Source organism: Ewingella sp. C233, from assembly GCF_055407225.1.
The window spans coordinates 1-45,381 of record NZ_JBUZRI010000009.1 but is presented as its reverse complement, the minus strand read 5'-3'; the positions used below and the strand labels follow the sequence as shown (position 1 = coordinate 45,381).

Genomic DNA, 45,381 nt, shown 5'->3' with positions numbered 1-45,381 from the left:
ATCCCCTGGGCGAAATGCGCCTGGTAAGCAGAGTTTTTGAAATGTAAGGCCTTTGAATAAGACAAAAGGCTGCCTCATCGCTAACTTTGCAACAGTGCCATAGAAAGGTTACATTTCTAAAAATTATAACGCTGACCTGGGGACCGGGAATATGTATTCATTTATCGCACGCCAGCCTATTTTTGACACAAAAATGCAGACCGTCGCTTATGAGCTGCTTTTCAGGGACGGAATGAACAATGCCTTTCCCGATGTTTCACCAGAATACGCCACGTCCAGAATGATTTCTGACCAGTTTTTATGCATCCCTGTTCCCCGTATAGCCAACAATCACAGTTCTTTTATTAATGTGCCGCACCAGATGATCATTAACGGACTGGGCGATACGCTGCCGAATGAAAAAGTGGTCATCGAAATTCTGGAAAATGCAGTCCCGGATGATGCGCTTTTCTGTGCCGTAAAGGATATGCACGACAGGGGTTACCAGCTTGCGCTCGATGATTTCACGATGGATGATGAATGGGACCGCTTTATGCAGTATATTTCTGTCATCAAATTTGATGTCAGAGACAATGACTATGAAGATATCCGGCAATATATCCACAGAAAAAGTCAGCTTCTGCAGGGCATAAAATTCCTTGCTGAAAAAGTGGAAACAAGGGACGAGTTTGAGCTTTACAGCCGGGCGGGTTTCGCGCTTTTCCAGGGATTTTTCTTCAGTCGCCCGGAAATCCTCAGAAATAAATGCCTTTCCCAGAACCCCCTGCCACTCTCCAGGCTGATGATGGAGGTGAACAGGGAAAACCCGGACTTTGCCGCGGTCGAACGTCTGCTTAAAACCGATCTGACGCTGTCATATAAAATCATGCGCTACGTCAGAAACATGCTGTTTAACTCACATGGCATAATTCAGGCGGACAATCTTACCCTGAAAGAAATGCTGATGTATCTGGGGGGCAAAGAACTCCGGCGGTTTGTTGCGGTGGCCGCCCTTTCAAATATGGGGCGTTCCGGCATCAGTGAACTTTATCATCTGAGCATGGTTCGCGGAAAATTCTGCGAATTAATTGCCGGAAAAATAAATAATGTTTCATTATCCTATAACGCATTTATATGCGGTCTGTTTTCATTGCTGGATGTCATTCTTGAACTCCCCATGGACGATTTAATTAAACAGATTTCAATCCCGCAAAACGTAACTGCCGCGCTTTGTGAACATAAAGGTGAACTTTTTGACATACTGACCCTGTCGTTATGTTATGAGAAACTTAACTGGGAGGAAACCGCGAAAATATGTAATACCCTCAATATCAGCGAGTTCACTGTTATAGAAACCATGCAGGCCGCAACAAAATGGGCGGACGAGCTCGCCGTCTGTTAAGGATATTTATCACAAGACAAATCAGTCATACACATCATTTTTTTAATTAAAGAAATACCGGTGAACGCCGTTATATCCGCTTATCCAGACACAACGAGACACTATTATCGGTAATGACTCCAACTTATTGATAGTGTTTTATGTTCAGATAATGCCCGATGACTTTGTCATGCAGCTCCACCGATTTTGAGAACGACAGCGACTTCCGTCCCAGCCGTGCCAGGTGCTGCCTCAGATTCAGGTTATGCCGCTCAATTCGCTGCGTATATCGCTTGCTGATTACGTGCAGCTTTCCCTTCAGGCGGGATTCATACAGCGGCCAGCCATCCGTCATCCATATCACCACGTCAAAGGGTGACAGCAGGCTCATAAGACGCCCCAGCGTCGCCATAGTGCGTTCACCGAATACGTGCGCAACAACCGTCTTCCGGAGCCTGTCATACGCGTAAAACAGCCAGCGCTGGCGCGATTTAGCCCCGACGTATCCCCACTGTTCGTCCATTTCCGCGCAGACGATGACGTCACTGCCCGGCTGTATGCGCGAGGTTACCGACTGCGGCCTGAGTTTTTTAAGTGACGTAAAATCGTGTTGAGGCCAACGCCCATAATGCGGGCAGTTGCCCGGCATCCAACGCCATTCATGGCCATATCAATGATTTTCTGGTGCGTACCGGGTTGAGAAGCGGTGTAAGTGAACTGCAGTTGCCATGTTTTACGGCAGTGAGAGCAGAGATAGCGCTGATGTCCGGCAGTGCTTTTGCCGTTACGCACCACCCCGTCAGTAGCTGAACAGGAGGGACAGCTGATAGAAACAGAAGCCACTGGAGCACCTCAAAAACACCATCATACACTAGCATCACCGACAAAAGGCTGCCTCATCGCTAACTTTGCAACAGTGCCCTTATTCGCACCTTCCCTAGCTAAAGCAAAAAAAAGTGCTCAAAAAATTCTGGAGAAAAAATCCGTTTCTGCCGATACTGCCTCTGCGGGCTGTGCCTATTTGGGGTCGGTTCCGGCTGAGGGCGAAATGACACCCTAAGCTTTCGGTTCCTTGGGCCAAAGATATTCGCCAGTCAGTAGAATGTGCGCCCAGCCCAATGGGGATATGTGGGGAAGACATTCAGGGGGAACATCCAACCCTTCGTTCCGCCGCTCCGTGACGGCATGACCAAGATGGACGGTATTCCAGTAAATGATCACCGCAGTCAATAAATTGAGCCCAGCGATTCGGTAGTGCTGCCCCTCTGTCGTGCGATCGCGAATTTCCCCCTGCCTCCCGATACGGAGCGCATTTTTGAGCGCATGGTGGGCCTCTCCCTTGTTAAGACCGATCTGAGCACGCCGCTGCATGTCCGTATCCAGGATCCACTCAATAATGAAAAGGGTCCGTTCAATACGACCAACTTCACGAAGCGCAACTGCAAGGTTGTTTTGTCGTGGGTAAGAAGCGAGCTTGCGCAGGAGTTGGCTGGGCCTGATTTTGCCAGCGGTCATCGTCGCGGCACAACGGAAAATATCAGGCCAGTTCGCAACGATAAGATCCTCCCGGGCTTTTCCACCTACCAACTTGCGTAACTCCCTGGGGGTCGTATCGGGATTAAATACGTACAACCGCTTCGATGGCAGATCCCTGATTCGCAGAACGAGATTGTAGCCGAGCAGGCTACTGGCTCCGAACAAATGGTCGGTGAATCCTGCTGTATCGGCATACTGTTCGCGAACATGGCGACCGACCTCGTTCATCAGTAGTCCATCGAGAATATACGGTGCCTCGCTCACGGTCGCCGGGATCGACTGACAAGCGAATGGCGCGAACTGGTCGCTTACGTGAGTATACGCTTTGAGGCCGGGAACAGAACCATATTTGGCATTGACCATGTTCATGGCTTCGCCATGCCGCGCTGTCGGGAAAAACTGACCATCGCTCGATGCTGACGTGCCCATCCCCCAGACGCGTGACATCGGCAGTTTACCCTGCGCGGCCACCACAATTGCCAATGCCTGGTTCATGGCTTCGCTTTCAACATGCCAGCGGGCAAGGCGTGAGAGCTGCCAGTAATCATGCGTGTTTGTAGCTTCCGCCATCTTACGCAGGCCCAGATTGAGCCCTTCAGCGAGCAGGACGTTGAGCAGACCGATCCGGTCGCGACATGGAGCCCCGGTTCTCAGATGGGTAAACGCATCTGTGAAACCAAGGGCTGCATCAACTTCAAGCAGCATGTCGGTAATCCGAACGGACGGCATTCGGCGATACAGATCCAGTATGAGTGCCTCGGCACCATCCGGCACGTCTGCTGTCAACCTGTCGATCCGCAACGTTCCATCTTCTATGCTACCGTGCGGAATAGTGCCGTTACGGGCAGCCCGGGCCAGCCGCTTAAGAGCGATCGTGAGTCGCGCCTTTCTGTCTGCCAGCCAATCCTGTGGGTTGGAAGGCACGGCCAGTTTTGCATTTTCCTGCGCCGCGATCATCGGCACCAGTACCTGCTTGAGGTCACCATAGCGGCGCGAATGAGCGAGCCAGACATCTCCGGAACGAAAAGCATCCCGGAGGTGAAAGAGTACCGCCACTTCCCAAAGACGGGTATCTCCTTTTTCCTGAGCTCGTAAATGACGGTTCCATTTGGAGCTGGGCCGCAGGAAACGCCTTTCTGGCGATGCAACACCTTTCATCTCTCCGATCGACAAAGCTGCTGCTACCAATGGTCCGGCGACCGGCGCGGCTTCGAGCTTCAGACAGCGCAACATGCGGGGCGCATAACGACGAAAGCGATGGTATCCCTGCCCGACATATGCAAGAGGCTCATCGGCTAGCGTGTTGCTGAGTTGAGTCCCTGTCGCTACCAGTTGAGCGAGCCGGTCCCATGCAACCGAACTGGCGACAGCCATCTCCAGCGGGGTTCCGTCACTGCGGGCCTCAAGCAACGAAGCTCCCAGCGCGGTGAAGGTACGGATCGTATCCGTGAGTGTGGCTTTAGAGCCGGAAATTGTTTCGTCATGCTGGCGCTTCGCTTCCCGCCAGGTTTTTCCTACGATCCTGTCATGGGTTTCGACTATGGCATCAGCAATCGCCGCTTCCCACTCCACAACACAGACGGCAAGGATCGCCCAGCGGCGGTCCGAAGTGATGTCACGCAAACCGTCGGTGAAGTAGCGTTCACCCTGCCGACGCAGCCGGGCAATGCGATGGGCAGGTATGCTGGCCAAAGCACTATGATTGATATTCAGGGTACGCAGAAATTCGAGCCTGTCGAGCAAACGGTTAGCAGCAGCCGAGTTGTTACCAACCTCGAAGTTGCGAAGCCAGATGAAACGACTGATATTGCCGGCGAGCATTTCACTCAGAAGTTTGTCCAGGTGATCGCGAACATCCGCTGTTAAATTTTCCGCAATCCGCGTTTCAATCCGCCGCTCAGCGGCGACCAGAGCATCCGCGCACAAGCGCTCGATTGTCGATACTGCGGGCAGAATGGTGGAAGTTTCCCGACACCGCACAATAAAACGATGAGCAAGATCCTCGTTTGATCTGGCATCTTCGGCCTGGCCGAAAGTCCACTCACGCAGATCACGGGCACCACGGCCCGTGAAGGTCTTGTAGCCGTAAATTTCGCGCAGCGTGTCCATGTGCTGCTGACGGGTTTGGCGCCGTGTGGCATAAGTGAGAAGCGCATCAGCCGGAACTCCAAGCTGAGCACCGACGAAGGAAAGGACTTCACGCGGGATCATCTCACCAGGAGCCAGTGCACGGCCCGGATATCGTAAGGCACAAAGTTGCAGGGCAAAGCCAATCCTGTTTTCCGGTCTGCGGCGCTGCCTAATGTTTTCCAGGTCATCATCGCCCAGCGTGTAGAACTTCAGTAGCGACAGTTCGTCCGTGGGCAGATCGAACAGCGCTGCTCGCTGCCGTTCGGTGAAAATATGGCGTCGTGACATACAAATTCGTCCCTTTTGAAGTATAGTCTGTTTTGGACAACAGCCAGCCCATATAAATCAGGGCGTTCCGATACAAAAATCCAGGAGGGTTCAATTGGGACATCGTGCCGCCATTTACTGCCGGGTTTCAACAGCGGATCAGTCTTGTGAACGCCAGGAATTTGATCTGCGAGCCTTCGCCGGCCGTGCCGGCTACGACGTGGTGGGAATATTTAAGGAAACAGGTTCAGGAACTAAACTCGACCGGGCCGAGCGAAAGAAAGTCCTGGCGCTTGCCCAGTCCAGACAAATTGATGCAATCCTGGTCACTGAGCTTTCCCGGTGGGGGCGCTCGACGCTCGATCTGCTCAATACGCTACGTGAACTGGAGAACTGGAAGGTTTCCGTGATAGCCATGAATGGAATGGCGTTCGATCTTTCGTCGCCGTATGGACGAATGCTGGCGACGTTTCTTTCCGGCATTGCGGAGTTTGAGCGGGATCTCATCAGCGAGCGGGTCAAGTCAGGCCTTGCTGTTGCGAAGGCACGTGGTAAGAGGCTTGGTCGTCAGGCCGGAGTGCGACCAAAATCAGACCGACTTTTGCCTAAGGTGGTTGCGATGAGGGCCGAGGGACGCAGCTATCGCTGGATCGCACGCGAGCTCGGTATCAGCAAGAATACCGTCGCTGACATCGTGCAACGACACAGAGCTAACGCTTAGGGTGTCATTTCGCCCTCAGCCGGAACCGACCCCGGCCATAACCGGGTGAACCCGTCGGTCCGCGGAATGGCCGCCGCGTAAAAGATCTCACAGCATCCGGCAAGCAATAAATATATCCAGCCCAAAACTTCTGGCCTCAGTGTTAACGAAATGCGCCATTTTGACCTGTGGTATGTCTTTTCTGACAGCCATTCGTCACCGGCATGGACGGATAATTATCCATCAGCTGCTGTTCAGGCTTTTCAGGATAATGCGGCTCAGAGCAGCATCTGTCTGCAAACGGTGTCCTGTGTAATCATTTTCCATCACTACCCGTGTCAGTTTACGTTGCCAGCTCTTACTGACAGATACTATTTACTGACACGCGGCGGATAGTAAATTTCAGCCATGTTCTGGAAACAGACTGAGCAAATTTCTCAGAATGGAAACGCACCCTAGCCCCGCCAAGGCTTCGCTTTACGATAATTTACCTGAAGGCGGCCATTTACCTGACGGTGCATGATAAAATGTAACCACAGACCGACCGAATTTAACTTATTAATTTAATTATCTAAATTTCTTACATCAGTCAATCAGGCTGTGCATTGCATTTTTGGAGTGCACAGTCTCTGGGTTGCCTGATTCACAATTCGTAAGTCAACATCTCAGGGGGAGATTAAGTGACAGAAAACCCAATCGGATTAACCAGAAAAGTTATCAAGCCCGTTTCTAATTTTTTCAGTTCACCTGTAGCGGGCGGTATTGTGCTTATTATTGCTTCGGCAGCCGCTATCATCGTGGCCAATTCGCCCCTCAGGGAAGGTTATGAAACACTCCTGAAATACAAAACAGCAGGCCTGTCCGTTGAGCACTGGATAAACGATGCCCTGATGGCCGTATTCTTTATGATGGTCGGGCTGGAAATCAAGCGTGAGCTTGTCACCGGCCAGTTAGCCACCTGGAGCCAGCGTGCGTTGCCGGGCTTTGCCGCACTGGGTGGTCTGGCCGTACCTGCCCTGATTTACGTGGGGTTTAATGCCGGTCATGACGAAACCCTTTCCGGCTGGGCCATCCCGGCGGCCACGGATATTGCTTTTGCGCTCGGTGTACTCGCCTTACTGGGCAGTCGTGTGCCAGTCTCGCTAAAAATTTTCCTGTCGGCGCTGGCTATTCTGGATGACATGGGGGCGGTGGCTATCATCGCGCTCTTCTATACCAGCAACATTTCGCTTCTGATGCTGGGTGGTGCAGCGGCAATGGTTGCTCTGCTGTTTAGCCTGAACCGTGCCGGCGTGACGCGCCTGCTGCCCTATCTGCTGACGGGGGGAGTACTGTGGTTTTTCATGCTTCAGTCAGGCGTGCATGCCACCGTCGCGGGTATCCTGCTGGCGTTCTTTATCCCGCTGCGAACCAGGAATGCGGCTGATGAAGTGCCTCTGGACAGGCTTGAGCATGCCATCAACCCCTGGGTCACGTTTATGATACTGCCGCTGTTTGGCTTCGCCAATGCGGGCGTCGCGTTGTCGGGCATGACGATGAATGACCTGTTGTCGCCGGTTCCGGTAGGCGTGGCGCTGGGCCTGTTTTTGGGTAAACAGGCAGGTATCTTTGGCCTGTCGCTACTGGCCGTCAGCCTGGGCCTGGCGAAACGACCAGAGAAAAGTACCTGGTTACAGGTTTATGGTGTCTCGGTACTGTGTGGGATTGGTTTTACCATGAGCCTGTTTATCGGCAATCTGGCCTTTACAGGCAGCCCTCTGCTCGTTGATGAGGTCAAGGTGGGGGTTCTGGCAGGGTCCATACTGGCCGCTCTGGCCGGTATTTTGATACTGCGCTTTGCGCCTTCTAAGCAAGTCAGGTAACGTATTATCTACAGGAAAATCCCCGTGATAACGGGGGTTTTTTCACACTGTCAGTGTATATTCTGAAGAGAAAATTGAAATTATTTAATTTTATTATAAATAATTACCTTTCTATCTTTCACATTTTACAGGCGGAGCCCTGTTCAGATAAGTCAGGATGAACGCTGGCATATCAGTTAAAATATTATGTTATTCAAATAAATAGTCGGCTAACGTGGTTTTTTACACGACTGGCCCTCTAACCCCGCTACTGAATACTGACCGCCAAAAGGCGGTTTTTTTGTTCAAAGAAACTGATCTCAGTATCGCGCCCGGGGCAGCTGGCCAACGTCGCCGGCATCGCGCCGGCAAAAATCGAAAAACAGAAATATCAGCAAGATAGCTTAAACAGGTGTCGGGAAATTTCGTTGAGATATTTTGAAGGAATCACAGTGTAAGCAGGCGCTTTTTCAGGGAGGCGCGTTCTTGCGGGTTGCGTCCCTTGTGATTGGCGATGCGATCCGCCGTGGCGGCCTGGCGCTTGACGGGCCAGTAGGAGCGGCCATCCTTGCCCATCGACCAGACGCTGCTGGCCTGGTTTTCCAGCAGGGGCAGATGGGCGCTCAGGGCTTCGGGCGACGCGCTGGTCAGCGCCGTGCGCTCACGGGTGCGCCAGCGCTGATGCCAGAGCTTCTTGTCCTCGCGCTCGCTGCCGCAGGTCGTGTGCCCGACGATGGGTGTTTTGCGGCGGCTGCGGCTCATAACGTAGTGGTCTCCAAGAACATTCAGGACTGATCCCAGGCGTCGATGGTCAAGACCTGATCGGCAGGACAGGCGGCTACGCGGTCGGGAACTGGATGGTGTTCAGTCTCATGCCGACCCCATTCGATTGATCGCGTCGCTTGCGGCACGCTGCGACGCAAGGAGGTTTGCGACCTGGTTTAGCAGCCGTGTCCGCTGCATGTCTGTTACCTATCTCCCCGACCGCTCATTGGACCAACTCCAGAGATTGGGCTCTATCGCTCAGCCAATACGAAACCGGCATTGGCTGATGCCACAACCGAGACTAACACAAATGGCTCGGTACCTGTATTTCGCGCCCCGTGCACTTGGCCCGGTCTTGCCACGGCTATCTCACCTTCCCTGAGGGCACGAACAATCCCATTGCCCTGAAAGTAATCAGCCATTCCCGACAAAACAGTCCACGTGTCTTGGCCGTGAGGATGAATGTGAGCCGCAATTTCCTGCCCGGGATGGACATGCCAAACCACGATAATTGAGTCTCGGGTTTCAAGCACAACGGAACGAATAGGCTCGCCTTCGGACGGCTGAACATACTCGGCTACAGAAAATATTCTCGATTCAACAGTCATCGGAGATCCCTCTTTCACAGTTGTCGTTACGGTCTTCATCGTCGGCATCCTGACGCACGGCGGGCAATTGCTGGAGCAACGCCGGCAGCCATTCCTGTACCGTCTCCCACACCACATCGAGGTTGATGTCGAAATAGCCGTGAGCCATGCGATTACGCATATTGCGCATGCTGCGCCACGGCACGTCGGCATGCGCCTGGGTGAACTCGACGTAGCCATCCATCACCTTTGTGGCCGCCTCGCCGATGACGATCAGGCTCATGATGACGGCCTGCTGGGTGCGCTTGTCGGCCAAGAAGTCGTCCTTGGCCATCCCTTCCACGAAGCTGCGCGCATCGGTTGCGGCCTGCTGAATGTGGTCGAGGTAATCGGGCAGGCGGTTCTCGCTCATATCGGTTGCGCCTCCGCGAGCACCTTGGCCCGGAACTTCGGCGGCAGGTCGCCGGGAGTCAGCAGATCGACGTCAACGCCGAGCAGCGATTTCAGTTCTTCTTCCAAATCGCCCAAGTCCAACAACGTGGCACCGGGCAGCGCATCGACCAACAGGTCGAGGTCGCTGCCATCCCGGTCGGTGCCATGCAGCACCGAGCCGAAGACGCGCGGGTTCGCGGCGCGAAAGCGGCCTACCGCTTCACGCACTGCGCTTCGCTTCATGTCAAGCACAACAGACGGTCGCATGCGCATCCTTTCTTATCGAAACTCGTTGAGATGATATGCAATCAAGAATAGAATTTCAAGAAGAAGGAAACCGCATGCCCCGCCGTTCGATCCTCTCCGCCGCCGAGCGCGAAAGCCTGCTGGCGTTGCCGGACACCAAGGATGAGTTGATCCGTCACTACACGTTCAGCGAAAGCGACCTCTCCATCATCCGGCAGCGGCGCGGCCCGGCCAATCGGCTGGGCTTCGCGGTGCAGCTCTGCTACCTGCGCTTTCCCGGCGTCATCCTTGGCGCTGATGAGCCACCGTTCCCGCCATTGCTGAGACTGGTCGCCAACCAGCTCAAGGTCGGCATCGAAAGCTGGGACGAGTACGGGCAGCGTGAGCAGACCCGACGCGAGCACCTGGTCGAGCTGCAAACGGTGTTCGGCTTCCAGCCGTTCACGATTGGCCACTACCGGCAGGCTGTCCAGTTGCTGACCGAGCTGGCCATGCAAACCGACAAGGGCATCGTGCTGGCCAGAGCCTTGATCGAGCACCTGCGGCGGCAGTCGGTCATTGTGCCCGCCCTCAACGCCGTCGAGCGGGCGAGCGCCGAAGCGATTACCCGCGCCAACCGGCGTCTCTACGACGCCTTGGCTGAGCCGCTGACGGACGTGCATCGCCGTCGCCTCGACGATCTGCTCAAGCGCCGCGACAACGGCAAGACGACGTGGCTGGCCTGGCTGCGGCAATCCCCGGTCAAACCGAACTCGCGGCACATGCTGGAACACATCGAACGCCTCAAGGCGTGGCAGGCGCTCGACCTGCCCTCCGGCATCGAGCGGCTGGTTCACCAGAACCGGCTGCTCAAGATCGCCCGCGAGGGCGGCCAGATGACGCCCGCCGACCTGGCGAAGTTCGAGCCGCAGCGGCGTTACGCGACCCTGGTGGCGCTCGCCATCGAGGGCATGGCCACCGTCACCGACGAAATCATCGACCTGCATGACCGCATCCTGGGCAAGCTGTTCAATGCCGCCAAGAACAAGCATCAGCAGCAGTTCCAGGCATCCGGCAAGGCGATCAATGCCAAGGTGCGGCTGTTCGGGCGCATCGGCCAGGCGCTGATCGAGGCCAAGCAAGCGGGCCGCGATCCGTTCGCCGCCATCGAGGCCGTCATGTCCTGGGATGCTTTCGCCGAGAGCGTCACCGAAGCGCAGCGGCTCGCGCAACCCGAGGACTTCGATTTCCTGCACCGCATCGGCGAGAGCTACGCCACGCTGCGCCGCTACGCGCCGGAATTTCTCGACGTGCTCAAGTTGCGGGCCGCGCCCGCCGCCAAGGACGTACTCGACGCCATCGAGGTGCTGCGCAGCATGAACAGCGACAACGCCCGCAAGGTGCCCACCGACGCGCCGACCGAGTTCATCAAGCCGCGCTGGCAGAAGCTGGTGATGACCGACACCGGCATCGACCGGCGCTACTACGAACTGTGCGCGCTGTCGGAGCTGAAGAACGCGCTGCGCTCCGGCGACATCTGGGTGCAAGGCTCGCGCCAGTTCAAGGACTTCGAGGACTACCTGGTGCCGCCCGCGAAATTCGCCAGCCTCAAGCAGGCCAGCGAATTGCCGCTGGCCGTGGCCACCGATTGCGACCAGTACCTGCATGACCGGCTGACGCTGCTGGAAACGCAGCTCGCCACCGTCAACCGCATGGCGCTGGCCAACGAGCTGCCGGACGCCATCATCACGGAGTCGGGCCTGAAGATCACGCCGCTCGATGCGGCGGTGCCCGATACCGCACAGGCCCTGATCGACCAGACGGCGATGATCCTACCGCACGTCAAGATCACCGAATTGCTGCTGGAGGTAGACGAATGGACGGGCTTCACCCGGCACTTCGCCCACCTGAAGTCAGGCGACCTGGCCAAGGACAAAAACCTGTTGCTGACCACGATCCTCGCCGACGCGATCAACCTGGGCCTGACCAAGATGGCGGAATCGTGCCCCGGCACGACCTACGCCAAGCTGGCCTGGCTGCAAGCCTGGCACATCCGCGACGAAACCTACGGGGCGGCACTGGCCGAGCTGGTCAACGCGCAGTTCCGACATCCCTTCGCCGAGCATTGGGGCGACGGCACCACGTCATCGTCGGACGGCCAGAACTTCCGCACCGGCAGCAAGGCCGAGAGCACCGGCCACATCAATCCGAAATACGGCAGCAGCCCAGGGCGGACGTTCTACACCCATATCTCCGACCAGTACGCGCCGTTCCACACCAAGGTCGTGAACGTCGGCGTGCGCGACTCGACCTACGTGCTCGACGGCCTGCTGTATCACGAATCCGACCTGCGGATCGAGGAGCACTACACCGACACGGCAGGGTTCACGGACCACGTCTTCGCGTTGATGCACCTGCTGGGCTTCCGCTTCGCCCCGCGCATTCGTGACCTGGGCGACACCAAGCTCTACATCCCGAAGGGCGATGCCACCTACGAGGCGTTGAAACCGATGATCGGCGGCACGCTCAACATCAAGCACGTCCGCGCCCATTGGGATGAAATCCTGCGGATGGCCACCTCGATCAAGCAGGGCACGGCGACGGCCTCGCTGATGCTCAGGAAGCTTGGCAGCTACCCGCGCCAGAACGGCCTGGCCGTCGCCCTGCGTGAGCTGGGACGCATCGAGCGCACACTGTTCATCCTGGACTGGCTGCAAAGCGTCGAGCTGCGCCGCCGCGTGCATGCCGGGCTGAACAAAGGCGAGGCGCGCAACGCGCTGGCCCGCGCCGTGTTCTTCAACCGCCTGGGGGAAATCCGCGACCGCAGCTTCGAGCAGCAGCGCTACCGGGCCAGCGGCCTCAACCTGGTGACGGCGGCCATCGTGCTATGGAACACGGTCTATCTGGAGCGGGCCGCGAACGCCTTGCGTGGCCACGGTCAAGCCGTCGATGACGGCCTGTTGCAGTACCTGTCGCCGCTCGGCTGGGAGCACATCAACCTGACCGGCGATTACCTCTGGCGCAGCAGCGCCAAGATCGGCGCGGGCAAGTTCAGGCCGCTACGGCCGCTGCAACCGGCTTAGCGTGCTTTATTTAATGAGATGGTCACTCCCTCCTTCCCAGTACTATGCTGAGGACAGGCTTTCATTCGGAGAACCATCATGGAAAACATTGCGCTTATTGGTATCGATCTGGGTAAGAACTCTTTCCATATTCATTGTCAGGATCATCGTGGGAAGGCCGTTTACCGTAAAAAATTCACCCGACCAAAGCTAATCGAATTTCTGGCGACATGCCCGGCAACAACCATCGCGATGGAAGCCTGTGGCGGTTCTCACTTTATGGCACGCAAGCTGGCAGAGTTAGGGCATTTTCCAAAGCTGATATCACCGCAATTTGTCCGCCCATTCGTTAAAAGCAACAAAAATGACTTCGTTGATGCTGAAGCTATCTGTGAAGCAGCATCACGTCCATCTATGCGTTTCGTGCAGCCCAGAACCGAATCTCAGCAGGCAATGCGAGCTCTGCATCGTGTCCGTGAATCCCTGGTTCAGGATAAGGTGAAAACAACTAATCAGATGCATGCTTTTCTGCTGGAATTTGGTATCAGCGTTCCGCGAGGTGCTGCCGTTATTAGTCGACTGAGTACCCTTCTTGAGGACAGTAGTTTGCCTCTTTATCTCAGCCAGTTACTGCTGAAATTACAACAGCATTATCACTATCTTGTTGAGCAGATTAAAGATCTGGAATCTCAGTTGAAACGAAAGTTGGACGAAGATGAGGTTGGACAGCGCTTGCTGAGTATTCCCTGCGTTGGAACGCTGACTGCCAGTACTATTTCAACTGAGATTGGCGACGGGAAGCAGTACGCCAGCAGCCGTGACTTTGCGGCGGCAACAGGGCTGGTACCCCGACAGTACAGCACGGGAGGTCGGACGACATTGTTAGGGATTAGCAAGCGGGGCAACAAAAAGATCCGAACTTTGTTGGTTCAGTGTGCCAGGGTATTCATACAAAAACTGGAACACCAGTCTGGCAAGTTGGCCGACTGGGTCAGGGAGTTGTTGTGTCGGAAAAGCAACTTTGTCGTCACCTGTGCTCTGGCAAACAAGCTGGCCAGAATAGCCTGGGCACTGACGGCGCGACAGCAAACTTACGAAGCATAAAGGCAGAAATACACCAGTTTAAACAATCATTCATCTGGTTTTGCGAATACTGATATTGATGATACTAACGGCCCACCGGCCTGTTGAGGAACCTGTAAAACGGAAAGGCTCATTGAAGCCGTATATTTTCTGGAGGTTCATCAGGCGCGGAACTCATCGAGGCGCGGGAATAAAATCCCATTCAGACGCCGGATAGATTCAAGCAAGCCAACTTGTCGTCAAAATCGGTGTTGCAAAAACGGGAGTGACCATAGATTCCGTTTTCTGAGACGACCCCATAAATACCGGCTTTGACATGCCGGGGAAGTCCTTATAGTACAATAATTTTCGATATCCAAACTGACCCCTATGATACTCGAAAGGCGGCCTAGGATACATATCCGCTTCAAAGCTGCGAGTACAAAACAAGGCACATCTATTACTGATGTGATAAAGGACTTGGTCGATAATTGGCTGAAAGAAAATGACAGCCAAAAGACTCAAATGAGTAAAAACACATTAACTCAAAAACACACCTATCCTTACCGAGAACACTGATCTGGTGCATAAACTTTTTATGTGCCAGATCGGTGTTGGCCAAGCAAAGCGCGGCAGCGTGTTTAGACTTACAGTAAATGGCGTTTATGGTTCATCTGTTGGTGCAAAATACGCGCAATCAGAATATCCGTATCACGAACCGTATAAAAAATGGCATGTCGCTGAAATTCAATGCGCATTACACCAGGAACGGCATGGTAGTCACGTCCCATATCTGGCATTCCGGCCAGTGTCTCGAAAAATGCCTCAAGTGCGTCGGTATAATGGTCTGCCTGAGCTTCACCAAATTTCAAGAGCGTATAATCATAAATCCCGGCGAAGTCGTCTGCTGCCCGTTCAGTGAGTTTATACACGATGTCTCAGTTTTCTTTGTGCTGCAATATCCCGCAGTGATAGCGAGCTTTCACCGCTTTCCAGCCCAGCAATAACAGCCTGACGAATAACTTCATCGTTTGTTTCCTGTTGCTCCAGCAATCGCAGCGCAGAACGCATAACTTCACTCGCAGAGCCGTAACGGCCACTGTCTATTAATCGACTAATAAACGAATCGAGTTGTTCGCCAATCGTAACGCTTGTTGTTCTGGCCATAACGCCCCCTGTGTTAACTATCAACACAATGATAGGAATACTTGCTCCTGGTGTCAACGAATACACCCAAACGGATTTCGCCCCCTTCCTGCCAGACTGGTTTTTTAGCTTACTTTTAGCGATGAAGTAGGTAAGGGCGAAAAGCGCCTTTTCGCTGCATTGCGTCTCGTTGACTCCATGCCTCCGGCTAAGGCCGGAGGTGCTACTTAAAGTCTTTTGGGGAGCATAGCGACCATGCCGAACCGGCGCGGCCATCTGGCCGCTGCAAGGGCGGTCATTATCGGTTTTCCCCGTTATCCACAGAACTTATCCAGCGAATAAGTAGATCTTTAATGAAGTTAAGTAGGTCGAAGACCTGATTGTTTTGCAGCTAACTATTGGTTGATTGCAGATAGTCCCATTTACCTATTTGCAGGTAAGTGTGCATAAAAGATATAACGCCGGTGTTGATTGGGGTTTTGACCAAATATCGGTGAGGTTATCGTGATAATGGTGACTAAAAAACGAGCTGTTTTAGCAGATGGACAACGAACATCCTCCGCAGGGAATCGGATTAGTAAAAAGAGGGCGGGTTAGTGAGGCGGGGCTGTGCCTGGCTGCTCCATATTTACCAGTTCAAGCTGGTAAAGCTGAGTCCAGACCATTTTTTCAAACTGCTGAGGGGTTAGATGGTGTATATCACCCTTCATATCACGGAAAATACGCTCGGCCACCTGACGCTTTCGCTCATCGAACGGTAATTCGGCCAGCTTACGCCGTTGTTTGCCCTCAATAGCGCGTGTACGGCGGCTGAGTATCGTCTGATGGCGGCAACGTTCATACCAGCGCTTACGGGCTTCTTTTACTGTCATAGCCTCACCGGGTTGTAGAATGCCGTCCTCAATAGCGCGTAGGCGTTCTTCTTGCTCGGCTCGTAGCTTGTCCATATCCACACCGGTAAGACGCCAGCCTTCTTCTGTAATGATTATATGCTTAGGAAAACGGCACCCGTTCACATAATCCCACTCAGTTTCAGGCGCAAGGACTATGCCAAACCTCGCCAATTCGTCTATCAGACGCGACACCCTGGATACCGTCACGGCAGTTTCAGGGATGATCTGGCCATCTTCATTCCGTGGACTGAGTTCTTCAGCCAGCTTAGTGATGTTGATAGTGACAATACCGGTAGCAAGATCGGCTTTGTTGACGAAAAGCACAAACAATGCATCGAGCAAACGCCGGCGTACTTCACGGAAAGCTCTTTTTCTGTCCGCGACAGGTCGCAAAAAAGTGAAGATTGGATCGGCAGAAACACGACGACGAATAACCCAGGCACCAGAGGTTTTGTCCTGGCTCATAAGGTTACGTAAGGCTCGACCATGCTGTTTACTGAGAGGTTTATAATGCGCCGGACGCACGTAGAGCGGTAACGGACATTTACAGGCTGTAGAATGTTCGCCACGATGACGCTTGTCTGGGTTTTGTTGGGTAGAATTTATCTGGTTATTCACACCCGCCAGCACTTATGGCGGTGTGGGGGGGTTGTGTTAGGTTACGCATTTGCTATAATCCTTTTCAGGCGCCGCGCCTGCTTTCGACCCCCTGAATATCCTTCGTTCCGCCAAGTTCGAGTTGGGATTTCAGGGGGTTTTTGCATTCAGGGTGTGGCTTTTGCCCCTATCACCCTTTCCCTAGACGCTATTACCGGGAACGTCCCACCCGTATGAATACTTGTAAACGCAGGTAAATTACCACGTAGTGAAGCAACGATCAATTCCCCCACCAAAAGATCCCGCAAAGAACATATCTAATTTACCTAATCAATTCATAGAGATATTGAGTCTAAACATTATTAATATTGTGAATATCAACAGGTGTTTTCTCTTGTCTATGTAGATTCAGAGTGAACGCATTTCTTTGTTAATTCAGTGAAAATTCCGCTTCCTCGCTTTGAGTGTTCAGTGCTCGCCTATGGCTGCGCTCCGCCTCAATCAAAGGCTGCGGCGAGCTGTGCTGGCTAGTCTTTCAAGCACTCGTTTAGTTGTTTTAATAATTTTCTGGCTTCTTCATTCTGTTTACGTAATTTTTTATTTTCCTCCAAAGTATAGTATTGAAGGTTTTCTTCTGGGTTAACCCTATTACGATGCACCTCAAGCATATTCTTAGCCATATCGTCATCCACTGTATAAAAATAATACTCAGGATAATCCAGCAGTCTTGCGATTTTAACTACCAAGCTAAAAGGGGGTTCCGTCCTTCCGACTTCGTAACTCGACAACCTCGATCTTGAGTTTTTACCATCTATATCAATAAGTTGAGATAATTTTTCTTGCGATATCCCCGCAGCCTCTCGCGCTTCTCGCAATCTTTTCGGCACCATGTTCACCCCCTTTTTGGGAGTCTAATCTTACAAGGCGCATTCGATATCAATGTCCACAATACGAATCATGGTTGATTTTGTATCATAAAGTAATGTAATCTCTAAGACTCTTTAGATTGACACACCAAAACAACTGAATATAATAACATTACTGTATTTATATACAGTTGTTTTATCATGTTTATGAGTACGCTCGTTCTAGTTTCCGCCAAGCTAGCACGGCGGAAAATGGGGGCTTGTGCCCACAAGGATGGGAACATGAACTTATGGTATGTGCTGTACTGCAAGGCTCAGGATGTTGGTAAAATCACTAAAAGAGTCAATGGATTAGGGGTTAGTGTTTTTTGCCCTCGCTATGTAAGAGTCTCTCACCGAACCGACTGCAATTCGGTTCGGATCGAGGAAAAAGTGTTGTTCCCTAATTATTTGTTCCTCTCTTTTGATATCAATAAAATCCACACCTCAACAATTTCGTCTATCCCTGGGGCTGTCGGCTTCATTCGCTTCGGTTCCGATGCCTGCACCGTTCCCCAGAAAGTGATATCAGCGATTGAATGCGCTCGGCTGATTGCGTTGAACAATGACGATCAAGCTATTGAGTGCCGTAATATCTCGTCCACTTTGCTGCTAAAAATTCAGGAAATCTCGCTTATCAAGTCGATAGAACAACGGCAGGTTGCTTTTTCACACCTGCTGCAATCGTCTAACCCTTAAACCCGACCTCATTTTTTATACATACCAGCACTGCGGGCGATACCCTGCGGTGTCTTTTTAATAGGAGTAACCATCCCCATGCCGAAAAAGAAGTTGGGCGAGCCAACGAGTACGTCGGTGATTTATATCGGACAACAGCGTTACCAACTGTTAGCAAAACATGCTCGTGAAATCAGTTATTTATCCAACACCAATATCAAGACAACAACATTCCTTCACTACCTGATTGATGAATTCACCAAAAAAGGCCATGCCTCACTGCTTAACCAGTTGCAGAAGGCTCCCCCCGCTGAAGAGGAATAAACCATCTAATAGGAGGAGAAATGATTTCATCCGCCGTGCTTCTGACTCTGGCCATGCAATGCGCCCCAACCATTCACCCGGATACATCGCATGATGTAGCTAGGGTCGAATCTGGCTTGAATCCCTTTGCTATCGGGGTTGTCGGCCAGAAAAAAGGGCTTTTCCCCAGCAACATAAATGACGCTCTTGATCATATCGACCAGCTCAAGGCGAAAGGTAAAAATTACTCAGTTGGTCTGATGCAAATCAACCAGGCTAATTTTTCCCGTTACGGTGTCACTGCAAAACAACTGTTTAATCCCTGCACCAACCTGACCGTCTTCGAAAAAATCATCACTGACTGCTACCTCCGGGGCGGCACCCTGAAAAGGGCGCTGAGTTGCTATTACTCCGGCAACTTTGATACCGGCCAGAAGCCCGAAGCCGCATTTTCCAAAACCAGCTATGTACAGCGGATGGGTTACAAACCCGCGCAAAAATATGTCGTGCCTTCCAGCAAGGCCGATCAAGAAAAGCAAAACGCCACACCAGGCAATGCAGCACCCACGCCGCAGATACGTTACCCCAAAGGTATTGTACGCGGCGATCTCATCACCTCCGACGCGCAGGCGTCACCTAACCCGGCTACATCCGTTTCTTTCCCGTCACAGGTTGTGCGGGGGGAATTTGTAGTCATTACATCTAAATAAGGAAATATCATGAAATTTTTACGCTCTATCAAAAACGCTCCTGCTCACCTTGTTGCTATCGCGGCGTCTGCTGCCCTGTCCTCACCAGCATTCGCGGACGGGTTCGCTAAAGCTGAAACATTGCTGGAAAAAATCTCGTCTGGCCTCACCGGTCTGGCCATCGTCACCATTACCATCGCCGTTATCTGGGTGGGCTACAAAGTGTTATGGGACGGCAAAAGCCTTCACGACTGTAAAGGGATCATCATTGGCGGCATTCTTATTGCCAGCGGTGCAGAAATCGGCGCTCTGTTGATGAGCTAAGGAGCGGACATGGTCACGCTTAATAAAGCTCTGACGCGCCCCGCTATGCTGTTTGGCATTCCGATGGTGCCGTTAGTTATCGTCAGCGGGGCAATTATCCTGCTGGCGATATACCTCACTAAACTTTTGTTGCTGTTCCTGCCGGTAAGCTGGTTTGTCATGAACCAGATGGCTCGGAAGGATGCCCATATTTTCGGATTAGCCTTTTTAAGACTGAAAACGCGGGGCAATAAGACGTGCAACACCCACTACGGTGCAACGGCGTTCCTGGCGAACGACTACGACGCCGTAGACATCACGGAGTTCATCAACACTATGCGACTTAACGAACGGGTCACGCTCACCAAGCACATTCCGTATTCGTCGCACATTCATGAAAACGTCATTAAAACCCGAGGTAGCGATCTGATCGCAACGTGGGAAATTGGCGGAACGGCGTTTGAATGTGATACGGAAGAAAATCTCGACATTCTGTCTGGTCAGTTTAATAACCTGATCAAGTCCTTTGAGGGGCGACCGGTGACGTTTTACGTTCACAATATCCGTGAAACGTACCACGATCACTTTGACGGGAAGTCGGGTAACGATTTTGCCGATACGGTCAGTGAACGGTACTACTCGACGATTGAAAACCATCCTTTCCGCCATAATCGCCTGTTCTTCACCGCCTGCTATATGCCCTTTGTCGGGCTGGATAAGGTAGAGCGCAAACGCATGTCCGACGGACAGAAGCAACACGCGTTAGACAGTGCATTAAAAGAGATGTTGGAGATCGGCCAGACGGTCGGCACGTCCCTGTCACGTTTCACCGCGAACCAACTCGGGGCGTATGAAGAAAATGGCCGCGTATTTTCGTCGCAACTGTCTTTCTATCGGCGGCTGTTAAGCGGCGTCTGGCAGAAAACAGCCGTTACGCGCACGCCATTTTATGAAACGCTCGGCACAACCGACCTGTTTTTCACCGGCGATGCTGGGCAAAGCAATAACGTGAACGGAAAGACCTTCTTCCGTGGGCTGGAAGTGAAAGACTACGCACCGGAATCCTTCACCGGGATAATGAACGTGTTGCTGTATGCCCCGTGTGACTATGTGATCACCCAGTCTTTTACCTGTATGGCGAAAGATGAAGCGCAAAAGCACATAAAGCAGACGGCCAAGCGTTTACGCAGCACGGAAGATGATGCCATTTCGCAGCAGGAAGACTTATTTGTTGCCCTGGACATGTTGCAGGCCGGACACATTGCCTTTGGTAAATATCATTTCTCCCTGATGGTATCGGCACCCGGCACGGAACGGTTGATTAAAGACACAAATAGCCTGATCAACGCCTTCACCGATTTGGGCATCACCCCGACGCTCTCCACGTTGTCGCTGCCTGCCGCCTACCTGGCACAAATGCCGGGTGTATACACGCTAAGGCCGCGACTTGTCCCCATCAGCAGCCAGAATTTTGCAGAACTGGCGTCATTCCATAACTTCTATACGGGGAAACGGGATAAAAACCCCTGGGGTGAAGCGCTTTGCGTTCTCAAAACCCCGTCGGGCGGCGCGTACTACATGAATTTGCATAATTCCCTGCTCAACAAGGACGATTTCAACGAGAAAAACTTAGGGAACGCCAGCGTTATCGGCACCGCAGGGTCGGGTAAAACGATGCTGATGACGTTCATTCAAAACATGATGCAGAAATACCGGCAACCCGAAAGTTTTTCGCCGCAGGCTAAAACGCAGCGTCTTACTACCGTTTATTTTGATAAAGACAGGGGGGCGGAACTCAACATAAGGGCGCTGGGCGGGCAGTATTATAAGGTGAAAAGCGGTGAACCTACCGGCTGGAATCCCTTCCGCCTTCCCCCAACTAAGCGCAATCTGAACTTCATCAAAAAGCTGATGCGCATACTCTGTACCCGCAACGGACAAACCTTGTTCCCGCGCGACGAGCTACGTCTTAGCCAGGCGGTGGATGCGGTCATGAAGGAGTTACCGGCTGAACACCGTGGGTTTGGTATTACGCGACTGCTGGAGAACCTCACCGAGCCGCCAACGAAGGAAGCGCAGGAAAACGGGTTACGCGTCAGGCTGTCACAGTGGGCGCAGGGTGGCGAATACGGCTGGGTTTTCGATAATGACCTGGACACGTTTGATATTGGCGAATGCGATAACTTCGGCATCGATGGCACGGAGTTTTTGGACGATGCCGACGTGTGTGCGCCGATTTCGTTTTACCTGCTGTATCGCGTCACAAGCTTGCTCGACGGGCGACGCCTGGTGATCTTCATGGATGAATTCTGGAAATGGCTCAACGACCCGGTCTTTTCTGACTTCGCCTTTAACGTGCTAAAAGTTATCCGCAAGCTGAATGGCCTGTTTATTCCTGGCACGCAGTCACCGGCGGAAATACTGACCAATCCGATAGCCCCTGCCGTGGTGGAGCAGTGCGGTACGCAATTCTTTACGGCGAACCCGAAGGCCGACCGTAAAGACTACGTTGACGGCCTGAAAGTCGCCCCGGAAATATTCGATATCATTAAGAATCTCGATCCGCTGTCACGGCAGTTCGTGATAGTGAAAAGTCCCCTTAAAAAAGGTGACTTACGCAACTTTGCGGCACTCGTCACCCTTGATCTGTCCGGGCTGGGGACTTACACGAAAGTGTTAAGCAGCAGCGCTGACAACCTCGAAATCTTTGACTCTGTGTTTCAGGACGGCATGAAGCCGGACGACTGGCTGGAACGCTACCTGCAACTCGCTCTCTGAAAGGAAATAACATGAAACTGAAAATACTGACCGCCGCCTGTCTGGCGGGGGCTTTACTCTGTCCGTCGTTAGCAGGTGCCACCGGTATTCCTGTGGTGGACGCCATGAGCAACCTCGAACAAGTGAACGAATGGGCGCAGCACCTGGAGCAATGGCAAGGCACCGTGCAGCACTATCAATCTCAGCTCAACGCCTACAAATCGCAACTGGCGACCGCGACCGGCGTCCGCAACGTGCAGGACTTTTTGAGCCAGGCTAAGGGATTGTCGAGCGACCTTAAAAACCTGCAAAAAAACGGCATTTCACTTAATGACCTGCTGACGAACTCCGGCGGGTCATACAGCAGTGCGCTAAACAGCCTGTACAGTAAGTACAAGATGTTTGACACCTGTGATGCTACGCAGACCCAAAGCTATGCTGATACCTGTAAGCAAATCGTCATTAATCGGGCGGTGGCCGTCGAAGATACTACGGCGGTTCAGGAGAAGATCAACAGCACGGTGAGCGACATTGCCACCCTCGCCAGTCGTGTAGAAATGTCGCAAGACGCTAAAGAGTCACAGGATTTGGCGAACACCATAACGTCAAAAAGTGTACAGTTAAACGCACTGACCACTCAGTGGGAAATGAGCGTGAAGCAGTCGGAACTACGTGATCAAATGCTGACATCGCAGCGACAAAAAGCCCACCGACAGCAACAACTGAGTGCGCCGGTAGCTGATTTAAACAACTTATGACAAGGGTTTTTCATATGACGATTAATAGCCGCACTATTTTATCTTCCCTGCTTGTTTTAAGCCTTTTTGCTTTAGGTGGTTGTGAAGAGAAAAAAACTGAAGAGTGGTATATGGCCCATCATGATGAATTACTAAAAGACTATGCCGATTGTTTGAAAACCAAAACATTCAGCAGTGAGCGATGCATTCCTGTGGTGAATGCCAAAAAGAGATCTATCAATGAACCTGACATTGCAGCAGGAATACAAAAAATTCAAATGGAGTACATGCAAAGTAAAATAACCCCGGAGAACAACAAATCATGAGTAGCGAAGGCATTTTCACAGGAATGGATGCCGCGGTAATGAATGGTTTGAATAGTGTTATACAGGGGCAGATGTCCCTGTATTCAACAATGATGGCAGGGTTAGTTACCGGCTCTGCCACTCTGTACATTCTTTGGCGTGGTTATCAGACATTAGCGGGTAAGTTGCATACCCCGGTAGAGGACGTAGCGTGGGATTTGGCGCGGATGGGGATCATTCTGGCATTTGTCACTAATGCTGATGGTTATCTGGACGCATCTGTTGCCGCCATTAATGGATTAAAAGACGGACTAAGTGGAAGTGAAAATGTTTGGGTTTTATTAGATACCCTCTGGGGTAAAGCACAAATATTAGGGGAGAAACTTTTTAACCTCGATGATTCCACTTACGTGCAACTCAATGGCGGTATTGCTGAGCTATTGGTATGGGGGGGTACAATAGTGACTTTGGTCATTGCCACTATTGTGAATATGGGGGCGGAAATAATGTTGTTATTAATGACAACAACGGCACCCATATTCATTTTCTGCCTTATCTACGGTTTTCTGCGCCCGATGTTCAATAACTGGCTTCAGGTAATCTTCACCGCGATCCTGACACTCATGTTCTCAGCTTTATCTTTACGGATCGCGATTCAATATTTAAGTAGTGTACTGGATAAAGCAAGTAGCGGGGCTGATGTAAACAACATCGTGACGCTAGCGGCACAAAGCTGTCTCGCCGGTATCGGTGCCGGGTTCGTTGTCTGGTTATCGGCAAAAATCGCCGGTTCTCTGGCAGGGGCTAGCGTACAGGGCGTAGTACAGGGCGCGGCTAAAATGGGGCTAATGGCAGGCGGCGGTGCCGCGAAAAAAGCCGCGAGCACCGTAGGAAAGCCCGTGGGGAATACTTTAGGCAGTATTGGCGAGAAAGCAGCCAGCAACCTCAAAGGCTCATCGGGCAGCAATGCCAAGGCATCGGCAAAGGCCGCAGTGGAGAAAATGAAAGCCCAAAACTAGCAGATATTCCGCCCCACCTGTTCCCATCGCAAGACTCATTACTTTTTAACCCTTTCAGGAACCTAAACCATGAAACACCTCATCATATTTATGATGTTGTGCACCCTTGCGGGCTGCGCACAGCAAAGCCATTTCCCGCCTGATGTTTCCGGCGACCTCCAACCCGTTAATTCCGCTTCCGTTATGCAGGAGGTGAATAATGTCTGAATTACAAAAAACGCTGAATACCTCACAGTCGTTTGAAAAAGTGATGCTGACGCGCGACGTCCGGGCGAAAAAACTCGCCTTTGCTATCGCCGCCGTCGCCACGGTATTTGCTTTGCTCTGCGTGGTGGCCGTCATTGTCATGCTGCCGCTTAAACACACGGAGGTCGAGCTTTACACCGTAGACAGCCACAGCGGGCGGGCGGAATACGTCACGCGCGTGAAAGAAAAAGACATAGCTACCGAGGAAGCGATGGCGAAAACCTTCGCCGCCAATTACGCCACGCTCCGGGAGGGATACAACTATTTCGCCCTGCAAAACAATTACGACACGGTGCAGCTCTTTAACAGCGGCCAGGTCAACGCGGACTATCTTGCCTGGTTCGCCGGGCAGGATGCACCCGACAAGGTGTATCAGAACGCGGCGAACGTGGTGGAAACTGAGGTCATTTCCAACATCATCAGCCAGGCTACCGCGCCCGATATGCTGGCAACCCTTCGACTGAAAAGAACCATCCGCCACGTGGTTGACGGCGCGACGCGCGTCGAATTCTGGAACGTTCGTCTGACATACCACTACGTACCACACAAGGCGCTGACTGACGCGCAGCGTGAGAGTAATCCGCTGGGCTTCATCGTCACCAGTTACCAGCGTGACAAAGAACTGAGGAAAGAATAATGCGTAATCTATTCGTCATTCTCACTTTGATGCTCTGCACATCGGCGTGGGGAGCCGCAACCCCGCAGGGTAGCCGGTACGACAGCCGTATGCAGCAGGTGGCGTACAACGTGCAAAACAGCACGGTGATCAACACCCGCGCCGGTTACGTCACCACATTAGTTTTTTCCGATGATGAGGCGGTGATCAGTACCGAAGTCGGCTTCATTAAAGGATGGGCGGTAACAAAGGAGGCGAACCGCGTCTATATTCGCCCCGCCCCCATCACGCAGCCGGTGACGGATGCGGACGGTTCAACCGTCCAGCAGGCATTTTTACCCGAGTCGAAAGACTGGAAAACCAACCTGTTTGTCACCACGTCGGCACACTTCTACAGCCTGGAACTTAACGTGCTCGATGAAGGCGCACCGGCAAGCAGTCTGGCGTTTGTTGTGACCTGGAATTATCCCGATGCCAGCCGTAAGGCCAGCATGGAAGCCATGAAGGCGCGGCAAAAGGAGCTGACGGAGGCGCAGGAAAAAAGCCGCATCGCCAAAGCGTTTAATGCCGCCACTACGCCGCGAAACTGGAACTATGCGCAGCGTGTGAAGCAGGGCAGTGAAATGGCTATGCCGGACTTTGCCTATGACGATGGCCGCTTCACTTACCTGGGCTTTTCACCGCTGAAAAAGATCCCCAGCCCCTTCCTGCTCGTCAACGACAAAGAACAAACGACCATCCCGTCGTTCACCCAGCAGGGCAACTATCGCGTGATGGTCGTTCACTCGCTGGCTCCAAAGCTGGTCTTACGCTACGGCGACGCCGTGGTGGGCATTGTTAATCAGGGATTTGGTCTGGCAACGGTCAGCAACGGCAGCACCGTTTCACCGGCGGTTAAACTGGAGGAAAAACCATGACGGATACGCAAAACCCAACGCCTCTCGATGGGAGCGAAAGCCCCGTATCCGAGAGAAAAAAAACGGTGGCCGAGCTGGAAGTTGAAGCACGCGAACGGGCGCAGGCACAGCGTAAAGAGTCTGCATCGGTGGAGGACGTTAAACCCGACCAACCCGAGGTAAACAGCCTCAAAAAACGCGGTAAAAATCGTCTTATGACGCTGGGAATACTGCTTTTGGCGGCGCTTATCGTATTAGCCTGGATGGGTGACTGGGCTTATAACCATTTCATGAGCGCCCCAGCCCCAAAGGCTGAACAGGCAAAAATGGCACAGGATGATGTCAGTTACGGACGGAAACGTCAGGGCATGGGAATGGCTGAAAACCCGCTGGGGTTGCAGGACACCGCGTCAACCGATACCACAACAAACCTTCCTCGCCCCGCCGCTCCGGCAGTTTCATTTAACAAGTCGATGGCTCTGGCGGCGATGTCCAGCACGCAAAGCAGCGGCCAAACCGCCACGGTTTCGCGCACGGCTGAACGCAGTACCACAGAGCACAGCGTATCTCCCGCGACCGCGCAGCCTTATACACCCTGCACGGTGACGCTGGTCATGGATGCCAGCGGAAAGCTGGCCTGTCCTGTCGGGGCGGAGGCATCACCTGGTGTGGCACCGGCAGTTTCCACCGTCACTGGCGTACAACGTATGCGGCTTGACCCGGATTTGTATATTCCGGTCGATACCTATATTCCCTGTACGCTTCAAACCCGCTTTGTGTCCGACGTTGCCGGGCGTATTTCCTGCCTGATATCTGAGGACGTTTACAGCGAAAGCACCCATGTACGGCTGATACCCGCAGGCACCCGCGCCCGTGGCGTCTACAAGACCGGCACGCTCAATCACGGCCAGGCGAGGATGTTCGTGATGTGGACGGAACTCAGAACCCCGGACAGGTTAAAAATTCCGATGGTTGATTCTCAGGTCGTAGGCCAGCTCGGTGAGGCCGGTATTGATGGCTGGATCGACACGCATTTCTGGGAGCGTTTCGGCAACGCCATGATGCTCAGTACCGTGCAGGACGTCGCCGCAGCGGCGGCAAGTTCCGCCCCGTCGAAAGACCGCAATACCGATTACACGGAAAATTCACGTGCTGCCGCCGCTGAAATGGCAAAAACGGCGCTGGATAACAGCATCAATATCCCGCCAACCATCTACAAAAATCAGGGCGATATCATCGGCATCATGACCGGTTCAGACATCGATTTTTCAGGCGTTTACAGCCTGAAACTCAAATAAGGAGGGCATTATGGGCGTCAGTAACATTTCACTCGACCAGCATAAACAGCGCATGTTCGGGGATTTTCTTCACCTCGATGGCCTGACCGAAATCGCGGTAAACCGTCCCGGAGAGCTGTTTACCAAAATTCGCGGGGTGTGGCAAAAACACCCCGTTCCGCTCACGCTGGCACAGTGTCAGACATTTGCCACTGCGCTTGCCAACTATCAGGGCGACCATATTGATGATACGTCGCCGGTGCTGTCCGCCACGCTCGAATCTGGCGAACGTTGCCAGGTGGTGATGCCTCCGGCTTGTGAGCGAGATACGGTGTCGATCACTATCCGCAAGCCTTCCCTGATACAAATTCCCCACCAGTCCTATATCGACGGCGGCTTTTACGACCGGGTCACGGGTAAGGAGAAAACAGCAAGCCATGATGACGAACTTTTACGTTTATACAATGCCGGAGCTATTCCCGCTTTTATGGAGAAGTGTGTCGAATATGGCAAGACCATCATCATCGTGGGCGGTACGGGGTCGGGGAAAACAACCTACCTGAAAACGATGATCGGGTATATCCCCGTCAACCTGCGACTGGTGACTATCGAGGACAACCCGGAGACGCGCTTTTATGGCCATGAAAATTACGTGCATCTTTTTTACCCCGCCGATGCGGGAGAAAAAGCCATTGTGACCCCGGCCAGTCTGGTACGGGCAAACTACCGCATGAACCCTGACCGTATTTTACTGGCCGAGGTGCGCGGAGGTGAAGCCTGGGACTGTCTGAAAATCATCGGCTCGGGGCATGAAGGGCTGATCACTTCTCTGCACGCCGGTAGCCCGGAAGAGGCCATTAACGGGCTGGCGGAACGCTGTTATCAAAACATGGAATGCCAGAACATCCCCTATTCGGTACTGCTGCGTAAGGTATTGAACAGCATTGATGTCATCGCCAGCATTGACGTGAGCGGCGATATTCGCCGCATGGGTGATATTTACTTTAAGCCGGTGCATCGCGCCGGTGTGATGGAGAATTTCAGGAATGAAACATTTTAAACCCCTGGTTGTACTCAGTGCATTGCTGGTACTCGCGGGCTGTTCATCCCCGCCCGAACCGGCAGCCGTCGAGTGGGATAAGCCTCTTTCGCCGACCAACGGCACATTGCCTTTATGGCAGGAAAACACGGTTGTTACACCGTCGCCGGTCGTGTCCGGGCAGTGGTCGAGAGTGATCACCGATTTTCAAGATGAAGGACAGATTTGGACGCCTGATGTCTGGTATGCCGTTGCTCATTCCCCACACGTTGCCGTCTCTGCGCCGGATGCGCCCGCGTTCTTTGCTGCTAAAGCGTGGTTGAGACAACACGGCGCACAAGGGCTTATCTCTTATCTTCCAAAAACTCACTGCCTGACCTGCAACACCACCGACATTTATTTTTCCCGATAACGGCGGTGACACAGATTTTCAATCTGTTTTTCCGGCGTTGAACAACCAGAGGGCGTTAGCCGTCTTTTGTTTGTCTCAAAATCACCTCAAGGAATAAAACGTTATGAAAAAAACCGCAATCGCGGCGGCACTCCTGTGCCTGACCGCTGGCTTTTCTGCGCCTTCATTTGCTGCTGACCCGTGCGAGGTCGTCCTGTGTATGTTCGGCAAAGTAACCGGTAATAGCGGCGGCAGTGAATGCAGCAGTGCCGAAAAATCCTTTTTCAGCATTAATTCTTTTAAGAAGAAAGGCCGGTTTGACCCATCGAAGACATCAAACATGCGTAAAGCGCTTTTGGGGGAATGCAAAGCCGCAGACCCGGCAGCTATAGCCAAAATCATCAGTCAATTCGGGCGGATCAGGGGGTAATCATGAGACTTTTTATCGCAGAAAAGAAAGGATTGGGTGAAGTGATCGCCCTTGCCCTGGGCAACGGTGTAAACCGTGGCGGTTATATCAAATGTGGCACCGACGTGGTGACGTGGGGATCAGGCCACCTGCTCGAGCTGGTCAAGCCTGAAAGTCATAACCCCGCTTACGAAAAATGGAACGAGGCTGATTTACCGCTGAAACTGCGCCCGCACCGCTACCAGCCGATTGAGCGCACCGCAGGCCAGTTTAAAACGGTGGCGGCGCTGATTGAGAAGGCGAGTGAGATTGTTCACGCTGGCGATCCCGACGCCGAAGGCCAGCTTTTAATTGATGAAATTTTGACGTACACCGGCACGAAAAAACCGGTGAAGCGCGCCCTCATCAATGACCTGAACACGGAGAAAGCGCGACAAGCGCTGACGCAGTTACGCGACAACAGCGAGTTTTACGGATTATCCCAAAGCGCATTAGCGAGAAGCGTTGGCGATCAACTCTTTGGCTTCAATATGACCCGTGGTTACACCCTCGCCGCCCGTAAAAAAGGCGGCAAAGATGTGTTATCGGTTGGTCGGGTACAAACGCCGATACTGGGTCTGATCGTTCACCGTTATGAAGCCTTCAAAAACCATGCGGCAGCGTTTTATTACGCTGTCAGCGCCGGTTTTATGATTAACGGTTTTGATCTGACCCGTTGCGACGGAGGCGAGATACCGGCGAGATTTTCCATACCAGACGATGCCCCTACGGACGATAAAAAACGCATTATCGATAAGCACTACGCTGATAATATTGCAAGTACTACACAGCACCAACCCGCCACGGTGACACAGGCACAGACCGAACCGAAAACATCACCGGCACCGCTACCCTTCTCGCTGTTAGATTTGCAGGTTCACATGAGCCGTGAGCACGGTCTGCCCGCTGAAAAAACGCTGGCCGTTACACAATCGCTGCGCGATAACTTTAAGGCGATCACCTATAACCGCTCAGATTGTCGATACCTGAATAACGAACAGTTTAATGATGCGCCTCAGACTATCGCGGCAGTGAGTGCAGCATTAAGTGACACATTTTCCCCGCAAGTTCTGGCCGACCTCGACAGCAACAGAAAAAGCCGTGCCTTTAATGAAGGTAAAGTCGGAGCGCATACCGCGATTATCCCGACCAGCACCGCGCCCGATACAGCAAAAATGAGCCAGGACGAACGCGCGGTATACACCGCGATTGCCACGCAGTACCTGGCTCAATTCTTACCGGAAAAAACGTATCTGGCGGCCAGCGTCAGTTTTTGCGCAGCGGGCAACACCTTCACGGCCAGTGCCAGGAAAACAACCGGGATGGGCTGGACGGCGCTTTTACAAGAGAGCGACAGCGACGCTGAAAGCGGCGACGGCGAGAGTGAGCCAGGGAAAGATAATGGCGATGGCTTATTTTCCGTATTAACGGCACTAAGCGTGAACGATGCCGGAACCTGTAAAACCGTCACCGTCAAAGCGGAGAAAACCAAACCACTGCCACTTTATACCGAAGCCACGCTGTTACGTGATTTACAGCGCGTGGCAAAATATGTGAAAGACCCGCGTATTAAAGCTTTATTAGTCAGCAGGGACAAAGACACTGAGGGAGAAAATGGCGGGATCGGCACACCGGCAACCCGCGCCGAAATGTTAAAAACCTTACTGAACCGCAACTTTTATACCGTGGAAAAAAAGAAGCTTATCCCCACGGAATTAGGCATCAGCTTTATTCATGCCCTGCCCTCCATCGCTACCGAACCCGATATGACCGCACTCTGGCACGAGCAGCAACAGCAGATCGAAAAGGGGAAAATGACCTGCGATGCGTTTTTAGACGAGCTGGAAATCTTTATTGCGGAGCAGCTTCAACACGTCGATGTCAGCGCAGTCAACGTGACGGCCAGCGATAAAGAAAAAAGTGAAAAGAGTCAGTTTGAGCGATTAAACGCACCCTGTCCGTCCTGCGGTAGCAGCATCATTGTGACCCCTAAAATATTCCGCTGTACTCAGTGCGACTTTAAAATCTGGCCGACAATAGCGGGTAAAAACCTGACCAAGAATCAGGTTGAAACCATCATCAGTAAAGGTAAAAGCGCAGAGATTAAAGGCTTTACCAGCAAAGCGGGTAAGCCGTTCTCTGCGTTCGTGGTGCTAAAAGATAAGGCCACCGGGCAAACTGCGTTTGAGTTTCCCCCACGTAAATAAGCCTTTCACCTATATGGCGGCGTCATGCCGCCACTCCCCATTAACTTAGGTAACTTTCATTATGTCAGACATTAAATATCAGGATGTTTACACCTACCTATCCTCTAGTCGCAACATGAAGCAGTTTATTAAACGTTGTGACTACGGATTATTAATCGACCTGAAAAACAAGCTGGATATACATATCAGTGAGTGGGCAGCGCAGCAGGAAAAAGAACAAGAAGCCATTCAATTACGCAACGAAAAGCGCAGCGAATTGTTAGCACTGATTGTCAGCGAGGGTTTTTCACCAGAGGAATTAATAACCGCAGTGGCGATAAAAACAAAATCCCGCCGCCGGATGAAATATCAGTACAGAGAAGGTGACGTCATCAAAAAATGGTCTGGTGTTGGTCGGGTTCCGCGCTCAATTCAGGAACGGTTAAATTCAGGTGCAACGTTGGATGACTTTTTAATTGCAGAGGAAATCAAAAATGAAAACTAGAATTAAACACCCCATTATCTCCGGTTCAGTTTACATCGCTGAAGCGGTAATTAAGCGATTAGAACGCAGTGCCGGAAGACGGTGCGGATGTCACGAAATGTTGTATGAACAGTTCTTTTCACAGGAAGTCATGGGATTTGCAGCAGAGCTCACCCAAATCGAAAGGAATAAATTTCTAGCTGTAGTGGCTGATATACATTCTGGATTTGACGCGCTCAGTTACTTCCTCATTCCTGACACTATAGCTGAGATAAATGAAACATATAATATTTAGGGGACGCGCCCCTAAATATCACTGAAATGCGTTAATTCTCATCCTATACTTAGAGTCAATCCTCTGGAGGATTTGATTAATTTTTTGAATATCCAAAGGCTGGGCGTTAGTGTTTTTGTATAAATCCTTAGCGATACGGTTAGCATCAGACTTATCTTGAGGGAGAATATTTTTATGTTTACTTCGGCCAATTATCTTGCAAAGATTATCTAAATTATAGAAAGCCATAAGATTTCTTAAATTAAACCGCACATGATTAGTGATGTTATTAGCACATGCCAATAAATAGTTAACATCAACATCTGGAATATCATGATCTAGTAGATATCTTGCATATATTTGCGCCAGCATTCCGGTATTAGTTCTACGCAATATCCCATAATGATTTAAACGTTCGAACCTTAATAGCAAGTATGTAATTGCAATCTGGTGATTATCTACTGCATGACCTCCGGCGTTACCTCCCCCTCCGTTACCGCCTCCTGCACCGGCATTTAAGTTTTCTATAAATGTCGACGAGGTAAAATTAGGAATGGTACCAATAAGAGCGTCGTAATTTCTTGTGCTTTTGACACATGTACTACCAGCAAATCCTACATTTCCATTCTCATCCTGAACGACGAAAGCGACACCGCTTGTTATATGCCGACCGCAACCGAGAGCACAAACGACACTAGCAGCATGAGTGAAATCTTTTCTAATAACAGTCCACGGCATAACAAATCCTTTTTAAGATAAATGCGACGACGACAACATTTTACATGAGGAGCAACAATGATCAAAGCATCGCCGCCCTTGCCTTTTAGCTTCCGGTTCAATTCAGAATGAATTGTTAACCGGAAGTGGTTTGAAGCAGCTAAATTCAATTTTGAAAAAATTGCTAATTTAGCGTAGCCGAAACCACTAACGAGCGTTCACCCCCAGTGAGCCGAGTTAGTTGGGGGGAGCCGAATAAATTTTGCCGCCCCAGCGAGCAAAAAGCTACTCCCCAGAGTAGCGGTTTATTTGGGGGGCATAGCCCCGCAAACCGTCCAAGCTTAGGAGCATTATACGAGGAACGAGAATAATACGACTTTGCGCGTGACCACCCCCGTTACGAGTAGTGATTTCCGATATTTTGAGACGGAGGCGAAAAAATAGAGGTCAAAATCACTTCGTAAGGGGGGTGGTCACGCGTAGCGTGGACGGTTTGCCGCCTTTGACCTTCGGGGGTTTTGGCGTGGCGTCCAGCCGCGACATTACCCCCTTGTCTCATGAAATAAGGGCGTCCAGCCCGCATGTAATGGGACATGCCTTTGTTGAGGGGACTCTAGCCCCCTCAGCATGCCCGCCTGCGGGCACAGTTTTAACGCTCTCAGATCCCCATGCAACTCGGTGAATCCACTCGGTGACAGCTTGTCACCGAGTGGATTCACCGAGATAGCTCACCGAAAGAAACCATTCAAAGGTTAAGACATGCTTAATAAAATCACAGAGAAGCTAATGCCCATAGTCGATAACGCCACGGCGTTCTTCGGCTATATGCAACAGCATCAGCTATTGTTAGCTTTGTTATCAGGACTGACACTACCCTTTATTGTCCCGCTAAAGCGGGATGAACACGAAAAAGCACCAATATGGCAGCGTGTTATTATCTGCTTCTCACTCTTATGCTTTATTTTTGGCACAATATCACCGGCTACCTCTTACGTGCTTCGCTTTCTATACCCGACAAGGCTAGAAGTAAGTACGCCAGTAATTTTGTGGGCGATATTGATTTCATTTACTGTGGTCGGCGTGATATTTCATTACGTTGCACGCCGCGTTCTCTCACCAGAGATTGACAAACTCAAAAGGAAAATGGTTAAGAAAACCAGCCTGGAGCGAAATACGCGCACTGATGTGCGTGAAATAAAAGCGTTACTACCCACAACTGAAAAATATGACCCTGAGCAATTTATTGATTTAAAAAAAGGCGTATTTATCGGCCTTAATGAAAACAGAGACCCGCAATATATTCCGCTCAGTGACTGGCAAAAACAGCATGCGGATGTCATTGGTACGACGGGTGCAGGTAAAGGCGTAGCAACAGGGTTACTTATTTACCAAAGTATTTTAGCCGGTGAAGGTGTTTTTGAAATGGATCCCAAAAATGATGAATGGGCACCTCATTTAATAAGGAAAGCGTGTGAAGATGCAGGGAAACCATTCTACCTAATTGACCTAAATAGGCCGGAATATCAGCTAAATCTTATCGACGGAATTACAGCAGAACATCTAGAGGAGCTTTTTATTGCTGGGTTTAGCCTGGCAGAAAAAGGCGAGGCCGCTGACTTCTATCGTATCGACGACCGCAGAGCTGCACGCGCGACCGCACAATTAATTAATGAAAACCCAACCGCTACGATCCGCGATTTATTCAACAGCGATTTCGTTCAGAGCATCGCCGAAACGATTAAAGGATTCTTCGGTAAAATAGAGGAGCTGGCTTTATTAAACTCCATTAATGCCCCAGATGGGTTGGCATTAAAAAAGATTTTTGACGACGGCGGTTGCTGTTACATCATCGGTTCAATGCGCAACAGTAAAGTGATCGCAACTCAACGCATGATTTTAGTTCGGTTAATGCAGCTTGCTGAGTTACGCGACCGAATCAATACCACGCCACGCCCGATTGCTATTCACCTGGCCGAACTAAAATACCATTTATCACGGCCTGCGCTTGAGGGTTTAGGCGCTGCCCGAGATAAAGGCGTGCATATCATTATGGATCACCAGTCCGTTGCCGACCTGCGCGACTGCCCCGCCGATTTGAACGGCGACGCCGTGGTGGGTGCCGTAGTGGAAAACGCCAAATTTAAACTGGTGTATAAACTGCAAGACCCCGACACCGCGTTATGGGTGGCGAAAATGTCAGGTACGATTTTAGTGGACGATGAAAGTCGCAAAGCAAAAACCAATCGGGTACTGACCGAAATAATAGACGACGAGCGCACAATCCGACAGGCGGAGCGTTTTTATATCGACAGCAACATGCTGTTAAACCTGCCTCCGTTCGTCAGCTATATTTTCACGGCCACAGAGTTACCGCGAGCCTCCCTTATCTCACCATTGAAAGTGAAAAAACAGCCGCTACAGGTTTATGACGTCACGCCGATCACACCCATCTCGATTAAAAAGCCGCTCGATTTTACTGAAGCACCCGCAACCCAGACGGCACCCGTTTTAGTAGCGGCAGAAAAAAACAGAACAGCCGAGTTAGCACCGGTTGAGCCGGTTGTTGAAACTTCTTCTTTTGATTTTGATGAATAAGGGAATGCCATGTTGATAAGTAGCGATAAAGAACGCAAAGGCCGTAACAGTGAAAAAATGGCACAGCTTCTTAATTTTTTGAAAGAAGAAACCTACAGCGATTTTGACACGCTAAAACAACTCTTTAAGTATAAGGCACATCAACCACTTTACCTTCTGCTCGATAAACTGGAAGGAATGGGGCTTATTCAAAAATATGTTTTCGTCTCTCGCCTCGGCAGTCTCACGCTGTGGGGAATAACCCAGGATGGGATCGCCGTCGTACTCAGCCCCGAAGACAAGATTTTCCCCGCCAGATTTGAACCGGCAAAGTTAAAAGGCTGGAGCCTCGATCATCATCTGGATAACCAACTGGTACACCTGACGCTGGCACAAAAAGGCGCGACGGACTGGATTAACGGCGACCGTAACACCTTTTTAAATCAGTTTAAGGTGAAGCATCGGCCTGACGGATTAATCACGCTGCCAAATGGCAAACGGATCGCCATTGAAACGGAACGTAGCTTAAAAACGAAAGCACGCTATCAGCAAATTATCGCCAGTCACCTGAGAGCGCGAACAGAAAACCTTTGGTTTTTCGTTTTCTACATTGTGCCGGATGAGCAAAAGAAACGGGCATTAATGCTGCTGTTCGACACGATAAAGCAGGTTATCGAAAACAGCCAACATGTCACGCTGGAAGCGAAGCACCGTAACGTATTCCGCTTTTATACAATGGATGAACTAAAAGCCCTGGAGTTAACAACCTATGCTTAAAATTACTCTGCCTGCCCTTCTCCTGGTTGTTTTCCCGGCCTTTGCCGCCCCCACCGTCAGCGTCGGTTTTTCTCCGTCACATACCGCACTGCAAAACGTTCTGTCGGTGGTCAATGACGCCTCAACGTCACTTGATGTTGAGGCGTATAGCTTCACCAGTAAGCCCATCGCGACGGCCATTATTGCCGCGAAAAAAAGAGGGGTTAGTGTCCGGGTTGTCGCCGATGAGAAAGCGAACGGTGACCGTTATTCAGCGGTCACTTACCTGGCAAATAATCATGTTGCGGTACGTCTTAACAGTCGTTACGCCATCATGCACAACAAAGTGATGATCGCAGATGGCAGCACAGTACAAACAGGGTCATTTAATTACACGGCCAGCGCAGACAGCCGCAACGCAGAAAACAGCATAGTGTTAAGAGGCGTTCCGCAGATTGCGGCTCAGTATGAGAAAGAATTTAACCGCCTGTGGGCAGAAAGCGAAGTTTTAGCACCGGCCTATTAAATGTCGGCAATTTTAGCCAGCACATCCGCCCTACCCTCGGCATTGTCCACATACCCACAATCGACCTCTACCGGCTTGCCCCGCCGGTAGAGGCGCTCCCGTTCGCGGGGGCGGCTTGTTGGCCTCCCCGCTTCACTGGCTTCTCTCATGTGGATATGTGGGCAATGCTCTCTCCCGTTTCCCTCAGCAGTCCATCAAATACCGATGCGCTTTAGATGCGGCACTGGCCGCTTTAAAAATGTAGCGTTTATCGTCTTTCAGTGATTTCAGCCATGATGCAATATAGCTTTCGTGCTGAACCTCTCCCGCAACGCCTAAATCAGCCATCAGGAACGCGCTTCCAAGTTCGGCGATCAATTCTTCAAAGGCGTACCCTTCAGATCCAAACTTCCCTTTCATTTCACGATTTAAACGGCTTTTCGCCCCACTCCAGTGCGTCAATTCATGCAATCCGGTAGCGTAAAAATTCGCGGCATCGGCAAACAAATGACGCTCAGGCAACCAGATTTCATCCGTTAGCGGTTTAAAAAATGCCTGTTGGCCACGTTCTGTAATGCTCGCGCCTGTACGCTGGAATAGTGCTTCAACCTGCGGCAGCGGATCAAACTCTCCTACAGCCTGTGGTTCAATCTCAGTGCCATTGTCGGCGCCCATATCTAGCCCGTCGATTTGCTCAACATTAAACACGGTGAAAGTTTTCAGCATGGGAATTTTTTCGATCTCACCATCCTCAGATTCTTTTTCCAACGTCTTGTAAAAGATGGCCGTAGTACCGTGCTCACCTTTACGAACCTGTGCGCCCTGCTCCTGAGCCTGTTTGTAGGTCAACCAGCGAGAATCATTAAACCCTAGTTTTGCAGCACTGCACCATAACAGCATGATATTCATCCCGCTGTAGGCTGTCCCGGTGGTGAAGTTTGACGGAATACCTGACACAGCACCGTTACGCTTCCACGGACACATCCACGGCTTAACACCCATTTCTAACGCCTCGATGATGCTGTCAGTCACCACCTGGTAAATATCTGGTTTGGCCTTGCCCTTAGAAAATTTCGTTTTTGAGGAGCCTGACTGCTCCAGCGGGGATACGCTGGTCGCCGGTGCGGGATTAGGGGCGCTTGTTTGGGTATGCAGGTTCATAGTCATGGTTGTTTCTCCGTCAGTGTGAATTTCGTCTTCGTATCGCCTGACGGTTCGGCCTCCCCGGAGTCGTTCTGGCCAGCAAGGGCGCGAAGCGGCTATGCATTACCTTGCTGACCAGGTTGTGACGGGGAACGATTACCGGAAGCTGATATGAAGAAGAAAGGCTCACAGGAGAAAATGACGGCGAGCATACCCGGACTTAGCGCCCCTTATGCCGTAGCGGTGAAATGCCGTTATGTCAGCGATGGAAGCCCGGAGGGGTGAGACAGCTCGCCTGGCTCAATGCGGAAGCACGACGTAGCGCCCGGACGCCTGACGTTATATATTGGTTCATGATGTGAATGTTTTTAATAAAACAGTAATAAGGAAATTTAAATGGCATCGATAAAATTCAATTTTAGTCGATTAAAAAATATATACTCAGATGCATGGTCGAAAAAAGACCCAACAATAGCATTTGAAATTCGACTTGGTGCAGGATGTTTTGTTTTTATGATATTTTTATCAAAAGAAGACAGTGATAAAAACGACAGGCTTTTTATTTATTTCAGAAACATTGAAACGCTCCATCAAATTAAATTATACGGCTATCATTTAGGTGGATCTTTCGACGCTTATATATCAAAAAAGGAGGAGGACTTAATCAGGCAGGAACTACAGTTACAAGGCGGAGGAAACCCCTTTAATTTCAATGCGTTTCTGAACGAACTGAATGATAGCATACCTCAATTCCTACCGCCAACAGTGAAAGGAGAAACACTAAGAAACACATGGAATTACATTAGAGATGATATGAAGAACATCATCGACGATGCAGACAAAACAATTCTTATTGGACTCAAAAGACTTCCAGAAGAAAGCAAACCAAGAGATAAGACTTTAAGAAAGTTATATTTATATATTAACGGACACGATAATGATATATCAGATTTCATTGAAGCCATAAAAGAAAGAAACATTACACTTGCCTGGACAAACGACCCCACAAGAACAGCAAAAAGTTTCTCGCAGCTACTTGCTGATTTTTCACGCATGCAATAGAAGTTACAGGGTTACGTTTAGATTCAGTAAAATAGACTTCTCCACCGTTTCTGTGGGTAAGTCTATCTCTTGTGTACTGGTCAACTACAGCACCTAATGAAACTTCAGTATTTTGATTTAATATCAATAAGTTATGATTTTTTTGCTTTATAGGTTTTATTAATTTAGATTCTAAAGTGCTCGTATATGCTTGTAGCAATTAAAGATCCAATTACACCTAGAAATATTACTGTGAAAGATGAGATGGCTAATGATATTATTGGGTGCACCTTAACGAAATCCAACCATATGTAATACAATGGTTTTTTAATTCTTTTCAATTCAGACTTAATATTTTCAATCACATTATTCGGAACCATTCCGTTAGCTAACTTATGTTCACACTCTCTACATATAATAGGTTTACTGCATGATTCAATAAGATCTGATTTTATTCCATTCATATCAAATAAACATCCTTTGGTTTCATCATGAGTAAATCCAGGCATTTCCCCATAGTCGGGAATGCGACGATCAGACCTCATATAAACTAAGGAGTATGCATATAATATTCTGTAAACTACATTTTCAAGAGGAATATTGTCATAAAGTAAGTAATCTTTTATCTCATGAAATGTGAATATAATTTTATTATTCCCTAGCCTACGTGAATACCAGTTATCTTCTAAAGGAACGTTCGTTAACACTACTAAAAAGTTAGCATCATCTACATCTGGAATTTGCCGATTTATCAGATCATCAGAATATGCCCACGCGTCATCAATATCTGAATCACAATTTAAATTGTGATAATCAACGCTGGATATTTCGAATAAGTTTGATTTCCAATTCTGTACTTTTTTTATATCAAACCTTGCGGGGATATATCCTAACGTGACTATTTTTATTTTAATCTTTGCCATCTTTCCATCCTGCTTTTTGATTAAATCATGACTGCAAAGCGGTTCAGGGTATCTGAGATACTCATAACTTCACTATTACATACAATAATATATCTACGTATCATAACATTAACAGCTTTACGCTCTCAAAAAATCCTACTAACTTACCAAAATGTCCGATCTACAAACCGCCCCAAGAAAGAGGATTTCCCCAAACTCACGAATTCATTCAGTGCTTTTTGGTTCTGTATAAGTATACCTTCCTCGTACTGCTGCAAGCTGGTACTGTTGAAACACCCATTACGCACCTAAACAGAACCGGTTCTCAAAAATGACCCAAACAGTACCGACCTGCTTTGTTCGCGCCTATCTTCGTGCCTCCACATCCGAACAGGATGCATCACGAGCACGTAGCTCTATCGACACTTTCGCCACTGAGCGGGGGCTGTCCATCTGTAACTATTATATTGAAAATGAGTCAGGTTCACGCCTGGAACGTCCTGAGCTTTTCCGGCTGCTGAAAGACTGTCGGCAGCGCGACATCTTACTCATTGAAGATGTTGACCGCCTTTCACGTCTCGCCGGGAATGACTGGATCACGCTCAAGAAAATGATTGCCAGGAAAGATATAAGAGTCGTGGCCGTTAATGTTCCCACTACCTGGCTACATTTATCTCCGGGGCTGACCGATTTTGATAACCGGATGTTTTCGGCCATCAATGACATGCTGCTCGATATGCTGGCCGCAGTGGCCAGACGCGACTATGAGCAGCGGCGGGAACGCCAGAAACAGGGGATCGCCAAAGCAAAAGCTGAGGGCAAATACCAGGGCAGAAAGGTTAACCAACATCGCTATGATGCCATTAACCGGCTGCTGGCCAGCGGCAGCTCCTGGAGCCAGGTTCAGAAGACCATCAATTGCAGTCGTGGCACCATTAGCCGGGCGATTAAACAGTGTCCCCCAGTTACAGCCCTCCCCTCTCTTTCCGGGCAGTCTGAGAGTGCTACCGCATTTTCCGTGACAGCCACACTGTGGGTGCCGGTGCAGAACGGCAGCAAATTTACCCGTGGGAAGAAAAAGGTCAGAGAAGATATTGCCTGGCTGGTTGAGTGCGACTATGACGGAAAGGTGTTGGACAACAATGAGTACAGCCTGATTTTTACGTATAGCGATGAGGCCGATTTGAAAGAGCAGATTGACGAACTTTTTGACGAGATTTACCGCACTGCTGAGATACGTAATTGCGTGGTCGATGACATGACGCTAACAAATGATGCGACTAATCAAGGCTGGAAGGAATATGATGGAGGTTGGCAATAAGTCACTAGTAGCAGTTAGAACCAACATCCCTCGCAAGTTCCAACCCTTAAAGATACGCATATACTCATTTACACATAAAGGCGCATTTACTCATTTGAGTTTATGAGTATATCTAACTCCAATGAGTAAACACACAGATAAAGTTTAGACATGAAAATTATCGCATTCCTCAACCCTTGGTTTGACGTCCAGCGATGTAAAAACAACGCTAGCAGTCAAACCTCAGTGCCGGAGAAGGGTATAACCCAACCGCCTAGCTGCGGTTGGGTTTGAATTGAGGTTTCGGATTACAGCAAAGCCATTTGATTGTTTTTTAAACGTGCCAGCTTGCCGCCTAGACTGATTTTTTCTTCTGCCTTTTCTAAGTCTGTCGCTGTCATCATTTTTATAAGGGTATCAATGTCGTCAGGCGTTTTAACCTTCACAAAGTCCCGCATTTTGTTGACGAACACCACCGAATACTTATTTCGCAGAAGCAGTTCTACAACGTTGTTAAGCGTACCCGGACTTTTGCAGTCCCACACCATCAGACCACAATCAGCCTTTTCGGCCATCTGAAGATCTTTAGCTGTGTAAAACTCACGAGTTCCGCGCCGGAATTCTGTTTTGACGACATTCACCGGCCACGCACCTAAGTTGTTTCGTGGCTTTGTTGAACTGCTGAAAACCGTAGTGGTATCACATTGTAAATTCAGCAGCGCTTGCTGTACTGATGAGTCTACGCCGTTAGCATCGCCAACAACCACACGGTATTTTTTATTAACAATCTTCTTCAACCGTTCGATAATGAGCGGATCAAGTTCTTTGATGGTTATAGAGCCAGCAACGAAAATCGTCGTCATGGTTATCTCCAAGTAAGCGCTGCAACATAGATGTTATTAATTTTATTATAGCCGCGTAACGCCGCACAAGCAGCCTCCATTGATGCGCCAGTGTGGTAGAGGTCATCTATCACTAAGACGTTCCATCTGCCTTCATTAGAGATAACAGGACTTACGGAAAAGCTGCCGCCAATGGCATCAACTTTTTCCTGCTTGGTATTCAGATTCTTGAGTGAAACACCGCCAGGTGCTTTCAACAGAAGATCGTCAAAACAGGGGACACCGGCTAATTGTGCCAACGCCTGAGCAACTTCTGTAACAGGTTGCCGTGCCCGGACGTTAGAAGCGGCCATAGGGAGAATGAACCCGACTTTTTGAAACAGTGGGTAGGCTTTAGCATAAAGGCATTTGGCCAGCGGCTGAACCTTAGTCCAGTCAGATTTATATTTAAGCTGATAAACAGCTTCACCTACCTCGGTACGAGTAGTGTCATAAATGTTGTGACCCCACTCGTTTTGTCCTGTCACCACGCTGAACTTGCTGTGCTTGTCCAGTACAACACCACGATCCCAGTTACCCGTAATGTCTTTGATATTCACTTCCATCGGCGTTTCCCTCATTCGCTACAAGATATGAATAAAGATACGCTCGTTAAAAATTAAAGCACACTGGGACGTGAATTTGTCTATATGGGCTTCAAACCCCTTCTAACACTCATATACTCATTTACACAAAAACCGTATTTACTCATTTGTGTTTTTGTGTATAATTAAACTCAAATGAGTAAACACACAAATGAGGTTTAGACATGAAAATTATCGCGTTCCTCAACCCTAAAGGTGGCTCCGGTAAAACGACGGCAACAATCAACGTCAGTAGCTGCCTTGCCAGTTCGGGTAAGAAAATTGCAGTTGTAGATACAGACCCACAAATGAGCCTGACTAACTGGAACAAAGCAGAGAAAGCAGCATTCGATGTTTACACCGCAGCATCAGAGAAAGACGTTTACCAGGTAAGAAAAGATCTGGCTGAATATGACTTTGTGATTATTGATGGAGCCGGTTCTCTGTCAGTTATTACTTCCGCTGCGGTGATGGTCAGCGACCTGATTATCATCCCGGTAACACCCAGCCCTCTGGATTTTTCCGCTGCCGGTTCTGTAGTCACTGTGCTGGAAGCCCAGGCTTATAATCGTCCGGTTGAAGCTCGATTCCTCATCACACGGAAAATCGAACAAGCCACCATGCTTAACGTTCTGAAAGATAGCATTGCTCAGACGGGTATTAAGCCGTTTAAAACTGCCATCACACAACGCCAAAGTTACGTTAAATCCGTCATGGAGGGTGAGAGTGTTTTCGATACCAACGATGGAGCAGCAAAGGGCGAGATAGCCATTCTGACGCGAGAAATACTTGATTCATTTGAGTAAAAACTCATATACTCATTTCAGCATATTAAGAGGTTATGTATGGCACTAACTAAGCAACATACATCAAAAACAATGAGTTTCGGTGAGCATCGGGATCTTGAAAAAGTCGTCAATAGCACACCCACGGGAAAGCAAAAGAGAGTCAACGTTAACTTTGATGAAGAAATACATATCCGCTTCAAAGCTGCGTGTGCAAAACAAGGTACATCTATTACTGATGTGATAAAGGATTTGGTCGATAATTGGCTGAAAGAAAATGACAGCTAAAAACACAAATGAGTAAAAACACATTAACTCAAAAACACACCTATCCTTACCGAGAACACTGATCTGGTGCATAAATTTTTTATGTGCCAGATCGGTGTTGGCCAAGCAAAGCGCGGCAGCGTGTTTAGACTTACAGTAAATGGCGTTTATGGTTCATCTGTTGGTGCAAAATACGCGCAATCAGAATATCCGTATCACGAACCGTATAAAAAATGGCATGTCGCTGAAATTCAATGCGCATTACACCAGGAACGGCATGGTAGTCACGTCCCATATCTGGCATTCCGGCCAGTGTCTCGAAAAATGCCTCAAGTGCGTCGGTATAATGGTCTGCCTGAGCTTCACCAAATTTCAAGAGCGTATAATCATAAATCCCGGCGAAGTCTTCTGCCGCCCGTTCGGTGAGTTTATACACGATGTCTCAGTTTTCTTTCTGCTGCAATATCCCGCAGTGATAGCGAGCTTTCACCGCTTTCCAGCCCGGTAATAACAGCCTGGCGAATAACTTCATCGTTTGTTTCCTGTTGCTCCAGCAATCGCAGCGCAGAGCGCATAACTTCACTTGCAGAGCCGTAACGGCCACTGTCTATTAATCGACTGATAAACGAATCGAGTTGTTCGCCAATCGTAACGCTTGTTGTTCTGGCCATAACGCCCCCTGTGTTAACTATCAACACAATGATAGGAATACTTGCTCCTGGTGTCAACGAATACACCCAAACGGATTTCGCCCCCTTCCTGCCAGACTGTTTTTTTAGCTTACTTTTAGCGATGAAGTAGGTAAGGGCGAAAAGCGCCTTTTCGCTGCATTGCGTCTCGTTGACTCCATGCCTCCGGCTAAGGCCGGAGGTGCTACTTAAAGTCTTTTGGGAGCATAGCGACCATGTCGAACCGGCGCGGCCGTCTGGCCGCTGCAAGGGCGGTCATTATCGGTTTTCCCCGTTATCCACAGATCTTATCCAGCGAATAAGTAGATCTTTAATGAAGTTAAGTAGGTCGAAGACCTGATTATTTTGCAGCTAACTATTGGTTGATTGCAGATAATCCTATTTACCTATTTGCAGATAAGTGTGCATAAAAGATATAACGCCGGTGTTGATTGGGGTTTTGACCAAATATCGGTGAGGTTATCGTGATGATGGTGGCTAAAAAACGATCTGTTTTAGCAGATGGACAACGAACATCCTCCGCAGGGAAACGGATTAGTAAAAAGAGGGCGGGTTAGTGAGGCGGGGCTGCGCCTGGCTGCTCCATATTTACCAGTTCAAGCTGGTAAAGCTGAGTCCAGACCATTTTTTCAAACTGCTGAGGGGTTAGATGGTGTATATCACCCTTCATATCACGGAAAATACGCTCGGCCACCTGACGCTTTCGCTCATCGAACGGTAATTCGGCCAGCTTACGCCGTTGTTTGCCCTCAATAGCGCGTGTACGGCGGCTAAGTATCGTCTGATGGCGACAACGTTCATACCAGCGCTTACGGGCTTCTTTTACTGTCATAGCCTCGCCGGGTTGTAGAATGCCGTCCTCAATAGCGCGTAGGCGTTCTTCTTGCTCTGCTCGTAGCTTGTCCATATCCACACCGGTAAGACGCCAGCCTTCTTCTGTAATGATTATATGCTTAGGAAAACGGCACCCGTTCACATAATCGGGGTTCAAGGTCCAATGATGTAAAAAACCACGCTAAGAGGTTAATTCATTGTTTGTATTGAAATTTAATGGTCTTAACTCGCCCTTCAGAATATCTTC

Annotated in this window: 47 protein-coding genes and 1 pseudogene; 30 read left to right on the top strand and 18 right to left on the bottom strand. The window is 50.3% G+C overall.

Going from position 1 to position 45,381, the window contains the following annotated elements; genetic code table 11:
• Positions 1–151 precede the first annotated feature (151 nt).
• Complete coding sequence (locus ACZRKO_RS22225; protein WP_016241607.1) at positions 152–1,381, top strand: EAL and HDOD domain-containing protein; 1,230 nt, start codon at positions 152–154, stop codon at positions 1,379–1,381.
• A gap of 124 nt (positions 1,382–1,505) precedes the next feature.
• On the opposite strand, the gene ACZRKO_RS22220 is transcribed toward ACZRKO_RS22225, so the two are convergent.
• Positions 1,506–2,203 (bottom strand): IS1-like element IS1A family transposase gene (locus tag ACZRKO_RS22220; RefSeq protein ID WP_103215986.1). Its coding sequence is split into 2 segments (ribosomal slippage): positions 1,506–1,954 and positions 1,954–2,203, totalling 699 coding nucleotides; the frame shifts between segments, so codons are not numbered across the junction.
• A gap of 213 nt (positions 2,204–2,416) precedes the next feature.
• The gene (locus tag ACZRKO_RS22215; RefSeq protein WP_414072872.1) at positions 2,417–5,314 is read right to left on the bottom strand and encodes a Tn3-like element Tn5403 family transposase; all 2,898 of its coding nucleotides are present in this window, start codon (positions 5,312–5,314) and stop codon (positions 2,417–2,419) included.
• Between the two features lie 94 nt (positions 5,315–5,408).
• On the opposite strand from ACZRKO_RS22215, the gene ACZRKO_RS22210 reads away from it, so the two are divergent.
• Both ACZRKO_RS22210 and nhaA read left to right on the top strand, forming a co-directional pair.
• A complete protein-coding gene (locus ACZRKO_RS22210) occupies positions 5,409–6,014 on the top strand; it encodes a recombinase family protein (protein WP_000509966.1) in 606 nt (201 codons plus the stop codon).
• 659 nt (positions 6,015–6,673) lie between these two features.
• On the top strand, positions 6,674–7,855 hold the full coding sequence (nhaA, locus tag ACZRKO_RS22205; protein ID WP_004194048.1) for a Na+/H+ antiporter NhaA: 1,182 nt from the start codon (positions 6,674–6,676) through the stop codon (positions 7,853–7,855).
• A gap of 426 nt (positions 7,856–8,281) precedes the next feature.
• Here the strand turns inward: nhaA and ACZRKO_RS22200 are convergent, their stop codons facing one another.
• The 4 genes from ACZRKO_RS22200 to ACZRKO_RS22185 form a co-directional block, all read right to left on the bottom strand.
• Complete coding sequence (locus ACZRKO_RS22200; protein ID WP_000091613.1) at positions 8,282–8,596, bottom strand: hypothetical protein; 315 nt, start codon at positions 8,594–8,596, stop codon at positions 8,282–8,284.
• Between the two features lie 254 nt (positions 8,597–8,850).
• Positions 8,851–9,207 (bottom strand): cupin domain-containing protein, encoded by a 357-nt coding sequence (locus ACZRKO_RS22195; protein ID WP_000215515.1) that lies wholly within the window; start codon positions 9,205–9,207, stop codon positions 8,851–8,853.
• A complete protein-coding gene (locus tag ACZRKO_RS22190; protein ID WP_001293886.1) occupies positions 9,197–9,598 on the bottom strand; it encodes a HepT-like ribonuclease domain-containing protein in 402 nt (133 codons plus the stop codon). Before ACZRKO_RS22190 ends, ACZRKO_RS22195 begins: the two co-directional genes overlap by 11 nt.
• A complete protein-coding gene (locus tag ACZRKO_RS22185; RefSeq protein WP_001247892.1) occupies positions 9,595–9,885 on the bottom strand; it encodes a nucleotidyltransferase family protein in 291 nt (96 codons plus the stop codon). Before ACZRKO_RS22185 ends, ACZRKO_RS22190 begins: the two co-directional genes overlap by 4 nt.
• A 74-nt stretch (positions 9,886–9,959) precedes the next feature.
• Between ACZRKO_RS22185 and ACZRKO_RS22180 the strand changes: the two genes are divergently transcribed.
• From ACZRKO_RS22180 to ACZRKO_RS22170, 3 genes are all read left to right on the top strand, one after another.
• Positions 9,960–12,926, top strand: a complete 2,967-nt coding sequence (locus tag ACZRKO_RS22180) for a Tn3-like element ISPa38 family transposase (RefSeq protein WP_003100881.1) — start codon at positions 9,960–9,962, stop codon at positions 12,924–12,926.
• Positions 12,927–13,004: 78 nt separating this feature from the next.
• On the top strand, positions 13,005–14,009 hold the full coding sequence (locus ACZRKO_RS22175; protein WP_000427614.1) for an IS110-like element IS5075 family transposase: 1,005 nt from the start codon (positions 13,005–13,007) through the stop codon (positions 14,007–14,009).
• Positions 14,010–14,357: 348 nt separating this feature from the next.
• Entirely contained in the window at positions 14,358–14,546 is a 189-nt protein-coding gene (locus ACZRKO_RS22170; RefSeq protein WP_064759408.1) for a plasmid partition protein ParG, read from the top strand.
• A gap of 68 nt (positions 14,547–14,614) precedes the next feature.
• Here ACZRKO_RS22170 and ACZRKO_RS22165 read toward each other — a convergent pair whose 3' ends face one another.
• The 4 genes from ACZRKO_RS22165 to ACZRKO_RS22150 form a co-directional block, all read right to left on the bottom strand.
• Entirely contained in the window at positions 14,615–14,899 is a 285-nt protein-coding gene (locus tag ACZRKO_RS22165; RefSeq protein ID WP_040118335.1) for a type II toxin-antitoxin system RelE/ParE family toxin, read from the bottom strand.
• Complete coding sequence (locus ACZRKO_RS22160; RefSeq protein WP_000124732.1) at positions 14,892–15,134, bottom strand: type II toxin-antitoxin system ParD family antitoxin; 243 nt, start codon at positions 15,132–15,134, stop codon at positions 14,892–14,894. The genes ACZRKO_RS22165 and ACZRKO_RS22160 overlap by 8 nt, the downstream gene beginning before the upstream one ends.
• A gap of 572 nt (positions 15,135–15,706) precedes the next feature.
• Positions 15,707–16,624 (bottom strand): plasmid replication initiator RepA, encoded by a 918-nt coding sequence (gene repA, locus ACZRKO_RS22155; protein WP_064645521.1) that lies wholly within the window; start codon positions 16,622–16,624, stop codon positions 15,707–15,709.
• 506 nt (positions 16,625–17,130) lie between these two features.
• Positions 17,131–17,493, bottom strand: a complete 363-nt coding sequence (locus tag ACZRKO_RS22150; protein ID WP_008815933.1) for a helix-turn-helix domain-containing protein — start codon at positions 17,491–17,493, stop codon at positions 17,131–17,133.
• A 258-nt stretch (positions 17,494–17,751) separates the two neighbouring features.
• On the opposite strand from ACZRKO_RS22150, the gene ACZRKO_RS22145 reads away from it, so the two are divergent.
• The 17 genes from ACZRKO_RS22145 to ACZRKO_RS22065 all read left to right on the top strand — a co-directional run bounded on the left by ACZRKO_RS22145 (position 17,752) and on the right by ACZRKO_RS22065 (position 32,177).
• Complete coding sequence (locus ACZRKO_RS22145) at positions 17,752–18,207, top strand: transcription termination/antitermination NusG family protein (protein WP_016361119.1); 456 nt, start codon at positions 17,752–17,754, stop codon at positions 18,205–18,207.
• 78 nt (positions 18,208–18,285) lie between these two features.
• Positions 18,286–18,510, top strand: a complete 225-nt coding sequence (locus tag ACZRKO_RS22140) for a hypothetical protein (RefSeq protein ID WP_008815931.1) — start codon at positions 18,286–18,288, stop codon at positions 18,508–18,510.
• Positions 18,511–18,530: 20 nt separating this feature from the next.
• Positions 18,531–19,199: a lytic transglycosylase domain-containing protein gene (locus ACZRKO_RS22135; protein WP_145483701.1), complete on the top strand. Its 669-nt coding sequence runs from the start codon at positions 18,531–18,533 to the stop codon at positions 19,197–19,199.
• A gap of 9 nt (positions 19,200–19,208) precedes the next feature.
• Positions 19,209–19,502 (top strand): TrbC/VirB2 family protein, encoded by a 294-nt coding sequence (locus ACZRKO_RS22130; protein ID WP_145483699.1) that lies wholly within the window; start codon positions 19,209–19,211, stop codon positions 19,500–19,502.
• Between the two features lie 9 nt (positions 19,503–19,511).
• The gene (locus tag ACZRKO_RS22125) at positions 19,512–22,259 is read left to right on the top strand and encodes a VirB4 family type IV secretion/conjugal transfer ATPase (protein WP_145483697.1); all 2,748 of its coding nucleotides are present in this window, start codon (positions 19,512–19,514) and stop codon (positions 22,257–22,259) included.
• Between the two features lie 11 nt (positions 22,260–22,270).
• On the top strand, positions 22,271–22,996 hold the full coding sequence (locus tag ACZRKO_RS22120) for a TrbJ/VirB5 family protein (protein WP_145483694.1): 726 nt from the start codon (positions 22,271–22,273) through the stop codon (positions 22,994–22,996).
• Between the two features lie 14 nt (positions 22,997–23,010).
• Positions 23,011–23,301 (top strand): EexN family lipoprotein, encoded by a 291-nt coding sequence (locus ACZRKO_RS22115; RefSeq protein ID WP_145483692.1) that lies wholly within the window; start codon positions 23,011–23,013, stop codon positions 23,299–23,301.
• Positions 23,298–24,299, top strand: coding sequence for a TrbL/VirB6 family protein (locus ACZRKO_RS22110; RefSeq protein WP_145483690.1), 1,002 nt, complete (start codon positions 23,298–23,300; stop codon positions 24,297–24,299). The genes ACZRKO_RS22115 and ACZRKO_RS22110 overlap by 4 nt, the downstream gene beginning before the upstream one ends.
• 199 nt (positions 24,300–24,498) lie before the next feature.
• A complete protein-coding gene (locus ACZRKO_RS22105) occupies positions 24,499–25,182 on the top strand; it encodes a VirB8 family type IV secretion system protein (protein ID WP_145483687.1) in 684 nt (227 codons plus the stop codon).
• Positions 25,182–26,078 (top strand): P-type conjugative transfer protein VirB9, encoded by an 897-nt coding sequence (gene virB9 / locus ACZRKO_RS22100; RefSeq protein ID WP_186366859.1) that lies wholly within the window; start codon positions 25,182–25,184, stop codon positions 26,076–26,078. The genes ACZRKO_RS22105 and virB9 overlap by 1 nt, the downstream gene beginning before the upstream one ends.
• Positions 26,075–27,355, top strand: a complete 1,281-nt coding sequence (gene virB10, locus ACZRKO_RS22095; RefSeq protein WP_145483682.1) for a VirB10/TraB/TrbI family type IV secretion system protein — start codon at positions 26,075–26,077, stop codon at positions 27,353–27,355. Before virB9 ends, virB10 begins: the two co-directional genes overlap by 4 nt.
• Before the next feature lie 10 nt (positions 27,356–27,365).
• Positions 27,366–28,394: a P-type DNA transfer ATPase VirB11 gene (virB11, locus tag ACZRKO_RS22090; RefSeq protein ID WP_040118348.1), complete on the top strand. Its 1,029-nt coding sequence runs from the start codon at positions 27,366–27,368 to the stop codon at positions 28,392–28,394.
• A complete protein-coding gene (locus tag ACZRKO_RS22085) occupies positions 28,381–28,785 on the top strand; it encodes a cag pathogenicity island Cag12 family protein (protein WP_145483679.1) in 405 nt (134 codons plus the stop codon). The genes virB11 and ACZRKO_RS22085 overlap by 14 nt, the downstream gene beginning before the upstream one ends.
• A 103-nt stretch (positions 28,786–28,888) precedes the next feature.
• Positions 28,889–29,194 (top strand): conjugal transfer protein, encoded by a 306-nt coding sequence (locus tag ACZRKO_RS22080; protein WP_145483676.1) that lies wholly within the window; start codon positions 28,889–28,891, stop codon positions 29,192–29,194.
• 2 nt (positions 29,195–29,196) lie between these two features.
• Positions 29,197–31,419 carry a type IA DNA topoisomerase gene (locus ACZRKO_RS22075; RefSeq protein WP_145483674.1) on the top strand — a complete coding sequence of 741 codons (2,223 nt, stop codon included), beginning with the start codon at positions 29,197–29,199 and terminating at the stop codon, positions 31,417–31,419.
• 61 nt (positions 31,420–31,480) lie between these two features.
• Entirely contained in the window at positions 31,481–31,903 is a 423-nt protein-coding gene (locus tag ACZRKO_RS22070) for an H-NS histone family protein (protein ID WP_145483671.1), read from the top strand.
• Positions 31,893–32,177, top strand: a complete 285-nt coding sequence (locus tag ACZRKO_RS22065; protein ID WP_145483669.1) for a hypothetical protein — start codon at positions 31,893–31,895, stop codon at positions 32,175–32,177. The genes ACZRKO_RS22070 and ACZRKO_RS22065 overlap by 11 nt, the downstream gene beginning before the upstream one ends.
• Before the next feature lie 18 nt (positions 32,178–32,195).
• On the opposite strand, the gene ACZRKO_RS22060 is transcribed toward ACZRKO_RS22065, so the two are convergent.
• A complete protein-coding gene (locus ACZRKO_RS22060; protein ID WP_145483667.1) occupies positions 32,196–32,894 on the bottom strand; it encodes a hypothetical protein in 699 nt (232 codons plus the stop codon).
• 738 nt (positions 32,895–33,632) lie between these two features.
• Between ACZRKO_RS22060 and ACZRKO_RS22055 the strand changes: the two genes are divergently transcribed.
• From ACZRKO_RS22055 to ACZRKO_RS22045, 3 genes are read left to right on the top strand one after another with little or no spacing between them, the layout of a single operon-like run.
• Positions 33,633–35,468: a type IV secretory system conjugative DNA transfer family protein gene (locus ACZRKO_RS22055; RefSeq protein WP_263698059.1), complete on the top strand. Its 1,836-nt coding sequence runs from the start codon at positions 33,633–33,635 to the stop codon at positions 35,466–35,468.
• A 9-nt stretch (positions 35,469–35,477) separates the two neighbouring features.
• Positions 35,478–36,224: a MobC family replication-relaxation protein gene (gene mobC, locus ACZRKO_RS22050; RefSeq protein WP_032490888.1), complete on the top strand. Its 747-nt coding sequence runs from the start codon at positions 35,478–35,480 to the stop codon at positions 36,222–36,224.
• Complete coding sequence (locus ACZRKO_RS22045; RefSeq protein WP_032490889.1) at positions 36,217–36,729, top strand: phospholipase D family nuclease; 513 nt, start codon at positions 36,217–36,219, stop codon at positions 36,727–36,729. The genes mobC and ACZRKO_RS22045 overlap by 8 nt, the downstream gene beginning before the upstream one ends.
• Before the next feature lie 183 nt (positions 36,730–36,912).
• Here ACZRKO_RS22045 and ACZRKO_RS22040 read toward each other — a convergent pair whose 3' ends face one another.
• A complete protein-coding gene (locus ACZRKO_RS22040) occupies positions 36,913–37,875 on the bottom strand; it encodes an ArdC family protein (protein WP_032490890.1) in 963 nt (320 codons plus the stop codon).
• 372 nt (positions 37,876–38,247) lie between these two features.
• On the opposite strand from ACZRKO_RS22040, the gene ACZRKO_RS22035 reads away from it, so the two are divergent.
• Positions 38,248–38,913 carry a hypothetical protein gene (locus ACZRKO_RS22035; RefSeq protein WP_182321284.1) on the top strand — a complete coding sequence of 222 codons (666 nt, stop codon included), beginning with the start codon at positions 38,248–38,250 and terminating at the stop codon, positions 38,911–38,913.
• Positions 38,914–39,077: 164 nt separating this feature from the next.
• Here ACZRKO_RS22035 and ACZRKO_RS22030 read toward each other — a convergent pair whose 3' ends face one another.
• Positions 39,078–39,815: a hypothetical protein gene (locus tag ACZRKO_RS22030; RefSeq protein WP_182321282.1), complete on the bottom strand. Its 738-nt coding sequence runs from the start codon at positions 39,813–39,815 to the stop codon at positions 39,078–39,080.
• A 310-nt stretch (positions 39,816–40,125) separates the two neighbouring features.
• Between ACZRKO_RS22030 and ACZRKO_RS22025 the strand changes: the two are divergent.
• Positions 40,126–40,749 (top strand): annotated as a pseudogene (locus ACZRKO_RS22025) (recombinase family protein); the annotation flags it as partial.
• Positions 40,750–41,402: 653 nt separating this feature from the next.
• Here ACZRKO_RS22025 and ACZRKO_RS22020 read toward each other — a convergent pair.
• Together ACZRKO_RS22020 and ACZRKO_RS22015 are read right to left on the bottom strand one after the other, a co-directional pair.
• Positions 41,403–41,957 carry a hypothetical protein gene (locus ACZRKO_RS22020; RefSeq protein ID WP_050074634.1) on the bottom strand — a complete coding sequence of 185 codons (555 nt, stop codon included), beginning with the start codon at positions 41,955–41,957 and terminating at the stop codon, positions 41,403–41,405.
• A 2-nt stretch (positions 41,958–41,959) separates the two neighbouring features.
• Positions 41,960–42,541: a ComF family protein gene (locus ACZRKO_RS22015; RefSeq protein WP_050074633.1), complete on the bottom strand. Its 582-nt coding sequence runs from the start codon at positions 42,539–42,541 to the stop codon at positions 41,960–41,962.
• A 203-nt stretch (positions 42,542–42,744) separates the two neighbouring features.
• Between ACZRKO_RS22015 and parA the strand changes: the two genes are divergently transcribed.
• On the top strand, positions 42,745–43,365 hold the full coding sequence (parA, locus tag ACZRKO_RS22010) for a ParA family partition ATPase (protein WP_032490866.1): 621 nt from the start codon (positions 42,745–42,747) through the stop codon (positions 43,363–43,365).
• 39 nt (positions 43,366–43,404) lie between these two features.
• Positions 43,405–43,632, top strand: a complete 228-nt coding sequence (locus ACZRKO_RS22005) for a plasmid partition protein ParG (protein WP_008815937.1) — start codon at positions 43,405–43,407, stop codon at positions 43,630–43,632.
• Positions 43,633–43,762: 130 nt separating this feature from the next.
• Here the strand turns inward: ACZRKO_RS22005 and ACZRKO_RS22000 are convergent, their stop codons facing one another.
• The 3 genes from ACZRKO_RS22000 to repA (ACZRKO_RS21990) form a co-directional block, all read right to left on the bottom strand.
• Positions 43,763–44,047 carry a type II toxin-antitoxin system RelE/ParE family toxin gene (locus tag ACZRKO_RS22000; RefSeq protein ID WP_032490867.1) on the bottom strand — a complete coding sequence of 95 codons (285 nt, stop codon included), beginning with the start codon at positions 44,045–44,047 and terminating at the stop codon, positions 43,763–43,765.
• Entirely contained in the window at positions 44,040–44,282 is a 243-nt protein-coding gene (locus ACZRKO_RS21995; protein ID WP_050074632.1) for a type II toxin-antitoxin system ParD family antitoxin, read from the bottom strand. The genes ACZRKO_RS22000 and ACZRKO_RS21995 overlap by 8 nt, the downstream gene beginning before the upstream one ends.
• A 571-nt stretch (positions 44,283–44,853) precedes the next feature.
• A complete protein-coding gene (gene repA, locus ACZRKO_RS21990; protein ID WP_263698058.1) occupies positions 44,854–45,276 on the bottom strand; it encodes a plasmid replication initiator RepA in 423 nt (140 codons plus the stop codon).
• Between the last annotated feature and the right edge of the window lie 105 nt (positions 45,277–45,381).

Excerpts from the sequence above, each read along its gene's own strand:
- ACZRKO_RS22225 (WP_016241607.1), top strand. The coding sequence starts at position 152 with ATGTATTCATTTATCGCACGCCAGCCTATTTTTGACACAAAAATGCAG.
- ACZRKO_RS22215 (WP_414072872.1), bottom strand. The coding sequence starts at position 5,314 with ATGTCACGACGCCATATTTTCACCGAACGGCAGCGAGCAGCGCTGTTC.
- ACZRKO_RS22200 (WP_000091613.1), bottom strand. The coding sequence starts at position 8,596 with ATGAGCCGCAGCCGCCGCAAAACACCCATCGTCGGGCACACGACCTGC.
- ACZRKO_RS22195 (WP_000215515.1), bottom strand. The coding sequence starts at position 9,207 with ATGACTGTTGAATCGAGAATATTTTCTGTAGCCGAGTATGTTCAGCCG.
- ACZRKO_RS22190 (WP_001293886.1), bottom strand. The coding sequence starts at position 9,598 with ATGAGCGAGAACCGCCTGCCCGATTACCTCGACCACATTCAGCAGGCC.
- ACZRKO_RS22185 (WP_001247892.1), bottom strand. The coding sequence starts at position 9,885 with ATGCGACCGTCTGTTGTGCTTGACATGAAGCGAAGCGCAGTGCGTGAA.
- ACZRKO_RS22180 (WP_003100881.1), top strand. The coding sequence starts at position 9,960 with ATGCCCCGCCGTTCGATCCTCTCCGCCGCCGAGCGCGAAAGCCTGCTG.
- ACZRKO_RS22175 (WP_000427614.1), top strand. The coding sequence starts at position 13,005 with ATGGAAAACATTGCGCTTATTGGTATCGATCTGGGTAAGAACTCTTTC.
- ACZRKO_RS22170 (WP_064759408.1), top strand. The coding sequence starts at position 14,358 with ATGATACTCGAAAGGCGGCCTAGGATACATATCCGCTTCAAAGCTGCG.
- ACZRKO_RS22160 (WP_000124732.1), bottom strand. The coding sequence starts at position 15,134 with ATGGCCAGAACAACAAGCGTTACGATTGGCGAACAACTCGATTCGTTT.
- ACZRKO_RS22150 (WP_008815933.1), bottom strand. The coding sequence starts at position 17,493 with ATGGTGCCGAAAAGATTGCGAGAAGCGCGAGAGGCTGCGGGGATATCG.
- ACZRKO_RS22145 (WP_016361119.1), top strand. The coding sequence starts at position 17,752 with ATGAACTTATGGTATGTGCTGTACTGCAAGGCTCAGGATGTTGGTAAA.
- ACZRKO_RS22140 (WP_008815931.1), top strand. The coding sequence starts at position 18,286 with ATGCCGAAAAAGAAGTTGGGCGAGCCAACGAGTACGTCGGTGATTTAT.
- ACZRKO_RS22135 (WP_145483701.1), top strand. The coding sequence starts at position 18,531 with ATGATTTCATCCGCCGTGCTTCTGACTCTGGCCATGCAATGCGCCCCA.
- ACZRKO_RS22130 (WP_145483699.1), top strand. The coding sequence starts at position 19,209 with ATGAAATTTTTACGCTCTATCAAAAACGCTCCTGCTCACCTTGTTGCT.
- ACZRKO_RS22125 (WP_145483697.1), top strand. The coding sequence starts at position 19,512 with ATGGTCACGCTTAATAAAGCTCTGACGCGCCCCGCTATGCTGTTTGGC.
- ACZRKO_RS22120 (WP_145483694.1), top strand. The coding sequence starts at position 22,271 with ATGAAACTGAAAATACTGACCGCCGCCTGTCTGGCGGGGGCTTTACTC.
- ACZRKO_RS22115 (WP_145483692.1), top strand. The coding sequence starts at position 23,011 with ATGACGATTAATAGCCGCACTATTTTATCTTCCCTGCTTGTTTTAAGC.
- ACZRKO_RS22110 (WP_145483690.1), top strand. The coding sequence starts at position 23,298 with ATGAGTAGCGAAGGCATTTTCACAGGAATGGATGCCGCGGTAATGAAT.
- ACZRKO_RS22105 (WP_145483687.1), top strand. The coding sequence starts at position 24,499 with ATGTCTGAATTACAAAAAACGCTGAATACCTCACAGTCGTTTGAAAAA.
- virB9 (WP_186366859.1), top strand. The coding sequence starts at position 25,182 with ATGCGTAATCTATTCGTCATTCTCACTTTGATGCTCTGCACATCGGCG.
- virB10 (WP_145483682.1), top strand. The coding sequence starts at position 26,075 with ATGACGGATACGCAAAACCCAACGCCTCTCGATGGGAGCGAAAGCCCC.
- virB11 (WP_040118348.1), top strand. The coding sequence starts at position 27,366 with ATGGGCGTCAGTAACATTTCACTCGACCAGCATAAACAGCGCATGTTC.
- ACZRKO_RS22085 (WP_145483679.1), top strand. The coding sequence starts at position 28,381 with ATGAAACATTTTAAACCCCTGGTTGTACTCAGTGCATTGCTGGTACTC.
- ACZRKO_RS22080 (WP_145483676.1), top strand. The coding sequence starts at position 28,889 with ATGAAAAAAACCGCAATCGCGGCGGCACTCCTGTGCCTGACCGCTGGC.
- ACZRKO_RS22075 (WP_145483674.1), top strand. The coding sequence starts at position 29,197 with ATGAGACTTTTTATCGCAGAAAAGAAAGGATTGGGTGAAGTGATCGCC.
- ACZRKO_RS22070 (WP_145483671.1), top strand. The coding sequence starts at position 31,481 with ATGTCAGACATTAAATATCAGGATGTTTACACCTACCTATCCTCTAGT.
- ACZRKO_RS22065 (WP_145483669.1), top strand. The coding sequence starts at position 31,893 with ATGAAAACTAGAATTAAACACCCCATTATCTCCGGTTCAGTTTACATC.
- ACZRKO_RS22060 (WP_145483667.1), bottom strand. The coding sequence starts at position 32,894 with ATGCCGTGGACTGTTATTAGAAAAGATTTCACTCATGCTGCTAGTGTC.
- ACZRKO_RS22055 (WP_263698059.1), top strand. The coding sequence starts at position 33,633 with ATGCTTAATAAAATCACAGAGAAGCTAATGCCCATAGTCGATAACGCC.
- mobC (WP_032490888.1), top strand. The coding sequence starts at position 35,478 with ATGTTGATAAGTAGCGATAAAGAACGCAAAGGCCGTAACAGTGAAAAA.
- ACZRKO_RS22045 (WP_032490889.1), top strand. The coding sequence starts at position 36,217 with ATGCTTAAAATTACTCTGCCTGCCCTTCTCCTGGTTGTTTTCCCGGCC.
- ACZRKO_RS22040 (WP_032490890.1), bottom strand. The coding sequence starts at position 37,875 with ATGACTATGAACCTGCATACCCAAACAAGCGCCCCTAATCCCGCACCG.
- ACZRKO_RS22035 (WP_182321284.1), top strand. The coding sequence starts at position 38,248 with ATGGCATCGATAAAATTCAATTTTAGTCGATTAAAAAATATATACTCA.
- ACZRKO_RS22030 (WP_182321282.1), bottom strand. The coding sequence starts at position 39,815 with ATGGCAAAGATTAAAATAAAAATAGTCACGTTAGGATATATCCCCGCA.
- ACZRKO_RS22020 (WP_050074634.1), bottom strand. The coding sequence starts at position 41,957 with ATGACGACGATTTTCGTTGCTGGCTCTATAACCATCAAAGAACTTGAT.
- ACZRKO_RS22015 (WP_050074633.1), bottom strand. The coding sequence starts at position 42,541 with ATGGAAGTGAATATCAAAGACATTACGGGTAACTGGGATCGTGGTGTT.
- parA (WP_032490866.1), top strand. The coding sequence starts at position 42,745 with ATGAAAATTATCGCGTTCCTCAACCCTAAAGGTGGCTCCGGTAAAACG.
- ACZRKO_RS22005 (WP_008815937.1), top strand. The coding sequence starts at position 43,405 with ATGGCACTAACTAAGCAACATACATCAAAAACAATGAGTTTCGGTGAG.
- ACZRKO_RS21995 (WP_050074632.1), bottom strand. The coding sequence starts at position 44,282 with ATGGCCAGAACAACAAGCGTTACGATTGGCGAACAACTCGATTCGTTT.